At 34.9% G+C, this 57671-nt stretch carries 52 protein-coding genes and 1 tRNA gene; 42 read left to right on the top strand and 11 right to left on the bottom strand.

The window, feature by feature from the left end; all coding sequences use genetic code 11:
- Positions 1–13: 13 nt before the first annotated feature.
- The 5 genes from NK213_RS04445 (at position 14) to NK213_RS04425 (ending at position 5569) form a co-directional block, all read left to right on the top strand.
- Positions 14–1423, top strand: coding sequence for a glycoside hydrolase family 1 protein (locus tag NK213_RS04445; protein WP_253347128.1), 1410 nt, complete (start codon positions 14–16; stop codon positions 1421–1423).
- Positions 1424–1643: 220 nt separating this feature from the next.
- Positions 1644–1913: an HPr family phosphocarrier protein gene (locus tag NK213_RS04440; protein ID WP_253347126.1), complete on the top strand. Its 270-nt coding sequence runs from the start codon at positions 1644–1646 to the stop codon at positions 1911–1913.
- Complete coding sequence (gene ispH, locus NK213_RS04435) at positions 1903–2778, top strand: 4-hydroxy-3-methylbut-2-enyl diphosphate reductase (protein WP_253347124.1); 876 nt, start codon at positions 1903–1905, stop codon at positions 2776–2778. Before NK213_RS04440 ends, ispH begins: the two co-directional genes overlap by 11 nt.
- Before the next feature lie 375 nt (positions 2779–3153).
- Positions 3154–5202, top strand: a complete 2049-nt coding sequence (locus NK213_RS04430; RefSeq protein ID WP_253347122.1) for a S1 RNA-binding domain-containing protein — start codon at positions 3154–3156, stop codon at positions 5200–5202.
- 1 nt (position 5203) lies between these two features.
- Positions 5204–5569 (top strand): hypothetical protein, encoded by a 366-nt coding sequence (locus tag NK213_RS04425; RefSeq protein ID WP_253347120.1) that lies wholly within the window; start codon positions 5204–5206, stop codon positions 5567–5569.
- A 127-nt stretch (positions 5570–5696) separates the two neighbouring features.
- Here the strand turns inward: NK213_RS04425 and NK213_RS04420 are convergent, their stop codons facing one another.
- A complete protein-coding gene (locus NK213_RS04420; protein WP_253347118.1) occupies positions 5697–6323 on the bottom strand; it encodes a hypothetical protein in 627 nt (208 codons plus the stop codon).
- Positions 6324–6343: 20 nt separating this feature from the next.
- On the bottom strand, positions 6344–6919 hold the full coding sequence (locus tag NK213_RS04415; RefSeq protein ID WP_253347116.1) for a toxin-antitoxin system YwqK family antitoxin: 576 nt from the start codon (positions 6917–6919) through the stop codon (positions 6344–6346).
- A gap of 281 nt (positions 6920–7200) precedes the next feature.
- On the opposite strand from NK213_RS04415, the gene NK213_RS04410 reads away from it, so the two are divergent.
- The 32 genes from NK213_RS04410 (at position 7201) to NK213_RS04255 (ending at position 39363) form a co-directional block, all read left to right on the top strand.
- Positions 7201–7965, top strand: a complete 765-nt coding sequence (locus tag NK213_RS04410; RefSeq protein WP_253347114.1) for a DUF4240 domain-containing protein — start codon at positions 7201–7203, stop codon at positions 7963–7965.
- A gap of 172 nt (positions 7966–8137) precedes the next feature.
- Entirely contained in the window at positions 8138–9658 is a 1521-nt protein-coding gene (locus NK213_RS04405; RefSeq protein ID WP_253347112.1) for an ankyrin repeat domain-containing protein, read from the top strand.
- 188 nt (positions 9659–9846) lie between these two features.
- Positions 9847–10659, top strand: coding sequence for an undecaprenyl-diphosphate phosphatase (locus tag NK213_RS04400; RefSeq protein ID WP_253347110.1), 813 nt, complete (start codon positions 9847–9849; stop codon positions 10657–10659).
- A 38-nt stretch (positions 10660–10697) separates the two neighbouring features.
- On the top strand, positions 10698–11198 hold the full coding sequence (locus tag NK213_RS04395; RefSeq protein ID WP_253347108.1) for a hypothetical protein: 501 nt from the start codon (positions 10698–10700) through the stop codon (positions 11196–11198).
- A gap of 2 nt (positions 11199–11200) precedes the next feature.
- Entirely contained in the window at positions 11201–12607 is a 1407-nt protein-coding gene (locus NK213_RS04390) for a coproporphyrinogen III oxidase (RefSeq protein WP_253347106.1), read from the top strand.
- A complete protein-coding gene (locus NK213_RS04385; protein WP_253347104.1) occupies positions 12597–12848 on the top strand; it encodes a hypothetical protein in 252 nt (83 codons plus the stop codon). The genes NK213_RS04390 and NK213_RS04385 overlap by 11 nt, the downstream gene beginning before the upstream one ends.
- A gap of 27 nt (positions 12849–12875) precedes the next feature.
- Positions 12876–14072 (top strand): DUF819 domain-containing protein, encoded by a 1197-nt coding sequence (locus NK213_RS04380; protein ID WP_253347102.1) that lies wholly within the window; start codon positions 12876–12878, stop codon positions 14070–14072.
- Between the two features lie 41 nt (positions 14073–14113).
- On the top strand, positions 14114–14626 hold the full coding sequence (locus NK213_RS04375) for a DUF421 domain-containing protein (RefSeq protein WP_253347100.1): 513 nt from the start codon (positions 14114–14116) through the stop codon (positions 14624–14626).
- Between the two features lie 44 nt (positions 14627–14670).
- Complete coding sequence (locus NK213_RS04370) at positions 14671–15210, top strand: helix-hairpin-helix domain-containing protein (protein ID WP_253347098.1); 540 nt, start codon at positions 14671–14673, stop codon at positions 15208–15210.
- 245 nt (positions 15211–15455) lie between these two features.
- Positions 15456–15541 (top strand) — tRNA-Leu (locus NK213_RS04365).
- A gap of 174 nt (positions 15542–15715) precedes the next feature.
- On the top strand, positions 15716–16615 hold the full coding sequence (locus NK213_RS04360) for a PstS family phosphate ABC transporter substrate-binding protein (protein WP_253347096.1): 900 nt from the start codon (positions 15716–15718) through the stop codon (positions 16613–16615).
- A gap of 93 nt (positions 16616–16708) precedes the next feature.
- The gene (locus NK213_RS04355) at positions 16709–17782 is read left to right on the top strand and encodes a PstC family ABC transporter permease (protein ID WP_253347094.1); all 1074 of its coding nucleotides are present in this window, start codon (positions 16709–16711) and stop codon (positions 17780–17782) included.
- 1 nt (position 17783) lies between these two features.
- Positions 17784–18665 (top strand): phosphate ABC transporter permease PstA, encoded by an 882-nt coding sequence (gene pstA / locus NK213_RS04350; protein WP_253347093.1) that lies wholly within the window; start codon positions 17784–17786, stop codon positions 18663–18665.
- Between the two features lie 275 nt (positions 18666–18940).
- Positions 18941–19168 carry a serine kinase gene (locus NK213_RS04345; RefSeq protein ID WP_253347092.1) on the top strand — a complete coding sequence of 76 codons (228 nt, stop codon included), beginning with the start codon at positions 18941–18943 and terminating at the stop codon, positions 19166–19168.
- Positions 19169–19170: 2 nt separating this feature from the next.
- On the top strand, positions 19171–19392 hold the full coding sequence (locus tag NK213_RS04340) for a hypothetical protein (protein ID WP_253347091.1): 222 nt from the start codon (positions 19171–19173) through the stop codon (positions 19390–19392).
- Positions 19393–19461: 69 nt separating this feature from the next.
- Positions 19462–20007: a hypothetical protein gene (locus NK213_RS04335; protein WP_253347090.1), complete on the top strand. Its 546-nt coding sequence runs from the start codon at positions 19462–19464 to the stop codon at positions 20005–20007.
- A gap of 236 nt (positions 20008–20243) precedes the next feature.
- Positions 20244–21794 carry an ABC transporter permease/substrate-binding protein gene (locus NK213_RS04330; protein ID WP_253347089.1) on the top strand — a complete coding sequence of 517 codons (1551 nt, stop codon included), beginning with the start codon at positions 20244–20246 and terminating at the stop codon, positions 21792–21794.
- On the top strand, positions 21791–22525 hold the full coding sequence (locus NK213_RS04325) for an ABC transporter ATP-binding protein (RefSeq protein ID WP_253347088.1): 735 nt from the start codon (positions 21791–21793) through the stop codon (positions 22523–22525). Before NK213_RS04330 ends, NK213_RS04325 begins: the two co-directional genes overlap by 4 nt.
- A 36-nt stretch (positions 22526–22561) precedes the next feature.
- Entirely contained in the window at positions 22562–23125 is a 564-nt protein-coding gene (locus NK213_RS04320; RefSeq protein WP_253347086.1) for a glycerol-3-phosphate responsive antiterminator, read from the top strand.
- 297 nt (positions 23126–23422) lie between these two features.
- Positions 23423–24703: a nitrate/nitrite transporter gene (locus NK213_RS04315; RefSeq protein ID WP_253347084.1), complete on the top strand. Its 1281-nt coding sequence runs from the start codon at positions 23423–23425 to the stop codon at positions 24701–24703.
- A 75-nt stretch (positions 24704–24778) separates the two neighbouring features.
- Complete coding sequence (locus NK213_RS04310) at positions 24779–25555, top strand: SDR family oxidoreductase (RefSeq protein ID WP_253347082.1); 777 nt, start codon at positions 24779–24781, stop codon at positions 25553–25555.
- A gap of 61 nt (positions 25556–25616) precedes the next feature.
- Positions 25617–27050, top strand: coding sequence for an FGGY-family carbohydrate kinase (locus tag NK213_RS04305; protein WP_253347080.1), 1434 nt, complete (start codon positions 25617–25619; stop codon positions 27048–27050).
- A 47-nt stretch (positions 27051–27097) separates the two neighbouring features.
- Entirely contained in the window at positions 27098–28543 is a 1446-nt protein-coding gene (locus NK213_RS04300; protein ID WP_253347068.1) for an FAD-binding oxidoreductase, read from the top strand.
- Positions 28540–29361: an electron transfer flavoprotein subunit beta/FixA family protein gene (locus tag NK213_RS04295; RefSeq protein WP_253347067.1), complete on the top strand. Its 822-nt coding sequence runs from the start codon at positions 28540–28542 to the stop codon at positions 29359–29361. Before NK213_RS04300 ends, NK213_RS04295 begins: the two co-directional genes overlap by 4 nt.
- A complete protein-coding gene (locus tag NK213_RS04290; protein ID WP_253347066.1) occupies positions 29358–30311 on the top strand; it encodes an FAD-binding protein in 954 nt (317 codons plus the stop codon). The genes NK213_RS04295 and NK213_RS04290 overlap by 4 nt, the downstream gene beginning before the upstream one ends.
- A 46-nt stretch (positions 30312–30357) precedes the next feature.
- Positions 30358–31782, top strand: a complete 1425-nt coding sequence (locus NK213_RS04285) for an FAD-binding oxidoreductase (protein WP_253347065.1) — start codon at positions 30358–30360, stop codon at positions 31780–31782.
- Positions 31783–31798: 16 nt separating this feature from the next.
- Positions 31799–32587 (top strand): electron transfer flavoprotein subunit beta/FixA family protein, encoded by a 789-nt coding sequence (locus NK213_RS04280; RefSeq protein ID WP_253347064.1) that lies wholly within the window; start codon positions 31799–31801, stop codon positions 32585–32587.
- 13 nt (positions 32588–32600) lie between these two features.
- A complete protein-coding gene (locus tag NK213_RS04275) occupies positions 32601–33635 on the top strand; it encodes an electron transfer flavoprotein subunit alpha/FixB family protein (RefSeq protein WP_253347057.1) in 1035 nt (344 codons plus the stop codon).
- A gap of 17 nt (positions 33636–33652) precedes the next feature.
- Positions 33653–34438 carry a 5'/3'-nucleotidase SurE gene (gene surE, locus NK213_RS04270; protein ID WP_253347054.1) on the top strand — a complete coding sequence of 262 codons (786 nt, stop codon included), beginning with the start codon at positions 33653–33655 and terminating at the stop codon, positions 34436–34438.
- Positions 34439–34564: 126 nt separating this feature from the next.
- The gene (locus NK213_RS20615; protein ID WP_253347047.1) at positions 34565–36361 is read left to right on the top strand and encodes an HTH domain-containing protein; all 1797 of its coding nucleotides are present in this window, start codon (positions 34565–34567) and stop codon (positions 36359–36361) included.
- A 153-nt stretch (positions 36362–36514) separates the two neighbouring features.
- The gene (locus NK213_RS04260; protein ID WP_253347045.1) at positions 36515–37918 is read left to right on the top strand and encodes a glycoside hydrolase family 1 protein; all 1404 of its coding nucleotides are present in this window, start codon (positions 36515–36517) and stop codon (positions 37916–37918) included.
- A gap of 62 nt (positions 37919–37980) precedes the next feature.
- The gene (locus tag NK213_RS04255; RefSeq protein ID WP_253347043.1) at positions 37981–39363 is read left to right on the top strand and encodes a PTS transporter subunit EIIC; all 1383 of its coding nucleotides are present in this window, start codon (positions 37981–37983) and stop codon (positions 39361–39363) included.
- Between the two features lie 115 nt (positions 39364–39478).
- Here NK213_RS04255 and recJ read toward each other — a convergent pair whose 3' ends face one another.
- The gene (recJ, locus tag NK213_RS04250; protein WP_253347041.1) at positions 39479–42073 is read right to left on the bottom strand and encodes a single-stranded-DNA-specific exonuclease RecJ; all 2595 of its coding nucleotides are present in this window, start codon (positions 42071–42073) and stop codon (positions 39479–39481) included.
- A gap of 48 nt (positions 42074–42121) precedes the next feature.
- Entirely contained in the window at positions 42122–42760 is a 639-nt protein-coding gene (locus NK213_RS04245; protein ID WP_253347040.1) for a hypothetical protein, read from the bottom strand.
- Positions 42761–43242: 482 nt separating this feature from the next.
- Between NK213_RS04245 and NK213_RS04240 the strand changes: the two genes are divergently transcribed.
- The 5 genes from NK213_RS04240 (at position 43243) to eno (ending at position 47808) form a co-directional block, all read left to right on the top strand.
- Entirely contained in the window at positions 43243–43659 is a 417-nt protein-coding gene (locus NK213_RS04240; RefSeq protein ID WP_253347039.1) for a Fur family transcriptional regulator, read from the top strand.
- 12 nt (positions 43660–43671) lie between these two features.
- Positions 43672–44163 (top strand): ferritin, encoded by a 492-nt coding sequence (locus NK213_RS04235; protein ID WP_253347037.1) that lies wholly within the window; start codon positions 43672–43674, stop codon positions 44161–44163.
- Positions 44164–44208: 45 nt separating this feature from the next.
- On the top strand, positions 44209–44370 hold the full coding sequence (rd, locus tag NK213_RS04230; RefSeq protein ID WP_253347035.1) for a rubredoxin: 162 nt from the start codon (positions 44209–44211) through the stop codon (positions 44368–44370).
- A gap of 97 nt (positions 44371–44467) precedes the next feature.
- A complete protein-coding gene (locus NK213_RS04225; protein WP_253347033.1) occupies positions 44468–46270 on the top strand; it encodes a peptidylprolyl isomerase in 1803 nt (600 codons plus the stop codon).
- Between the two features lie 230 nt (positions 46271–46500).
- Positions 46501–47808, top strand: coding sequence for a phosphopyruvate hydratase (gene eno / locus NK213_RS04220; protein ID WP_253347031.1), 1308 nt, complete (start codon positions 46501–46503; stop codon positions 47806–47808).
- Positions 47809–47880: 72 nt separating this feature from the next.
- On the opposite strand, the gene NK213_RS04215 is transcribed toward eno, so the two are convergent.
- The 7 genes from NK213_RS04215 to NK213_RS04185 all read right to left on the bottom strand — a co-directional run bounded on the left by NK213_RS04215 (position 47881) and on the right by NK213_RS04185 (position 57106).
- Positions 47881–49653, bottom strand: a complete 1773-nt coding sequence (locus tag NK213_RS04215; protein ID WP_253347029.1) for a glycoside hydrolase family 2 protein — start codon at positions 49651–49653, stop codon at positions 47881–47883.
- A 191-nt stretch (positions 49654–49844) separates the two neighbouring features.
- On the bottom strand, positions 49845–50483 hold the full coding sequence (locus NK213_RS04210) for a TetR/AcrR family transcriptional regulator (RefSeq protein WP_253347026.1): 639 nt from the start codon (positions 50481–50483) through the stop codon (positions 49845–49847).
- Positions 50484–50502: 19 nt separating this feature from the next.
- Positions 50503–51618: an ABC transporter permease gene (locus tag NK213_RS04205; RefSeq protein WP_253347024.1), complete on the bottom strand. Its 1116-nt coding sequence runs from the start codon at positions 51616–51618 to the stop codon at positions 50503–50505.
- A gap of 13 nt (positions 51619–51631) precedes the next feature.
- On the bottom strand, positions 51632–52759 hold the full coding sequence (locus NK213_RS04200; protein ID WP_253347016.1) for an ABC transporter permease: 1128 nt from the start codon (positions 52757–52759) through the stop codon (positions 51632–51634).
- Between the two features lie 13 nt (positions 52760–52772).
- Positions 52773–54536, bottom strand: coding sequence for an ATP-binding cassette domain-containing protein (locus NK213_RS04195; protein WP_253347014.1), 1764 nt, complete (start codon positions 54534–54536; stop codon positions 52773–52775).
- Positions 54533–55597 (bottom strand): efflux RND transporter periplasmic adaptor subunit, encoded by a 1065-nt coding sequence (locus tag NK213_RS04190; protein WP_253347012.1) that lies wholly within the window; start codon positions 55595–55597, stop codon positions 54533–54535. Before NK213_RS04190 ends, NK213_RS04195 begins: the two co-directional genes overlap by 4 nt.
- 33 nt (positions 55598–55630) lie before the next feature.
- The gene (locus tag NK213_RS04185) at positions 55631–57106 is read right to left on the bottom strand and encodes an efflux transporter outer membrane subunit (RefSeq protein WP_253347010.1); all 1476 of its coding nucleotides are present in this window, start codon (positions 57104–57106) and stop codon (positions 55631–55633) included.
- Positions 57107–57671 lie beyond the last annotated feature (565 nt).

Here is a 57671-nt window from a genome sequence, read left to right as displayed (position 1 = left end):
GGAGGATATAGATATGAAAAAGCTTAAATTTCCGGAGAATTTTGATTGGGGAACAGCATCAAGCGGACCTCAGAGCGAGGGTTCAAAAGATAAGCCGCATGAATCTTTATGGGATTACTGGTATAAAAACGATAAAGAACGTTTTTTTCAAAAAGTAGGGCCGAAAGTAACATGTGACAGCTATAACAGATATAAAGAAGACATAAAAATAATGGCGGAATTAGGCTTAAAGTCATTCAGAACATCTATCCAGTGGACAAGGCTCATAAAGAATCTGGAAACTGGGGAACCTGATCCTAAAGCTGTGGAATTTTATAATGATTATATCAATGAGATGATAAAAAACGGGATAGAACCTGTAATGAACCTGTTTCATTTTGATACTCCCATTGAACTGGAGCAGAAATACGGCGGATTTAAGAGTAAAAAGGTTACAGAATTATATGTAAAGTTTGCTAAAACAGCTTTTGAGCTTTTTGGTGACAGGGTAAAGAGATGGATAACATTTAATGAACCTGTTGCACACACAAAAGGAGCATATTTATATGATTTTATATATCCCACAGAATTAAGTACAAAGTCTTTTGCACAGGCGAATTACAATATTCTTCTTGCACATGCAGGAGCCTGTGAAGTATACAGAAGTTTACAACTTGGCGGAGAAATAGGAATAGTGCTGGATTTGCTCCCGCCAATACCAAGAAGCACAAGAAGTGCTGATAAATATGCTGCAAAGGTGGCAGACCTGTTTTTCAATATGATATTTATGGATCCCTGTGTAAATGGACAATATGATGACGAATATCTGGAGATACTGGAAAAGCATGATTGTATGATTGATGTTCTGCCAGGAGAAAAGGAATTAATAAAAGACAACATAGTGGACTTTATAGGAATAAATTATTATCAGCCGCAGCGTGTAAGAGCACCGAAGTATACTCCTAATATGAATGCACCATTTACACCAAACTGGTATTTTGAAGACTATGAAATGCCTAACAGACGTATGAATGTGCATAGAGGATGGGAAATATATCCTAAATCAATTTATGATATAGCAATGCGTGTAAAAAATGAATTTGGTAATATAAAATGGTTTATTTCAGAAAACGGCATGGGTGTACAGAATGAAGAACGTTTTTTAAATAAAGACGGTATGATAGAAGATGATTACAGAATAGAATTCATAAAAGAACATCTGGAATGGCTCCATAAAGCTATGGAAGAAGGATCAAACTGCCAGGGATACCATTTATGGACATTTGTAGATAACTGGTCGTGGACAAATGCCTATAAAAACAGATATGGGTATGTATCTCTTGATTTGAAAACAAGAAACCGTACAATAAAGAAGTCGGGATACTGGATAAAAAAAGTAATAGAAGATAATGGTTTTGAACCGCTTGAAGATGAATTTGAATAAAAAGTGTAAAATAAAAAACTGATGTGGATTTATTTCGAGCCCGTCAGTTTTTTACAAAAAAAAACCATGGGAAACATGTTGTGTTCAGAGTGAAAATATCGGCTTTTGTCTGAAATATTTGCAAAATCTGTGCCAAAACCAAAAATAAGCACTTCAAAAATTTATGATAATACGATATAATTAAGTTATTTAAAGATAAAAATTTTAGGAGATTCAAAAAATGAGGGAAATAAATGTGGAGATAAAAAATGAAGCAGGTCTTCATGCGAGGCCGTCATCTAAATTTGTAGAACTGGTAAGTGAGTATGATTCGGAAATAGTAGTAAAAACTAACGGTGAGGAAGTTAATGGAAGAAGTATAATGGGACTTATGCTTCTGGCAGCTGAAAAAGGAAGAGTACTAACAATAACTGCAGACGGCGACGATGAGGAGGAAGTTTTGGAAGCTCTTAGAATTTTAATCGAAGAGGAGAAATTTAATGAAACTTAACATAGAGATTATCAGGGCAGAGCACATGGGATTCTGCTTTGGAGTGCGGGAAGCAGTGGATGAAGTACACAGATATGTGGACATGAACAAGGGACAGATATATGTTCTGGGCATGCTTGTGCATAATGAGTTTGTAATAGAGAAATTACTGAAAAAAGGTGTTATTTTTGTAGCTGAGGAAGATGTGCTTAATGATAATACTCCTTTGAAAAGCGGAGACATTGTAATAATCAGAGCTCACGGAACTACACAGAATGTACAGAAAAAGCTTTTGGAAATTGGTGTAAAGCTGATTGATATGGCATGTATTTATGTGAAAAGTGCAAGAGATCAGGTGGTAATATGGGAACAGAGAGGATACAAAAGTGTATTTATCGGAGATAAGGATCATCCTGAAGTAAAAGGAATAACCAGTTACGGTATAGAACCTCTGATTTTTGGAAGTTTGGATGAACTGAAAAATGCAGAGCTGGATATAAATGAAAAATGGGTGTTTTTATTTCAGACTACTTATAACAGGTTCATATTTCAGGAGATAAATGAATATATAGTAAACAGATTTATTAATTATAAAGTGGTAAAGACTATCTGCGGAGCGACTCATCAGAGACAGTCGGCAATAGAGAAACTGGCACAAGAAGTGGATGCGGTTTTCATTATAGGCAGCGAGCAGAGTTCAAACACAAAGAAACTTTATCAGATATCGAAGAAACTTAATGAGAGAAGTTATCTTATTGAGAACGGGGAAGATATTAAAGAACATATGCTGGACGGGGTAAGTAGAATAGGAGTGTCGGCGGGAGCCTCGACTCCGGAGGAATTGATTGCTATAATAGAAGCGAAGGTCAGGGATATCGGGGGATAGGGCTTATTCCGGGGTATGAAATGAGGATAGAGATGCATCTTATGGAGGTTTCATATCTAAAATAAAGTTCGTACAGGAACGGAGACAGGAATTTTAGCATTGTGAGTATTACATTTAATAAAAGGTATCAAAATATTAGTGCTTTATGTTTGTTCTGGTTCTGAAATATGGTTCGCGCAGGAACGGAGACAGGGATTTTAGCATTGTAAGATATCATATTTAGCAAAAAGGTATCAAAACACTAGCACCTTATGGTTGTTACGGTTCTGAAATATAGTACACGCAGGAACAGGTACAAGTGTTTTGACATTGTTAGTATAATTTTAATTGAAATATAGTTAGACAAAACACTAGTTTTTAAAAGGAGTAAATAATATGAATGAATTCGAGACACTGTTAAACGAGTATTTACCAGAAGAAAAAAAGAAAGGTGAACTCATAGAAGGAATAATCCTTAGAAAAGAAAAAGATTATTCTTACCTTGACGTTAACGACAAACTTGAAGGGAAAATCTATTCCAACGAAATCGAAAACCTCAATATTGGTGATGTCGTAGAAGTGAAAATTATCAGAAATGACGGCGAAAATATCATCGTTTCTAAATTTTTGCTCGATAAAGAAAAAGAATTTGCTTCATATGAAACAGGGGATATCGTTCAAGGTGAAATTATTGAGAAAATAAAAGGCGGCTATAAAGTAAAATTAGGAAAAAATACCGGGTTCCTCCCATTCTCAATCTCTAATTTAAGACGTGATGATGAATATAAAAATAAAAAGTTTAAGTTTCTTATAATAGATAAAGATGCTAAAAATCTCACACTGTCAAGAAGTGACCTAGTGAAAAAAGAAGAGGAAGATTTTTATTCAACTGTTCAAAAAGGTGACGTTTTGGAAGGTAAAATAAAGGAAATTCTGGATTTCGGACTAATAGTCGATTTAGGGAAAACTACTGGATTTATACATATTTCAGAAGTAGACTGGTCATCAGTAAAAGATCTGAAACATATATTTAAAGCAGATGATAAAGTAAAAGCAAAAATAATAGAACTTGATAAAGAAAATAAAAAAATAAAAATGAGTATAAAGCAGATGAAAGAAGATCCGTGGAATATATTCATCGAAAAGTATAAGACCGGTGACGTTCTCGAAGCTGAAATAAGTGAAGTTATGCCTTTCGGAATTGTAGTAGAACATGAACATAACAGAGGGTTTATACATATTTCCGAAATAAGCTGGCATCCTATAGAAGAGCTGTCAAAGTGTTATTCAGAAGGACAGAAGATAACAGCAAGAATAATAGAAATAGATGAAAAAGGAAGAAATTATAAATTAAGCGTAAAACAGCTTGATGAAAATCCTTGGGACAAACTTGCCGAAAAGTATAAGGTAGGAGATGTAGTAGAAGGCGTAATAGAAAAAATACTTGATTTCGCAGTGCTTCCAAGTGTGGATGATGTACTTGGTTTCATACATATTTCAGAAATATCATGGGGAACGCATACAGGTGTCATAGAACAATTCAGACTGGGTGATACTGTAAAGGCTAAAATTATAGAACTGGATAAAGATGCCAAGATATTTAAGCTGAGTATAAAGCGTTTAAGCAGTGACCCATGGGAAACAGTGAAAGAAAATTATCAAAAAGGACAAATTCTTGAAAGAAAAATAAAAGAAATTTTGGATTTTGCTCTTTTAGTTGAAATAGAAGAAAATGTAGAAGGAATGGTTCATATTTCTGAGATTTCATACAGAAGGGTAAATAACCTGAAAGATAAATTCGCAGTAGGGGAAGAAATAAAGTTCAAAATCCTTGAGTTTAATGAAGAGAAAAGAAGAGTATCATTAAGTATGAAAGCTATTTTAGACGATGTATGGGCAAATATAAATGAAAAATATTCTTTGAATCAGGAAGTAAGCGGAAAAGTAATAAATATTCAGGAATATGGAATATTTGCAGAGCTGGAAGACGGTTTGGAAGTATTTATACACCGTAATGATTTTTCATGGGAAAGAGAAGAACATAAAGATTATAAACTTGGAGATATAATTAACTTTAAAATTCTGAAAATTGATGAAAAAGAAAAGAAAATCAGCGGCGGAATAAAGCAGCTTACATTATCGCCATGGAAAGAAATGGAAAATACATATAAAGTAGGGAATAAAGTAAAAGTTTCGGTGGAAAGTGAGATAGAAAACGGATATATAGTGAAACTTACAGACAGATTCAGCGCTTTGATTCCTAAAAAGGAACTTCCTGAAAACACAACGCTTGCAGTAGGAGATACAGTAGAGGCAATTATTATTGAAATGCATGAAAAAAGAAAATCTGTTATCCTTTCTGTAAAGAAAGTTTCTGAAATGGAAGAAGAAAAAGAATTAAAAGAACTTCTTGAAATTTACGGAGTGAAAAAAGAGGAAGAATAAAATGTCAGCATTATTTAGAATTTTTGAAAAGAAAAATGAAAAAATAAGAGAAATATATGATGAAGTTTATATTTCCGGGAATGTATATATGGCTGTTCTGGATTATGTGGATGAATGTGATATTATTTTTGATTTTTTACAGAATTTTCAGGGAAATACCGGTTCTTATGCTTTGGAAATTTTACCGGAACAGGCACAGCAGGCTTTGGAGGTATTAAATGATGAGAAGTTCGCGGCAGATGAATTATCTGATGAATGGGAATATGACCTTGAAGACATTCTATATGCAGTAAAAGTGATAAAAGGATATTTTGAAAAATTAATATCGCAGTCTGATATATCAACCTTGATATTCGAGATTTATTAGCAGGAAATAAAATAATAATTTTTGTTCTTTATGGGAGAAAAATATAAGGGAGCTGTATCTAATCCAATACAGCTCTCTGTGTGTTAATCTATTTGGAGTTTGTTATATATAATTTTAAAAAATTATTTTACTTAGTTACACCAAAGAAATCATTTACATCTGAAAAATCCCATTCATTCCATTTTTCATTATTATAGAAAAGAAAATGATCATAATTTGCATAACCCACAGATCCTGTAACTTTTTCTTTATCTGTGAAATCAAACAGATCTTCGTTGAAATATAATTTATGTTCTACATCATCATAGAATATAGCATTTTTTCTGGTTTTGCTATTAAATTGTTTTTTATTTGTAGAATTACTGACAATGATCTTTACCCCATTGTCGCTCCATTTTGAAGTAAAACTTTTGCTCAGGGAATTTAGTATATTTTCTTTTTCATTTGTGGGTAATTCTGATAATTTATTCAGTTCTTCTTCAAAAGTCTCATCTTTTGTAATCTTTTCCAGAAAATAGCTGTATAGTTTTTCTGCAGCATATACTTTTCCTGATACTTTATAACCAGTTAATTTATACATTCTTGCTTCAGTATCTCTTCCCTTTTTGGTAAACATATGCAGCGGGATTCCGTTTAAATTAAACCCCTGATCTGAGTTCACCGTAAGATATTTAGGTCCTGCAATATCAATGTAGATAGTAGAACTGTACGTTAACCCTCCTAATAATACCAATAATACCAAAATTTTCTTCATGGTTCTTTTCACCCTTTCATTTAATATTTTACAATATTTATTATTCTGTCTTTTTTAAACTCTGTTACACTTTTTAGCTTGCCGTCTTTATAATATTCTTTCCATGTTCCCTCTTTTTTATGATTTTTGAAATTACCTTCTTTTAATATCTGTCCGTTATCATAATATGAAGTAAATTCAATAATATTCTCATTGTACAGCTTTTTTTGATCCAAAATTCCGTTTATATCATATTTTGATGCTTTAAGTGAGTTATCCTCTAATATTTCACTTTCATAAAACAAAAGATTCTTTCTGTTATAACATTTTACATTTTGTGTGGAAATACCATCTTTGAACTCCACATCGATTTTTGATATTTTGGTCATGTTTATATTTTCTGTGTCGCATAAGCTGGAAAGATTATATCCCTCTTTTGAAGCTACACTTAATTCTTCGGGAAAATTTACTATGCTGATTTCTTTATCCAGCATTTTTCCATCTGACATGTAGATTCTCTGTCTGTTACTGCCCTTTTCAATCTTAATACTGAAAAAATCTATTTCTGTTGAAGCTGCCAAAGAAATAGAAATAATAAAATATACCAATAATTTCATCATTTACCGCCCTTTACTATTCTTAGATATTATTAATTATACATATATTTATATATGGTTGTCAATGACAATTATTGTTTTTGGTCAGTATTTTTGAATATTTCAGAAGTTCAATTACTGGGGCGCCAAGAGTTTCGGTGTGTTAAAGGTTGTTGATGCCTTCAACATAAAATTTTTATTAGTCTGTCTGATAGTCTTTACTAAATTGAAAATCACGTTATAATTAATTAAGAACAAAGAAACAGTTAGCAAAATAATTTTAAAGAAAAAGGAGGACAGTGATGACAAAAGAAACATACTGGAAATTAATGGATCTTTTCAGGGAAAAAAGTGAAAATGACTTAAATTTCTTTCATGTACTGGGGCATGAGACTGTATCAAAACTAAATCAAAAAGAAAGAATAGAATTTTATCTTTATACCGGAAAATATCTGGAAAGTATCAATGAATGCGTGTGGCTGGATATGGCCTGCAAAGCAATAAACGGATACGTCAGTGATGACACTTCTCTTTATTTTAATTTATGGTTGATAGCTCAGGGAAAAGAGGTGCTGCTTTCTGCTCTGAAAGACCCTGATTCGCTGTCGGAACTCGAGCATATACCTTTTATGGGACTGCCCGATCTGGATAAATATATTAATATGGAACTTTTTGACGGGGAAGATGAAGAATCTTTTTTTGATTCCGAAATGCTGGGAGAATTGTCAGCAGATATTCTTGAAGAACTGAGCAGAGAGACTTACGGCGAAGGTGCCCAGTTTGAAAGTCTTGCATCTATGGGGCTGCTTGAAGAAGATTATGATTTTATTTCATACAGCGGGGAATACTTTGACTCCGATATTCCTTCGCCAGATGAAGATGATGATGAAAAGGTAAAGCTATCAAAGGATCAGATAAAAGAGATAGAGAAAGATATTATATTTATGGATGACTCTAAATATGGTGATTATGATACTTTTGAGGATGCAATGGATGATCTCGAAAATATAATTCCAAAGCTCCTGAAAAGAAGAAAAGATCTGGGGTTGGAACTGGATTTATTTTGAAAATGGAAAAACTCAGGAAACACAATGAAAATATGGAAACATCATGAATAAAGAGATTGTAAAAACAGAGACGAAAATTTGTAAGATAAATTTCAGACTCTGTTTTTTTTATTTCTTTATATCTGATATAATAATGAGTAATAAAGAAAATATGAATAGGCGGGATTTATTGATGGATACTGAACAAATTTTTAAGATGATTATTGAATATGATAATGAACAGTTAGCTGAGGTACTGGACGATACTTTGGATTATACAGCACGTGACAGTAAAGGAGATACTTTTTTACACTGTGCAGCACGGGAAGAAAATCCTGAAGCATTTGAGCTGCTGCTTTCAAAGGGAAAATCGAAGATTGATGAAACGGACAGCAGCGGCAGTTCAGTTTTGAGTACAGCTTGTGCATGGGGTTCGCTGAGGATAGTAGAGCTGATTTTAGCTGATTATGCTTTTGCCTTTGATATAAATGAAGGAATGAAACAGGGGAAGAGGACTCCCTTTACTTTATTAGCCTATTCACGGAATAACGGAGCTGCACAGCAGATGGAAGAAAAGGAACATCTGCTGATGTTAATGACAGCACTTAATGCAAAAACTGATTCTGGAATGCTGAACGGAAGAATTGAAAAATGGCAGGAAGAACGTAAAAATGATATTCTTGAGATCAAAGCAGCGTATTATAATGCCGCTTTGGAATTTGTCGAAAGGATTCAGCCGCTTAACGCTGTAAACCGCTATGCTCTGCGTAAAGCATATTATCAGCTGGCAGAAACTGAATATTATCGCGGTGATCTGGAATCAGCAATGGATCATCTGAATTTTCTTTTCAGCATTGCTGATATGGAAGATGAAAAAGAATTATTTGCAGTGGAATATGAGGAATTACGTGTGCATGTGTATAAGGTTTACGCAGAACGTCATGAAGGCTGGATTCCTTATTATAAAGAAGTTTTACAGACTATAGTTGATAATAATATCCCTTTACAGGATCAGAGTATTTATGAGGATATTATTAATTATAATGTGAATGTAAGCGGTAAATATACTTTACCGCAGAATGAAGCAGCAGTACGGCAGGAAGATGAGAGTTTTCTTGATGCTTTTAACCGTTATAGAAAGATTATCGGTACAGATAAAGGATATGAACTGAAGGAGCCGGCAACAGGCGAAGAAATAACTGCGGCTGAAGCCAAATTAGGAATGAAATTGCCGGAGGCATTGAAGATGTTTTATATGAATACTGCCAACGGGCTTTTCGATGAGCTTTTGATATGGTGCAGCGGACTGAAGTTTTCTAATACTGATGAAATTACCGGTTTTTTTGAAAGTATCCAGGGGTGGTTTGGAGATGATGATTTTGATTTTGTGGAAGAGTCAGAAATAAGTCCGGAAACAGAAGAATTTGTAAATAATAATTATAAAGTATTTGCGACTTTTTATGAAAATGAAGACTCCCATTACAAATTTTTCTTCGGCAAGAATGGAAAGTATGGTATAAGCCCTTTTCAGCAGGATGGTTTATATTTTGATTCTGAAATATTAGAATCTGAGATGTCACTGCTCCGGTACGATGACTTTGATGAATTAATGTCGAAATTCTTTCAGCGTTTAATAAATATAGAATTGTGCAGGCAGAATCTGCTGGAGGATACTTACTGGAGATCGCTGGAATCAATGGAAAAAATACGTTGAAACAGCTTTGGAATATCAGAGAATAACAGTGTATAAGGCACTGTTTTTTTCTTATCCGCTAAAAAATTAAATAGAAATCATCTGTTTATTTTGTATTCAACACAAGGATACAAAATTAAATTAAAATTCTGTTTTTATAGTATAAAACATGGTATAATCATAAAATAAAAAAAGAAAGAGGAAATACAATGATTTTAGACATAATAAAAGTGTTCATTCTGAGTCTTGTGGAAGGTCTTACTGAGTTTATTCCTGTAAGCAGTACGGGACATATGATACTGGTAGACCATTTTATAAAATTATCTTCAAATAAGGAGTTTACTGACTCGTTTCTGATAATAATACAGCTTGGAGCGATATTATCAGTGCTTGTGTATTATTTTCCGAAGCTTTGGCCGTTTTCAAAGGATAAGGAAAAAAATAAAAATATATGGAATATGTGGATGAAAATTATAGTAGCGGTATTACCTGCTGTCGTTTTGGGACAATTATTCGACGATATTCTTGAGGAGAAATTTTTTAATCCTTTTACAGTATCTTTGGTGCTTATTATCTACGGGGTTATTCTTATAATTATAGAGAGCAGCAAGAAAGTAAAGGTAAAAACAAGAACTATCCAGGAGCTTAGCTTTAAAACAGCAATAGGAATCGGATTTTTTCAGTGTCTTGCCATGGTGCCGGGAACTTCGAGATCAGCAGCTACAATAATAGGAGGAGTTTTACTGGGGCTTGAGAGAGTGCTGGCAACAGAATTTTCATTTTTTCTTGCTATTCCTACTATGTTTGGAGCAAGTGCGTATAAGATCATGAAATCAGGGTTTAATCTTTCAGGATATGAAGTGTTCCTTATAGCTATTGGATTTGTTATGTCATTTATTATATCTTATATAGTAATAAAGGTTTTCCTTGATTATATAAAAAAGCATGATTTTAAGGTTTTTGGATATTATAGAATAATATTAGGGATAGTAATGCTTATCTTTATGTTTGTAACTAAGTAAGCTGGAAAATCAAACGATAGCAGAATGAGGGCGGGTAAATGTTTAAAATGCTGAAAAAATTTTGGAATTATTTATTTTCCAAAAGAAAAGAAGTAAAAGAACTGGATAAAAAAGATATTTTTCTTGCGAAATTTATGATAGATGCAGGGAGAAACAAAAGAGGTTCCGAGTTTTTTCTGATACCTCTGAATGATATAGATAAAATACATATAATAGACAGGGAAAATGCTGTATCTAAGCTTAATGAGAGAATTACAGTAATTGAGGAAAATAAAACCGAAATAAGGGAGAAGAAGAATATTGACAGGGAATTTCTCGGAAAGTATCTTCCGTCTATTTCGTGGATAAAAGTAATAAAGAGAAAAGATAACACATATATAGCCTTTGAGGGAAACGGAAGGCTGGAAGCTTTTAAAAAAGTTTTTGATAAAAATGATAATCTTAATATAGAAGTAGAAGTATACACATTCCGATCATATAAAAAAATGCTGAGAAGAGCTGAAAGGGTCAGAAAATATAACGGAATAACAGGTGAATAATAATGGTAAAGTCAAATATAAAAATGAATCCGGGAAAACTTACGGAATTCATAAGGATACTGGTGCCTGAAGCCGAAGAGGAAACAGTAAAGATAGAGGGTCTGGAAGATGAGGGGAAATGTACGGTAATTACTTCAAATAATAAAAAAACAGTAGAATTTTCATATGATAAAATCAGTGATGACTTTCATGACCAGCTGGATGTCATGGCTAGGATATCATTATTGAAGCTGTATGATAAAGATTATAAATGGGGGTCTCTCATAGGAGTGCGTCCTACTAAAATAGTACATAAATTCTTTGATTCAGGATTTAATCTTCATTATATAGAAAGCATACTGACGGACTTTTATCAGGTGAGCAGGGAAAAAGCGGAACTTCTTATAGAAATAGCCAAACGTGAGATAAAATACATGGAAAAGACAACAATAGGCATTTATATAGGAATAGCTTATTGCCCCAGCAGATGTTCATACTGCTCGTTTCCTTCATATTTGAAAGAGGGGAAGTATCTGGAAAGATTTGACGAGTACTATAACATGCTGTTACACGAGATCAGAGAGATAGGAAAACTGGTGAAAGAACTGAATCTTGAAGTAAATACCATATATATAGGCGGCGGTACGCCGTCAATACTCTCGAAAGAAGAAATGGAAAAAATGTTGAGAGTAATAAATCAAAATTATGATATAGACAGTTTAAAGGAATTTTCTTATGAACTAGGGAGAATAGACACTATAGATGAAGAAAAACTCGAAGTGCTGAAAAACTGGAATGTAAACAGAATAAGCATAAATCCTCAGACCTTTAATATGAAAACGCTGAAAGAGGTAAACAGATATCATGATCAGGAAAAATTTGATCTCATATTTGACAAAGCAAAAGAAATGGGCTTTACAGTAAATATGGATTTGATACTGGGGCTTCCCGGAGAAACTACAGATGATGTACTTTACACTTTACAAAAAGCGGAAACATATGATATGGATAATCTCACAATACATAATCTCGCAATTAAGAAAACAAGTGAGCTTAATAAGGGAAATTACTCACTTGTAAAGAATCTGAATTATAAAAAGATTTACAGTGATATATATAAAATAACCAGAAAAAAAGGGCTCTATCCTTACTATATGTATAGACAGAAAAACAGTTTCGAATGGGGTGAAAACATAGGTTATTCATTGCAGGATAAAGAGTCTGTGTATAATATAGAAACTATAGAAGAGAATAAGACAATTATCGGGATAGGTGCAGGAGCCATAACAAAGCTGATAACAGGTGATATAAAAAACAGAATGATAGAAAGGCTCGTAAATCCAAAAGATCCTTTAATGTGGATTGATGAACTGGGAGAAAGACTGGAAAAGAAAAAAGAAAGAATAAGGGAGGCAATTAATGGCAGATAATTGGTACCCCATAATAAAGGGAAATTGTACAAGATGTGAACACTGTATAGAAAAATGTCCTATACATAACATAGCATTGGTAAATAACCAAATTATTATAAATGATGGATTTGAATGTCCTGACGGGTGTGAAGAATGTAAAGAGGCCTGCACATATAATGCAGTCTCATATTATGACGGAACCGAAGAAAGTATAATGAATGCTTTTGGCGGAGAATGTCACTGTCATAATCATAAATAATAAAAACATAATAAAAGGAGAAGAAAAATGAATTCTTTAATTGGAGAGGGTAACTATTGGGTTTTGTGGACTATAATAATTGGATGGGCAGCAGTAAGTATTGTACTTGAACAAAAGTATAAGTGGGCTGCAAGAATAACAGGGGCGATTATAGCATTGCTGGGAGCTATGTTTCTGGCAAATTTTAAGATAATACCCACATCAAGTCCTGTGTATGATACGGTATGGGACTATGTGATTCCTGTGGCTATACCGCTTCTGCTGTTTAAGGCAGATATAAGAAAGATTTATAAAGAAAGCGGAAGAATGTTTGGTATGTTTAATATATCAGCAGTAGGAACAGTATTGGGTGCCTTTATAGCAACATTCGTATTCGGGGCATCTGTACCTCATCTTTATAAAATAGCAGGAATGATAACGGGAAGCTATATCGGGGGCGGAGTAAATTTCGTAGCAATGACAGCTGCTTTTAATGCACCTGAAAATATTACAAATGCCACAATTGTAGCAGATAATATGGTAATGGCGCTGTATTTCTTCATGGTAATGAATCTGGCATCATCAAAGTTTCTTATAAAGAAATTCGGGCTGGAAAGCGGAGAAAACAGCAGTGAAAATACAGGAGCGGCAGATTACTGGAAAGGGAAGGAAATTTCACTGAAAGATATAGCTGTATCCCTTGCGGTTGCCTTTTTTATAGCCTGTATCTCTAATATGGCAGCAGGATATTTTAAGACAATCATACCAAAAGACAATACAATTTTAGAAATAATAAACACTATTTTTGGAAATATGTATCTGATAATGACTACAATAACACTAATTCTTGCTACGGTATTTTCAAAATTTTTCAATAAAATAAACGGTTCAGACGAAATAGGAACTTTTTTGATTTATCTGTTTTTTGTGGTTTTGGGGATTCCAGCCTCAATAATGGAGATATTAAAACACGGAGCAATATTATTTCCGTTTTGTCTGCTTATAGTGATAGTGAATTTGCTGTTTTCGCTGTCTGTGGGGAAATTATTTAAGTTCAAGCTGGATGAAATACTTCTTTCCACTAATGCTGCAATCGGCGGACCGACTACAGCAGCAGCCATGGCAATAGCCAAGGGATGGAATACACTTATTATACCAGTTATGCTTTCCGGTATATGGGGATATATTCTTGGAAACTATATGGGAGTGATTGTAGGTAATATACTAAAATTTATAACAGGATAAGAATTCTTATCTGAAAAAATATACATAAAGGAGTGAAAAAAATGGCTTATGAGTATTTGAAAATAGCATTTAGCACAACTGTAGTATATTTTTTTATTATTCTCGCTTTGAGGCTTTTCGGGAAAAAGGAGCTGGCACAGCTGACAACAGTGGATTTAGTTTTTATCCTTCTGATCAGTAATGCCGTTCAAAATGCAATGGTGGGGCCGAATAGCACTTTAAGCGGAGGAATAGTAGCTGCAGGAACACTTTTTATATGGAATTATTTTCTGAAAATGCTTTTATATAAATCTCCGAAGCTGGATGATGCGATACAGGGGAAGCCTGTCCTCCTTATATACAAAGGCTATGTAAATGAGGAAAATTTGAGAAAAACAAGAATAACATTTGAGGAATTATATGAAGCAGTAAGAGAACACGGTGTAGAGGAAATAAAGGAAGTAGATCTGGCTATGCTTGAAAGAGACGGGAATATCAGCGTATTATCTGATTCATTTAGTAAAAAAACCGTAAAAAAGAGAAAGAGCCAGAGAGCAGTAAAACAAAACACATAATAAAAACTAATCAGTGATATTTTGAGGTTTATCAGGGGGTGGGTATGAAATTGAAAATAACAGTTTTTTTGATTGTCCTTGTTTTAGCAGGGAATATTCTGAAAATATTCGTAAGTGATAACATAAAAGCAAAAGTAGAGATAGATGAATCGGGATTATCTCTGAAACAAAAGGATGACAGTCAGGATTACAATAAAATAGACATAAATAAATCTGAGTACGAAGACTTTATCAGTGCAGGTTTCAGTAAGTCGCAGGCTGAAAAGATATCGGCTTATAAGGATTTTGCAGGAGATATTTTTTCAATTAATGAACTGTCGGGAGTAAAAGGTTTTGGTAAAGCAAGTATGGAAAAAGCAGAAAAAATATTATATGTTTCCTCCGAAGAAAAAGTGAGAAACAGGCATAATATTAATAAATTAAATGAGGAAAGCCTTAAGCTCACAGGTTTTACAAATAAGGAAATAAAGCAGATATTGTCTGTGATAAAAAACAAAAAAATCAGATCAAACATAGAATTGCTGGAATTAATAGGCTCGGAGAGATATAATGTACTTGAAGGACGAATAAAGTATTATGATTAACGCTTTTATAATAATTGAACATTATAGGTATTGATTCCGGATCAAAATTTTTATACTGTGACAATAAAGGAAAACATATATTTTTTATATGACAAAACACATAATACAGGGAAAACAACTTATATAACAGTAAAATAAGGTAATTGTAAAAGTTTTTACAATCCACAGATAAAATAAAAACATGAAAGATATTGTAAATACTGAATTGACAAATTTAAAATTATTTTATATACTATATAGGTATTGCCGAAGTGGTGAAATGGTAGACACATCAGACTCAAAATCTGACGAGCTTAGGCTCTTGCGGGTTCAAGTCCCGCCTTCGGTACCATTTGAAAATAAAATAATTACATAGAGAAAGCAGCTCTTAGTCTTAATGACAGGGCTGCTTTTTGGTATTAAGCAAATATAAAATTTTTTACATTTTTTTTACATTAGATTTATACTCTGTTTACATAAATAATGTAAAATTACCATAGAAAAAAAGTTGTCAGGAGGATATATAATGAAAAAAATGTTTGCTTTAATGTTAATTTCGCTGGGTCTTTTGGTTTCCTGCGGAGGAGGAAAAGACGGAGGAAGCTCATCAGGGTTGAGCGGTGAAGTAATAATAGATGGATCTTCTACAGTAGCGCCTATTACAGAGGCTGTAGCTGAGGAGTTCAGAGAAGTAGAACCTGATGTAAATGTTTCTGTAGGAATATCAGGAACTGGAGGCGGATTTAAGAAATTTACAGTAGGAGAACTGGATATCAGTAATGCATCAAGAGAGATGAAACCTGAAGAAAAAGCTCTGGCAGAAAAAAATAAAATCGAATTTACAGAGATTCAGGTAGGAAAAGACGGAATAACAATGGTTGTAAATAAAGAAAACACTTGGGCTCAGGATATAACAACAGATGAATTAAAAAAGATCTGGTCTGACGGAAGTACAGTAAAAACATGGAAAGACATAAGACCTGAATGGCCTGATACACCGATAAAATTATATGCTCCTGATGAAGATTCGGGAACTTATGACTACTTTATAGAAGCAATACTTGGAAACGGAAAAATAAGAAAAGACTACACACCAAGTTCTGACGATAATGTATTGGTACAAGGCGTGGAAGGTGACAAAGGATCGTTAGGGTTTTTCGGATTTGCATACTATGAGGAAAACGCAGATAAATTAACAGCTCTAAAAGTAAACGGTGTGGAACCTACTCCTGAAACAGTACAGAATGGTACATATAAACCATTATCAAGACCAATATTTATATTTATAAATAATAAGTCTTATGCAGAAAAACCACAGGTAAAAACTTTTGTGGAGTTTTATCTGGATAAAGTAGCAGATCTGGCAAGAGAAGTGGGATATATTCCATTAGATGATTACTCGGCAGAAAAAGCCAAATTAAAATAAAAAAGAAATAACAGCAGGAAGATCGCTGAAAAGCGGTTTTCCTTGTTTAGCTGTTAGGGGTAATTTTATATTTATTATAATGAAGGAGCCGGAATGAAAAATAAATACATAAAAGAAAATATAGTAAAAATAATCTTATTTATTTTTGCTTTTATATCTGTAATAACAACAGCTGCCATTGTTGTCAGTTTATTCACCGAGTCAATTCCGTTTTTTAGCGGTGAGCGTCTGAAGCAGCTTTTCTCCTATGGTGAATTATGGGATCCGAGAGGAGGAAAATACTATGTACTGCCGCTTGTAGTGGGAACAATGATGATAGTGGTATTTTCCTGCTTGTTTGCTATTCCTCTGGGCTTGGGAAGCGCGATATATCTAAGTGAATATGCCAGCCCGAAAACAAGAAATATATTAAAACCGGTACTGGAAATACTGGCGGGAATACCATCAGTAGTGTATGGTTTTTTTGCTTTATTCTATATAACGCCTTTTTTGAAAAATAATATATCATGGCTGGCAAAGGTGGCACTTATCTTTCTCGTGCTTTTTTCATTGTACATGATGATAAAGTGTGTAAAAGGATTTATTGATAAGGACTTAATCAGCACTAAAATAATTTTGGGAATATTATTTTTGATTTTTTTGACTCTGTTTCTGTATCTTGTAGTTAATTTTGTGGGATTCTTTAAAGAAACATCAAATCTGAGAGTAGATACATTTAATGTTTTAAGCTCAAGTTTCGCTGTGGGAATTATGATTACACCGCTGGTAGCTTCAATAAGTGAAGATGCACTAAAGGCTGTCCCGAAAACAATGAGAGAAGGATCACTGGGATTAGGGGCTACTAAATTTGAAACAGTGTGGAATGTAACAATACCTGCTGCAATTTCCGGAATAGTTTCTTCTTTTATCCTTGCGATTTCAAGAGCAGTAGGCGAGACAATGGTAGTGGCAATGGCTGCCGGAGCAAAGCCGGTTCTGAATTTTAATCCTCTTGGTCAGGTTCAGACAATGACAGGATATATGGTAAATAAAAGCTTTGGTGAAGTAATGGTAGGCAGTCTGGAATTTCAGACAATATTCGTAGTAGGATTAATTCTGTTTTTCATGACATTTCTGCTTAATGTTATAGCTAAAACTGTAGTTCTGAAATTTAGGGAGGAATATTAATATGATGGAAAAAATGGCTATAGACAATTTGAAAATCAGAAAACTAAAAGATAAGATTTTTAGATATTTATTTTTCAGCTGTATTGTATTTTGTATAATTTTCCTTGTATTACTGCTGGCCGGAATAATAAAACAGGGTATAAGATGGATGAGCTTTGATTTTTTGAGAAACTTTCCTTCAAAAATCAGACCTCAGCGTGCAGGTGTTTATCCCGCACTCCTTGGAAGCTTATGGCTCGTAGGGCTTGTTGGTCTTATAACAATACCTGTGGGAGTGGGAGCAGCAATCTATCTTGAGGAATATTCAAATAAAAAAAGTAAACTTTATAATTTTCTTGAAGTAAATATATCGAATCTGGCAGGGGTTCCTGCGATCGTTTACGGTCTTTTGGGGCTTGCACTTTTTTCGAGACTGAAAGGTTTTCGCGGAAGTATACTTGCCGGAGCAGTAACGCTGTCTTTGATGGTCCTTCCGGTTGTTATAGTTTCTTCAAGGGAAGCTATAAAAGCAGTACCGAATATATTAAGAGAAGCGGCATATGGTCTGGGATTCACAAGATGGCAGATGATAAAGGCAGTGGTTCTTCCTTATGCTTCACCGGGGATTTTTACCGGAATTATACTTTCCCTTTCAAGAGCATTGGGAGAAGCGGCACCTTTATTAGTGGTAGGAGCAGCATCATATGTAACCAGAATACCTAACGGAATAATGTCCAGGTATACAGCACTTCCAATACAGATATATCAATGGTCGGGAATGCCGAAAAAAGATTTTCAGGAACTGGCAGCTACAGGAATAATAGTACTTCTGGTAATTCTTCTTTCTGCCAATACAGTGGCAATTGTTTTGAGAAATAAGTATCAGAAGGAAAGAGGAGAATAGTTAGTAAAGATAACAGGTTTGTGTGAGGGCAGGCCTGTTTTTTGCATATAGGATATAATTGGTGATTTTAAAGGAACACTTGTTATTTTATGTATTAAATAGGAGTATATTCAATATTATGGATTTTTGCTTAATTAACTAAAAAATGAGTAAAACATGGACTTTGGTTAAAAAGTAAATTGATGTTTAAATTAGTTGATGGTATAATTTTTAGAATAAATTTGAAATGTATATTTTCAATAGTAAGTGTTTAGAATAATATAGGAGGAAAGTGGATGAAATTATATCTGGTAGAACATACTATAAAAATCAACGGATTTTCCGAAGGGAAAATAATGGGAGTAGTTTCAGATAAAGAAAAAGCAGAAGAATTGATAAAAGATTACCAAAAAAAGAAGGGGTTTAAGAAGTATAAAGAAGGATTTAGAATAAAAAAAATGGAGATAGATAAGAGTTATCATAAAAAAGGTTTTAAATCCTGGTATAAGAAAGGAGTGGAATAAAAATGGTAGTATATCGATTAACTCATACGTATAACGTTGGAAAAGATAAAGACTATGAAGAAGTTAGGACAATCGGACTTTATTCCACAAAAAAGAAAGCCAGAGAAGCCATGAAAGATTATATGAAAATAAAGGGATTTAAATCACATATTGATGGTTTTTGGATAGATAAATGGGAAGTGGATAAAGATTTTGAATGGGGAGACGGATTTATTACAGTTTAAATCAAAGAAAGAAAAATTCTGGATTAGTAAGCAAAGATGGAAAAGATATCATGATTGGAGAAATTTACAATGGATTATGAAGATGAGGTTGGATTAATAAATGGTTTTAAAGAGCCACTGGGATTAGAAGAATATAGCGAACTATTTGATAAATCTTTTGGAAATATTTCAGATAAAAATGAAAGGGAAAAACATTTAGAATATCAGAGAAATATCATAAAAATGTTTAAAGAATTTTATTTCCAAAATGATTCCAGTGTTATAGTACGATTATGGTATTTTGATAAAATGGACGATCTTGGTTTATATGAAGAAGAAAATCTATTCTTATATGATGAATTGGAAAAGAAACAATTAAAGGATGTGTTGAGTTCTTTGAGCGGCAAGGAACTTTTATATGGAAAAAAATTCAAGATAGAAAAATTAGAAGACTTGGAAATTATTTTAAAATTTCAGCTAAGAACTTATAGAACAGCTGATTTTTATTTTGATAAATTAAAATTTATGCTTAAAGGCAGCTATGAATATAATATTCTGGTTTTTGGTGATTTTGCAGAAAATGAATATAATAAGATTTTAAAAGAAAATAATCTTTATTATAAATGCTTAGATTAATATCAAAACACGGTTTATTCCGTTCAAAATACCGGAACATATTGACTTATTCCGATAAATGAGGTATACCTTATTATTAAGATTGCTAGAGAGCAGAGAAAAGTGATCTTTATATATTTATATATATAAAGGTTATTTTTTTTTGTTTTTATTTAATTTAAATATAAATAAAAAATAATTTTTTTCAAATTATTTTTGTTTAATACAACTAAAAATAAGGACAAAAAGGGAGCTTTATGAATTATATAAGTATTCTGCTTAAAGATTTTATGGACAAAAAACAATATTATATGGAACTAATAGTCCAGCATATTCAAATATCAGTAACAGCGATTGTTCTATCCACTGTTTTCGGTATTATGCTGGGGATTTTGATTTATTACAATAAAAAATTAAGGCTGGTAATACTGCCTGTTGTTAATTCTATTTACACCATTCCGTCAATAGCCACATTTGGACTGCTTATATCTTTTGTAGGCATAGGCTTTTTTAATGCAGTGACCACTCTGGTGATTTACGGTCTTCTGCCTATTGTAACGGCAACATACACAGGACTTGAAAATGTAAATAAAAAGACACTGGAAGTATCAAAAGCAATGGGAGCCACAGAAAGACAGACTTTTCTAAAAGTACAGATCCCGCTGGCAATGCCGGTGCTTGTATCAGGGTTTAAGACTATGGTGACAATGACAATCTCACTTGCAGGTATAGCTTCTTTTATAGGGGCAGGCGGTCTGGGGGAAAGCATTTACAGGGGAATAAATACAAATAATTCTAATTTGATTGTAATAGGGAGCATACTTATTATTATGCTGAATATTACGTTTGATTTTCTTATTTCAAGATGGGAAAGCTATACGATAAAAAAGATAAATGGTAAAGCCGGAAAGAAGAAAAAGCAGTTTTATTTTACATGGCTAATATTTATATTTATTTTTGCAGCGGCTTTTTCGGGAAGTATAAAAAAACATGAGAAAATAGTGGTAGCCTCGAAACCTTGGACAGAACAGATAATACTCGGCGAGATGGCGGGGATTCTTATAGAGGAAAATACTGATATAAAAGTAGAAAGAAAGTTCAATATAGCGGGAGGAACAAGAAATATACATCTGGCAATGCTGAATAAAGAAGTAGACCTTTATCCCGAATATACAGGAACAGCGTGGCTTACTGTTTTGAAGAGGAAAATGATAAAAAACCAGGATGAGTTATACAAGATACTAAATGAAGAATATCAAAAAAACTATAATTTCAAGTGGTTGGGACTTTTAGGATTTAATAACTCTTTTGAACTTACTTTGAAAAGAGAGCTTGCAGAAAAAGAGAATATAAAGACATATTCAGATTTAGCGAAAAAAAGCGGGAATTACAAGTTTGCGGCAGAATTTGAATTTTTTGAGAGAGAAGACGGATTTGATGCTATGTCTGATCTGTACGGGATGAATTTTAGGAAAACAGTGGGAATGGATGTAAATCTGAAATATAAAGCTGTGTCAAACGGTAATGTGGATGTGATAAATTCATTTACTACCGACAGCCTTATAAAAAAACACGATTTAGTGATATTGAAAGATGACAGAAATTATTTTCCGCAGTATAATGCAGGATTTATTATCAGGGAAGATACTGTACGGAAATATCCAAAAGCAGCAGAGCTTTTGGAAAAGCTTAATAACAGCATAAGTGACGAACAGATGAGGGATTTGAATTATGAGGTGGATGTAAATAAAAAATCCCCTTATGAAGTGGCAAAGACATTTTTAAAGGAAAGGAACTTAATAAAATGAGTATAATTAAATTTGAAGGTGTATATAAATCATATGACAGCAATGAAGTGCTGCGGAATATAAATCTTACTGTCAGTAAAGGGGAATTTATAACTATTCTTGGGAAAAGCGGAGGAGGAAAATCAACATTGCTGAGGCTTGTAAATTTTCTTGAGAAGAAAAATTCAGGGAATCTTGAGGTGTTTAATAAAGAGATAGAAACATGGAATGAGATAGAACTGAGAAGAAAAATAGGTTATGTAATACAGAATACGGAACTTTTTCCGCATATGACCATTGAAAAAAATGTGGGTTACACAATGGAACTAAAAAATAAAAGCAAAATTGAGATAAAAAAGAGAACGGAAAAACTGCTTAGGATGATGAAACTTCCTGAGGATTATCTGGGGAAGTATCCCGGCGAGCTGAGCGGAGGAGAGCAGCAAAGAGTGGGTGTAGCAAGGGCATTGGCAGATTCTCCTGAGATTATACTTATGGATGAACCATTCGGGGCGTTAGACGAGGTCACAAGAAGAAATCTTCAGGATGAGATAAAAAAAATACAAAGAGAACTTGGTGTTACGATAATATTGGTGACGCATGATATAGACGAGGCATTTAAGCTCGGGGACAGGATAGTGCTGATGAATAACGGGGAAATTGATCAGCTGGGTACAAAAGAGGATTTTTTCAGCGGGATAAATTCAGATTTTGGGAAAGATTTCTTTGGAAATAAACTGAAAGTAATGTAAAATAATTTTGGGATAAAAAATTTAACGGAGGTTTTTATGAAAAATGACTTACATGAATTGCTGGGTGATAATCCGGTAATAGCAGGGGTAAAAGATGACAAAAGTCTGGAGGTAACGTTATTATCTGATTGTGAAATAATATTTATATTATATGGAAATATCGTAAATATAAGAGAAATAGTGGAAAAGGTAAAAGATTCAGGGAAAATGGCTTTTATAAATGTCGATCTTATTGAAGGATTTTCAAATAAAGAGATTGTAATTCAGTTTCTGAAGAAAAACACAAAAGTAGACGGCATATTAAGCTCAAAGGCTCCAATGGTAAGAGCAGCAAGGCTAAACGGTCTTTACAGCATACACAGATTATTTCTGATAGATTCTTTTTCTTTTAATAACGTGGAAAAACAGATAGAGATGTCACAGCCTGACTGTATAGAGGTATTGCCGGGATGGCCTAAGGTAATTTCATGGATGGTGGAAAAAGTAAATATCCCTATAATAGCAGCAGGTCTGGTGTGTGAAAAAGAAGATGTGCTGGCAGCACTGGATGCAGGAGCAGTTGCAATTTCCACAACAAATCAGGAAATATGGTCAATGTAAAAAAATTATTTATTTTGTCTGTTGACAAAATGAAAAATGAGGGTATAATGTTAATGATAAAATTACTAGAGGAGAGAGAAAAGTAGTTTTTTAAACAAAAAATGACTTTTCTCTCTTTTTTTGTACCAAATTTTTATATTAAAAAATGTTTAAATAATAAATAATGCATTAGTTAACTAAAAAGTAAGGAGGTGAACAGAAAATTTCAGGGACAAAAAGTAAAACATTAGCCGGCAACTAATAAGCAGAGAGTGGAGTTATAAAAAATAAGATATAAATAAAAGGAGTGAAAAGGTCATGGGTGAAAAAGCTCAGAAAAAATGGATAAGTCTGGCAGTATTAGCAGCCGGCGGAGGAATTATATTTCAGCTTCCATATTTAAGATATGCATTTTATACACAGCTTCAGGAAGCATTGGGATTTAGTCACGAACAATATGGGAATCTGATGACAGTATATGCAGTAGTGGCAATGCTTTCGTATTTTCCCGGAGGATGGCTTGCGGATCGTATTTCTGCGAGAAAGATGCTGACATTTTCGTTTATATCAACAGGGATTACAGGATTTTACTTTGCGACTTTTCCGTCATACGGGATGAACATGCTGCTTCATGCGTTTTGGGGAGTATCAACAATACTTACATACTGGGCAGCTTTGCTGAAAGTCACAAGAACTCTGGGGAATCATGATGAACAGGGGAGAATGTACGGGATGCTTGAAGGCGGTCGAGGACTAGCGTCAGCAATAGCAGCATATGCACTGCTTGCAGTTTATACCAAAATAGGTGAAGGAACGTATGGAATGGGATGGGTAATAAATGTCTATTCGATTCTTCATATAGTATTAGGTATATTAACATGGCTGGTAATAAGAGACCCTAAAGAGTCAGAAAAAACAACGCCTGTACTTGACGATATTGTGACAGTAATAAAAATGCCGCGTGTATGGCTTCTTTGCGGAGTAGTGTTTACGACATATTCTATATTTGCAGGAATGACTTATACACCGCCGTATCTCCAGAATGTATTCGGTGCTTCTGTGGGAGTGGCAGCAGCAATAGGAATATTTCAGAGATATATTATGCAGTTTCTCGGCGGAGCCGGCGGGGGAATAATTGCAGATAAAATAGGGTCAAGAACAAAGGTGCTTTTCACAGGATATATAATTATTCTTATTTCACTGGTGATATTTCTGGTGACGCCGGGATCGCACAATATGATGATGTTGATAGTGGCGAATATAATCCTGATGGGCGTAACCGTGTATGTAATGAGAGGACTTTATTTTGCAATAGTGGACGAGCTTGAGGTTCCTTTGAGAATAACGGGAGCTGCTGTGGGATTCGCGTCACTGATAGGTTACATTCCGGATATATACATTTATAAGCTCATAGGAAGATGGCTTGACCAGTATCCGGGAATACAGGGATACAAATATATGTTTATGTTTATGCTGGCAACAACAATAATAGGAACTGTAATAATGTATTTTGTAAAAAGAATAATCTACAATCTGGAAAATAAACGGGAAGTGCAGAAGGAAAAAGTTCAGGAAGGTGTACAGGTACTGAATGATTAAGCTTGAATTTACATTTCGGATATTTGATAAAACTGAAAATAGCTATTAAATAAAACAAAAACAGGAGGAAACAGGATGAATATAACAGATTTTTCAATGAATTATTTTTCTTTAAAAGGTAAGAATGCAATAGTTACAGGAGGAAATACCGGCCTTGGACAGGCTTTTTCGCTGGCACTGGCAAAGGCAGGGGCAAATATATTTATTCCCAGCATAATGGAAGATGACGGAACTACGAAGAAGCTTATAGAAGCTGAAGGCGGGAAAATGGTATTTATGAAAGCAGATATTACAGAAGAGGGAGCAGCAAAAAAAATAATAGATGCCTGTGTGGAAAGTCTGGGTTCTGTGGATATTCTTGTAAACAGTGCGGGAATTTGCAAAATTGCGGAAGTTCTTGAGTTCGGCAGAAAAGAATGGGATGCAATGATAGATATTAACCTTACAGCAGCATTCGAACTAAGCTATGAAGCCGCTAAAAGAATGATACCGCAAAGAAGCGGAAAAATAATAAATATTTGTTCTCTTTTCTCATATCTCGGAGGACAATGGTCTCCGGCTTATTCAGCAACGAAGCACGGGCTTGCCGGATTTACAAAAGCATATTGCGACGAACTGGCACAGTATAATATTCAGGTAAACGGAATAGCACCGGGATACTATGCAACAGAAATAACAACAAAAACAAGAAGCAATCCTGAAACAAACCAGAGAGTGTTGGATCATATACCGGCAAATCGTTGGGGAGAGACATTAGACTTAATGGGAGCAACAGTATTTTTAGCAAGTAAGGCATCTGACTATGTAAACGGTCACTTACTGGTAGTAGACGGAGGATATCTCGTAAGATAAGCGGCAGTATCCTGTCTTATTCATAACAAGAGTTTTATTATAGAAGGGATGAAATTATTTTATGGCTAAAAAATATATAATTGGTGTAGACGGCGGATCACAAAGTTCGAAGGTTGTTATATTTGATCTGGAGGGAAATATTATCTGTGAGGGAAGCCAGAAACTAAAACCAATGCACTTGGCAGAACCGGGAATAGTGGAGCATCCGGAAGATGATTTATGGGATTCTATTGTCATTGCCTGCAGAAGAGCACTGGATAATTTTCCGGGAGATGTCAGCGATATTATAGGATTGGGATTATGTACAATAAGATTTTGCAGGGTTTTGCTGAAAGAAGACGGGACATTGGCTTCACCTGCAATGAGCTGGATGGACGCAAGAGTATCAAGACCTCATGAACACGTTAATCCGGAAGTCAGATATGTTACTACATCATCTGGATATATAACACACAGATTTACAGGGGAATTTAATGATACTGCGGCAAACTATCAGGGACAGTGGCCTGTAAATACTGACACATGGGAATGGAGTACTGATGAAGAGGTAATGAAGTATAACAATATACCGAGAGAGATGTTGTTTAATCTGAAAATGCCGGGAGATATACTGGGATATGTAACTGAAAAAGCGGCAAAGCTGACAGGCATACCACAGGGAATTCCTGTAGTGGCAACAGCTAATGATAAAGCGGTGGAAGCGCTCGGAGCAGGGCTTTTATCAGAAAAAACAGCACTAATATCATTAGGGACATATATTGCTTCCATGGTGCCGGGACATGAGAATTTGAAAAATACAAGTAATTTTTGGGTTAATTTTGCATCAACACCAAGAAATTACCTGTATGAAAGCAATGGTATACGTCGTGGAATGTGGACAGTAAGCTGGTTTAAAGATCTGCTTGGTGACGATGTGGTAAAAAAAGCAGAAGTATTAGGCGTTTCACCTGAAGAATATCTGAATAACGAAGCAGAAAAAGTTCCTGCGGGAAGCAACGGACTAATGACAGTTCTTGACTGGCTTGCACCTTCGGATAAAGTATACAGAAAAGGTCTCATGGTAGGTTTTGACGGGAGACATACAAGAGCGCATATGTACAGATCAATACTGGAAGCTATTGCTATGACAATGAAAAACCGTGTGGATGAAATGTGTGACGAGTTAAATGTAAAAATGGACAGCATAATTATTTCCGGCGGAGGTTCTAACAGTGAGCTGTTTATGCAGATTTTCTCCGATGTATTCGGTCTTCCTGCATCAAGAAATGTAGTAAACGGATCTGCAAGTGTGGGGTCAGCAATATGTGTGGCAGTAGGACTGGGAATATACGATTCTTATGATGAAGCAATTAAGAAAATGGTAAAGGTAAAAGACGTATTCCATCCAAATGGAGAGAATACAGATTTATATGATAAAGCAAATAATGAAGTATATAAACATATAACAAGTTATTCAGATAAAATTCTGGAAAAATCATATCCGATTTTTAAATAATAATCGAACATATAAAATTACATAAATAGATTTGAGAGGAGACAAATATGTCATTATCAAGGGAAAAAATAGTAGAGGGACTCATTGGGATATTGGGGGCAGAAAAAGTAGTTACTGATGAACAGGTTTTGAAAGAAAGCAGTATAGACCGTTTCAGAAAATATGAGGATGTAAGCGGAGTGTACACACAGCCGCTGCCCGCAGCAGTGGTTTATGCCGAAAGCAGTCAGGAAACAGCAGATATTCTGAAATTTGCCAATGAAAACAAAATAAATGTGGTACCCAGAACAGGACGTTCTTCTATAGAAGGAGGGCTGGAAACGGTAGTTCCGGACTCGATAGTCCTTGACGGCTCAAGAATGGACAAAATACTTAACATAGACACCTATAATATGCAGGTAACGTGTGAATGCGGTGTTCCCCTTGAAGTAGTGGAAAATATACTGAGAGAACAGGGATATACAACAGGACATTCACCTCAGTCAAAACCTTTGGCACAAATGGGCGGAATAGTCGCTGTAAGAAGCACGGGGCAGTTTTCGACATTATACGGCGGTATAGAAGATATGATAGTGGGCCTTGAGGCAGTTTTCCCAAATGGTCTTATTACAAGAATAAAAAATGTACCGAGAAGAGCTGCAGGGCCTGATATAAGACATATAGTAGTGGGTAATGAAGGAGCTTTATGTTTTATAACAGAAGTAACAGTAAAAATATATAAGTACAGACCGGAAAATAATATATTTATGGGGTATGTACTGGATGACATGAAAACAGGATTTGAAATTCTGCGTGAAGTAATGGTAGAAGGATATAAACCTTCTGTAGCACGTTTATATGACGAAGAAGACGGGGATTATTATTTTTCGCATTTTGCAAATAATAAATGTGTTCTTATATTCATGGCAGAAGGAACAAAAGCTATTGCTGATGCCACAGCGGCAGGAATAGAAGAGATAGTAGGAAAACATCCCGAATGTAAAAAAGTAGACAGCCAGCTGATAAAAACATGGTTTGATAACTTGAACTGGGATCCGAAAAAGGTAGCTGAGGAAAGAGAAGAAATAAAGGAGACTCAAAATATAGGATTTACCACAGAAGTGTCAGGAAGCTGGGATGTTATTTATAATATCTATGAAGCATGCTGCAGAAGAATAAAAGAAGAAATACCGGATATTACAATGATGGGCGGACATTCGTCGCACAGCTATATGAACGGGACAAATATGTATTTTATGTATTATTATAACCTTGTGGATATAAAACCAGAGGAAGAAATTACAAAATATCATAATCCGATAAATACAATAATAGTAGAAGAAACTATAAAAGCCGGAGGTTCAATGGTTCACCACCATGGAATCGGAAAACACAGGGCACCTTGGGTAAAAGAAGAATTCGGTTCTTCATACTATCTGCTTGAAACACTGAAAAAATCATTTGATCCTAATGGAATTATGAATATGGGAACATTGATACCAATAGAAAAATGAATATATTAGTATGTTTTAAAGCAGTTCCTGATTTTGAGATGATGTCTGAAGATGCATGGAATATAGATTCAAAGCTGAATGTAGATATGACTTATGTAAGAAGTATATTAAACTGCTTTGATGAGAGTGCACTGGAAATGACACTGAGGCTTTCTGATTTATCAGAGAGTCTCGATATTCCGGTGAAGCTTTCTGCATTGACAATAGCAGGAGAAAAGTCAGATGTTTATTTGAAAAATTTATATGCTTTAAAATTTCAGGAAGGTATCAGAATTGAAAATAACGAGGATATAAGATTTTTTCCCGAGGTAACTGCATCGGTAATAAGCAGATATGCAAAAGAATATGGAGATCAGGATGTTCTTATACTGGGAAGACAGAGCAGTGAAGGCGATAATGCAAAAACTCCGCTTTTAGTATCGGAAATGCTGGGATGGCCTTGTATTACACAGGTAACAGACATAAAACCGGACACTGAAAAAACTCTCCGGATAGCAAGTATGACAGATGAGGGAATACTTACGCAGACAGTAGAGACACCTGTGGTAATATCAGTAGGAAATGCACCTGTTTCTCATTTAAGGGTACCGACATTAAAAGATAAAATGAAGTACGGAAAAACTCCTGTGAAGGTTTTTAATGGTGAAGAGTTTGGAATAAGGGAACTCATGAGGGAATATAGCGTGGATTATGAATTTGTAAATATGGAAAAAACAGATACAAAAAGAGAGGGGATAATCATAAAAGGAGATACTCCCGGGGAAAAAACCCGGATTTTGTATGAGAAGTATCTGAAAGAAAGGCTGGAAAAACTATGAAATATACAGTTGTATTAAACGGATGTTCTGACAGCTTTGTTTCTCAGGCACAAGAGATTAATAACTTTCTGTATAACAATAACAAAGACTTTACAGAAGGAAGAACAGTGATATTTTATTCTGCGGAAGAAAAAAGAGAGGAGTTAATTTCAGGTTCTCCGCTTGAAAATATATTAATGATAAAAGTAAAGGGATATCAGCCTGAGAATATATTGAAAATACTGGAGAAAACTGAAAGTGGGGATAAATCTGATTTATATTTGTTTCCCGGTGACTTTTCAGGAAGTGAATTATCTGTGAGATTTTCTGTAAGAATGAAGGGAAGTTCTCTCGCTGGAACAAATAATGTAAAAATGCTGCAGAATGGTATATTATGCAGTAAATTTGTTTATCTGGGAAATATGAAAGGGGATTTTATACTATATAAAAAGCCGTGGTGTCTGTCTCTTGCCAAAGGTACAGGATACAGAGAGGTTCCGGATACTGGTAATAAAATAGTTCATGATATTGATATGACAGAAATTACAGAAGACAGTTTTATTAAGGAATATAAATTTGAAAAAGAGGAAAAAGAGAGCGGACTTGAACATGCTAAATTTATCCTTGCAGCGGGAAAAGGAGTAAAAAGCAGGGAAAAAATGAAAGCAGTGGAGGAAATCGCAAGAAGGCTGGGAGCAGAAGTGGGAGTGAGCAGACCTGTAGCAACAAGTGCTTTTGCACCTATGAATCAGCTTATCGGTGTGTCAGGTGCTATGACAAGCCCTGAATTATGCATAATAGCAGGAGCATCGGGAGCATCAGCTTTTTTTTCCGGAGTGGAGAAAAGTGAATTTATAATATCTGTAAATACAGATGAGAGAGCCTTTGTGGTGAAATCTTCAGATGTGGCAATAATAGACGACTATGAAAAAATACTGGAAGAACTGGTGAAGCTGATAGCTGATCAGTGAATATATCCAAAATAATTTTTACAAATTTTTTTGAAAGGAGAGGATTATGAAAAAGCAGCTGATTTTTCCCATGGAGGAAAAGTATGCGGAATATTTACGGGATGAGTCCAGAATGGCAGGTGTTGCAGAAAGTATATCCTTTCCGGAAAATGAGGAAGAGATACTGGAAGTCATGTCAGTGATGAAAGAAAATAACACTGCAATAACTATTCAGGGCGGGAAAACAGGAATTACAGGCTGTGCAGTTCCTGCAGGCGGGCATATTATGAATCTTTCCAGACTGAATAATATAAAAGAATATACAGAGACAGAAGACGGGGCGTTACTACGGGTAGAAGCAGGAGTGACCCTGATGGAATTGAAAAAATCAGTAAGAAAACTAAGTAACGGCAGAAAGCTTTTCTGGGCTCCCGACCCCACGGAAGTAACAGCAACTGTAGGAGGAATCGCAGGGTGCAATGCAAAGGGAATCAGTGCTTATTTATACGGGGGAGCAAGAGAGCATATCAGTGCAATAAGAGTAATACATTCGGATCAGACAATCAGGGAAATAAAAAGAGGCAGTGAAACGGTCATCTTTTTGGGAGAACAGACAGATTTAATAGATGTATATCTGGGCGGCGAAGGAATGTACGGTGTTATTACAGAACTGACTCTTGAATTACTGCCGCAGGCAAAGGAAATCTGGGGGATAGGATTCTTTTTTTATGATAAAAAAGATGCTTTTTTATTTATCGGAAAATTTTTTGAGAAAGACTTGGACATAGATGGAAGCAATATCGCAGTAATGGAGTATCTTGATAAAAATACAATTGATATAATACAGAAAAGAAAGGAAACTGTAACAAAACTAAAGGAAATACCCGATATAGATAATAATGTGGAAGCAATGATATATATAGAAATTCATGGAAACAGCGAGGATTCTGTGGAACAGACAGCGGAAATTCTAATGGAAACAGCAATGGAAGCAAATAGTGATCCGGATAACAGCTGGGCTGTGTCAGGTGAGGCTGAAATAGAAAAAATGCGGGACTTCCGCCATGCTGCCCCTGAATCGGCGAATTTGTTTATTGAGGAAATAAGACAAAAAGAACCGAGGATAACAAAACTTGGGACTGACATGAGTTTAAGCAGCGGGCATTTTGGGAGTATAGTGGAAAACTATGAGGAAGATCTGAAAAAATCTGGGCTGAAAGGGTGTGTTTTTGGTCATATAGGCGGTAATCATCTTCATATAAATATACTTCCCGAGAATTACGAGGAGTATATCAAAGGAAGAAACCTGCTTAGAAAATGGTCAGAAGATATAATTGAAAAAAATGGGGAAATAGCAGCGGAACACGGCATTGGAAAGCTGAAAAGAGATTTTTTTCTGGAAATAATGCCTAAAACTATTATTGATAAAATAAGAAAAGAAAAGGATATCTATGACCCCGAAGGATTATGGAATCCTGATAATATGATATAAAATACAGGAGATTTATATGTTGAAAATAGCAGTTTGTATAAAACAGGTTCCGGCATTTTCCGAAGGGAAGACTGATCCTGAAACAGGGGTCATTCTAAGAGACAGAATAGAGCCTGTTTTAAATGTTTATGATCTTCCTGCATTGGAGACTGCCTTGCAGATAAAAGAAGCAACAGAGGCAAATATTGATGTATTTACTATGGGGCCTGAAAAAGCAGCAGATGTAATGAGGGAAGCATACGGAATGGGTGCAGACAGAGGGTATCTTCTCAGCGATAAGCGTTTTTCAGGGGCAGATGTACTGGCTACATCATATACACTAATGCAGGGAATGAAATTAACCGATAATTATGATCTGATAATCTGCGGAAAACAGACAACAGACGGAGATACTGCACAGGTAAGCGGTGCCTTGGCGAAATGGTTCGGGATTCCCGGAATTAACTGGGTGTCAAAGATAAACTCCGCGGAAACAGACGGAATAACTGTTGAACAAACCATGGAAAAGGAAACGGCTGTTATCAGAGTACCATATCCTTGCCTTTTATCAGTGGAGCGTAATATTTATATTCCAAGGCTTCCGTCACTTAAACTGAAAATGGCAGCCAGAAAAAAAGAGATAAAAATTATTACATTGGACGAACTTGAAGATAAAAACAGAGAAAACTACGGATTATCAGGATCACCTACTAAAGTACGAAAGATATATCCCGCAGTAAAAACAAAAAAGCAGGATATAATGATAAAAAGTGCTTTGGAGTCTGCGGACAGGATATTTGAAATAATAAACAGCATAAAAAACTGAAAAGGAAAAAAATATGACTGTAATTAAAAACAGGGAAATAAAAAAAATAAATAAGGAAGACTGGAAAGATATACTGGTGTATATAGAGACTTTTCACGGAGAAGTTCATCCTGTGAGTTACCAGATGATAGGAAAAGCCGGAGAACTGGCAAAGCAGACCGGATATAATATACACGGCGTTGCCGTCGGGAAAAACACAGACCGGATAAAAGATGAACTGAAAAATTATCCTTTGAAAAAGGTCTTTTTATATGAAACAGACGGAAATTTTCTGGCAGATTCATATGAAAAAATGGTGTCGGACTGTATTCTGGAATTAAAGCCGTCTATAGTATTAATCGGAGGAACACCGGAAGGAAGAGCCCTTGCACCTCTGGCAGCAGTTAATTTTAATACGGGACTTACAGCAGACTGTACAGAGCTAAAACTCCTTGAAAATACAGATTTGGTGCAGATAAGACCGGCTTTCGGCGGAAATATAATGGCAGAAATACTAACAGAGAATTCCAGACCGCAGTTCGCAACAGTAAGGTATAATATAGTCCCCCCGGCAGACCCGGTTTATAATAATGATATTGAATTTATACATAAGAATGCCGGTGAATTCACGCAAAGCAGGATGACAGTGATAGAGAATATACCAATTGAAAAAAAGGAAGGGATTCAGGAAAAGGAAATACTTATAGTGGCAGGAAAAGGAATAAAGAAAAAAGAAGACCTCCATTTACTTGAAGGACTGGCAGAGGTATTAAACGGCGGAATTGCCGCAACAAGGGGAATTGTGGAAAAAGGATGGCTTGCGCATGACAGACAGATAGGACTTTCAGGTCAGGCTGTGAGGTCAAAACTTATTATTACATGCGGAGTTTCCGGATCAGTGCAGTTTATGGCGGGGATTTCAGGTGTAGAAAATATAATTGCGATAAATACAGACCCTGATGCAGGAATTTTTGATATGGCTCATTATCCTGTATGCGGCGATCTTTACGAAATTATTCCGGAATTAATAAAGAAAATTAAGCAGTCCGGCGGAAATATAAATATATAATATTTAAGGAGTCAGATATGAGACCTTTGATTTTGATTACTAATGATGATGGTGTGAATTCGCCGGGATTAATGGCAGCTGCAGAAGCGGCGGCAAAGTTAGGGGATGTTTTGATAGCGGCACCGAGATTTCAGCAGTCCAGTATGGGACGTTCACTTCCAAAAAATGAAAATGCAGGGAAAATAGAAAAATTGAAGCTGAAAATAAACGGAGAAGAAAAGGAAGCATATGGGGTGCATGGTTCACCTGCTCTTGCAGTATCCCACGGAATCCTTGAGCTGGCAGACAGAAAGCCGTCCTTATGTATAAGCGGTATAAATTACGGGGAAAATCTGGGGTTATCTATAAGCTGCAGCGGGACAGTGGGGGCGGCTTATGAAGCTGACAGTCATAATATACCTTCTATTGCGGTATCGGTAGGCGTACCTCTGAATAAACAACATTCCTCAGATTACAGTAAAATAGACTGGAAAGCTGCAAAAGCCGCCATAACAAAACTAGCAGACTTAATTTTGAATAAGGGACTAAATGATGATATAAGAATATTAAATGTAAATGTTCCCCGTGAAGCAAATGAAAAAACAGAATATAGAGTAACAAAACAAAGCAGGCATAATTACTCTGTATTTTTAAAGCCCGAAGAGAGAAATCTAAATGAGAGTTATATATTAAAGTCAAAATTAGATGTAGATATTAAAAATATTGAGAAGAACAGTGATATTTATGCACTTTATTTTGATAAAGTTATTTCTGTTACACCATTAACTTGGGATCTTACTGCAAAGGGGGAATTAGAACTTTAGAAGTTTCTGCCGGAATGCCGTAAATTAACTTATATCTTTAAAATTAATGTGATAATTTGAATAAACAAAAAAATTATGATAAATTATAAAAAAGGGGAGACTGGGCGGTTTGATGGAGTGATTTGAGTGTTTACGGACAGACAGCGTTTATTATTGTCTTATGTTATAAGAAAGCACGGGGAAACTACAAGTGTATTCCTGTCAGAGATATTAAATGTATCCACGAGGACAATAAAGACGGAAATAAAAAATATTAATGAGATATTACCAGACGGTGAAAAGATTGAATATGTTTCCAAAAAAGGATATATTATTAAAAACCTCACTGAAAAAACAAGAAATAAAATTAGTTTAATAATAGAAGAAGAAAGAATGAAATCTGATGAATTCAGACGTATTAATGAGATTCTGACTATTTTATTATTTGAGAAAAATTATATAAGTATGGGTAAAATAGCTGATAAGCTTTATCTCTCAAAATCTTCGGTGAGAAAAGTTCTGGAAGACTCATGGAGAGTTGGAAAAAATATAGAGGTGTCACAGTCAAAGGGTCTGAGAATAAAAGCTTCCGAATCAAGGAAACGCTATTTGCTGTCTAAGACAATGGAAACAGACAGCTCGATTCTTGAGATTTTATCACTTAAAGAAGGTTATGTGTATCTCAGCAATAGCCTATTCCCAATACTGGAAGAAGCGTTTATAAATCATCAGTACATAATTTCCGGCGATTCAATGAAAGTATTTCAAAATTACATATTGATCACTATTGCCAGAAGTTATTATAATTTTGTCATAGAAGAAGATCAGGAACCTGTTCAGATTTCATCATTAATGCAGGAAATTAAGCAGAAGATTTTTGAAAAAATAGGATTCGAACTTAGCGACAGAGAAATAATATACTGTCAGAAAAAACTAAATGAATGTAATGTAATCAGTGCTGTACCAAAAAAGTGCAATTTGGAGGAAGCGTACGCAGATATTAACGGCAGACTGGATACTTTTATAAAAAAAGTCAGAGAGGATTTATCTTTAAAGCTGGAAGTCAATGAAAAATTCAGAGAGGTATTTTTCATTCATATGTATAAATTAAAGCTGCGTACTAATTATGGTCATGATAATATGAATTATTTCAGAAAAGAAATAGCCAGAAAATACCCAATGACAATGCATATAATTTATGAATATTTTATACCTTTATTTGATTATGTAATTCCAGATTCGGAAATAGCTTATATAGTCTTATATTTTACAGATTTTGAAAGCAGAATCAGTTCCGTGAAAGCAGCATTAGTCAGTAATCTGCCGATGAGCATGCTCCACAAAACAGTTCACAGTATCAATAAATATTTTCAGAATGAAATTTGTTCTCTCAAAGTAATTCCGCGGTATTTATATAAAGCAGAAGATAAGGATGATGACTATTCTTTGATTATCACCACAGAAAAAGAGATGCTGCTGCAGAATAAGGAATTGGTATTGATCGGAACTGTAATAGAAAACGAGGATATTTATAAAATGAAAGAGCAGATTGGAGAAGCTGTCAGAAATATAGAGGAAAAAAGATGTAAGAAACTTTACTCTTTATATATCAATGAAAAAATGTTTGTAAAAATTAATAGAAAAATGGAATCTACAGATGAATTTTTAGAATTTTCCGGTTTGAAACGTAATAAAAAAAACTATGATTTTGTTCTGGATTCAGGAGTTTTATTGTTTTCGGAGTTTTTATATAATAATGAAGAGAGCTGTATAAAAGCTTATATTTTTAAATATCCGCTCAGATATAAGGGAAGAGATATAAAAACGATAGTTGTCTCAGGTTATAATATAAAAAATAATGATATAAAAGATTTTTACCTGATTATAAAAAAACTGCTCAATCCTGAAGAATTAAAAGAAATATTAAAGAAAATATCTATGTAATATCTGAAAAAATTATAAAACAGCTGTTCATTCTTTTTCACGTTCAGGCGGGAAAAAAAGTGAATGGCTTTTTTGTTATGTTTTTCATATAATTCTATATATAAAATTATGAAAATAATTAATAGAAATATATGAATTGGGGGAACTTTTAATATGTATCATAAAAGAATAAAAAAATTTCCTGATAATTTTCTTTTTGGAGCAGGAACTTCGTCTTTTCAGGTGGAAGGCGGAATTAAAGAGGGCGGACGCGGTACAGCGGTACATGACCTGAAAAAACCCAAGAAAGGGATAACAGATTTTTCGGTTGCAAGTGACCACTATCATAGATTTGAAGAAGATATAGATTTAATGAAAGAGTTGGGGTTAGACTCTTATAGATTTTCAATATCATGGACGAGAATTCTTCCTGATGGAAAGAATATAAATGAAGAGGGTGTGGAATTTTATAACAGACTGATTCAAAAATTAACAGACTCGGGAATAAAACCCATTGTTACAATTTATCATTTTGAATATCCAAAAGCACTTGTAGATAATTATAAAGGCTGGCTGTCCAGAGAAAGTATTGATGATTATGTTAATTTTGCCGGGATATTATTTGAAAATTACGGTGACAGGGTTAAGCACTGGCTGACAATTAACGAGCAGGATCATCTGTTGAAAATACCTGAACGTATTGGATTTCCCGAAGAAATGACAGGACTTGAATATGAGCGGAATGCCCAGATTGCTAACTACAATATGTGTGTGGCAGGTGCCAGAGTAACAAAGCTGTGTCATGAAATGATTCCTGATGCCAAAATTGCACCTGTTGTTAATCCGATGCCGGCAATTCCTGCCAGCAATCTTCCTGCTGATCTTATTGCTTCGATGGAGTTTAATGAACTGGCGACTTACTATATACTTGATTTGAACTGCAGAGGTGAATATTCCCCTGTTTATCGTAAATACCTTGAGGACAGAGACATTTTTCCGCAGATAAATGATGAGGATATGAAATTAATGAGAGACAATCCTCCTGATTTTATTGCTGTTAATTATTATATGAACCAGACAGCAGCAGACAGCGATAAAGAAGAAATTAATCTCAGGGGGCGGGAAGTATTCGTTTCAGAAGAAGAAGGAATATATAAGATCGTTAAAAACGAACATATTCCTCAGACAGACTGGGGCTGGAATATATGTCCCGAAGGATTGAAGATAGCAGTAATGGACATATATAACCGTTATCAGCTTCCAATGCTTATTACCGAAAACGGACTCGGAGCATACGACAGGCTGGAAGACGGGAAGATACACGATGATTACAGAATAGACTATATAAGCAGACATCTGAGTCAGATCAAAGACTGTATTGGTATGGGTTATCCTGTTTTCGGATACTCGGCATGGTCATTTATCGACCTTGTAAGCGGCAGGGAAGGAATGGATAAACGCTATGGTTTTGTCTATGTAAACAGGGATAACAATGATTTGAAAGACATGTCCCGTATAAAAAAAGACAGTTATTACTGGTATAAAAAAACAATTGCAGAAAGAGGAGAAAATTTATAACAGACTTTTCGGGGAAAACTCATAAAACTGTTTTATTAAAGGTGATGAGAGGAGAAATAGGTATGACAAATAAAGAAATAGCAAAAGAAATTTTGAAAAATGTCGGGGGAAACGGAAACATCTCAAATGCAACACATTGTGCCACAAGATTAAGGCTGAATTTAACTGATGAAAAAAAGATGTCAATAGACGGACTTGAGAAAATAGATGGTGTTATAAAAGCACAGATGAGTAACGGACAGCTGCAGGTTGTCCTTGGGGGGAAAGTAACGGGAGTATATGCCGAATTTTCAGAAATGCTGGAAACAGGTAAGCAGGGAAAAACAGATTCTGCTCAGGAAAAAAAGAAATTTGGACTAAACAGGCTGATAGAAACAATTTCGGGTATTTTCAGCCCTGTACTTCCAATATTGGTAGGCTGCGGGATGGTTCAGTCTCTTACAGCGATAATATCTACTTTCGGGCTGGTACAGCCTGATTCAGGTTTTTTTCTTGTGCTGAAAATGACAGGAGACCTTATCTTTTACTTTATGCCTTTTTTTCTGGCTGTTAGTGCCGCTCAGAAATTCAAGACCAGTATTTACCTTTCTGTAGCATTAGCCGGTGCTTATATGTACCCTACGATTATGAACGGAGCAGCAGAAGCAGCGTCAACAGGAGTAAGGTTTCTCGATTTTCTAGGCTTGCCTATACTATATGTTAATTATAAATCTACAGTAATACCTATTATAATATCTGTATGGATTTTAAGTTATGTTCACAGGTTTATAGACAGGCATGTTCCCGAAATGTTTAAAATTATTTTGACGTCCATGCTTACTCTTCTTATAATGGTGCCTTTCGAATTAATTCTCATCGGGCCTGTCGGCTCTTATCTCGGAATGTATATAGCCCAGGGGGTAAAAATATTATACACCTCGTTTGGTTTCATCGGTGCATTTCTTTTGGGCGCATTCCGACCTGTTCTGGTTATGTTTGGCATGCATTATGCCATTACCCCTATCATGGTTCAGGAATTATCTGAAACAGGGAAAACAATTATTATTCCGGCTCTGCTTGCAGGAAATCTGGCACAGTCCGGTGCAGCATTTGCGACATTTATACTTATTAAAGATAAAAAAGAGAAATCAGGAGCATTTTCTGCGGCTCTTTCAGCCCTTTTCGGGATTACTGAACCGGCAATGTACGGGTATAATCTAAAATATAAAAAACCGTTTTATGCTGCACTGTTTGCAGCAGGAACAGCAGCGGCGTATATGAGTGTTTTTCACGCATATAGTATAGCTGCGGCACTTCCGGGAATTTTATCGCTTCCTACTTACAATGCAGACAGTTTTATCTATATTATAACAGGAGTTCTTATTGCAGTCATAGGTGCTTTTGTTTTAACGCTGATTCTGGGGATTGATAACAATTCTAAACTGAATCTATTCAAAAGAAAATAGAATTTTCTAAATAAAATTGAATAGAATAAACTATTTTTCCAACAAAACAAATATAAAAGAAAAAACCTGCCTGAATACCTTAGTATTTGGACAGGTTTTTTCATATTCACAGTATTTACAGAATTTCGTAAATACTTTTATCAGAATATATTTTCTCGCCGTTTTCAAGTAATTTTTTTATTTTTAGTTTTTCTTTCAGCGGAATAAATTCGAAAAATATATTTTTTTCATTTTCCAGTTTCATTATTTCTTTCGGTGTTTTTATAATTACATTTTCCGGTATAATAAATTCAAAATCTATTTTTTCATAATTTTCATTTTCGTAGTTATCAGAAATAACAATATTTCTCTCATTGATTTCTGTTTCCGGTACAGTATTAAAAAATACCGTAAAAGGATAACCTTCCTGATAATCCTTATTCACATCATAGTAATTCCGGAGAAAAGTATCAGAAAACTGAAGACTTTTACTCGAAGTAACAATCTGTGATTTCAGATTGTTTTTTTTCATAAAATATATACCGAAAGTCAAAAAAGCATTTTTGAAATTGTATGTTTTATCATTTGGGATAATAAGATTTTTCTCGCTTTTGAAAAAAGCTGCAAGGACTGTTTTAGTGAAGCTGTCATATTCCATATTACCCAGAATAAAATTTTTGATGTCTATAAAAAGCCTTTTTTCATTATAGGCATATGATAAAAAGTCATAATTCCTTTTGATTAAAATATCAACTGTATAATGAATATCTGTTTTTTGAATTCCTTCTATCTGTATCTTAAAAGTATAATTATAAAATTTTATAAGCTGAGTCAGCATGTTTGAGATATTATAGTCAAGTCTCCCCACGAATTTACTGCCCTGAAAAAGAGAAATCTGTTCAAAGTCCATTTTTGGAGTAAGGGGAATATCCGGATTGAGTTCAATATTTGTATAAAATATCGACTTTAGAGGGAAAACAGTATTATACAAAGAATAAAAATAAGAATAACGGTCATTATTTAATTCGGAATTTTTTATATCGTCAACATAAACTTTGGTATAAGATTTTCCCATATAATCTTCCACTTTCAGCTTAAAGGCAAGATCATAGAAAATATTCTGGTTCAGATCCTTAAAATTATCCCCTGCACCGAACCATACAGCATTTCTTGAAGTAAATCCGTTCTTTTTTATGTCAAACATAAGGTGGTTTTTATTCTGGCCGATATGCTTGATATTTTCGAGTATAATATTTTTTACTGCAAAGGTAGGATTAGGATTCCCGAAGCCGAAAGGTTTCAGCAGGTCTATAATCTGGTAAAATTCATAGGAAACTTTCTGTATAGGGATCTCTTTATCAATATTTATTAATTTAACAAAGTCATTTTCATCAAGTTTTTTCTTTGCATAATCATTTATTTTCTTTACAAAGGACTTGATATTTTTCACAGGGATTGTAAATCCTGCGGCACCGGCATGTCCTCCGAACTTCAAAAAGAGTTCAGGCATAGTCTGGAGAGCTTCTATAAGGTTAAAGCCTTCTATGCTTCTTGCAGAAGCCACGGCAATCTCTTCATCTTCTTTTACTTCCATAATAACAGTAGGTTTATAGTATGTATCAATAATTTTCGAAGCTACAATACCAATTACCCCATGATGATATTCGGGGGAATAATCAACAATTACATAATTTTCATTAAGCGAATTTTTTTGTATATTTTCTTCTACATCTGCAATGATTTTTTCCTGTAAGACTTTTCTTTCATTATTTTTGGAGATAAGTTCCTTTGATATAATCTCGATTTCCCTTTTGTTTTCAGTGGTAAGAAGTTTTACCACCATTTTTGCATCTTTTAGTCTTCCTGCGGCATTAAAAACAGGGGCAAGAATAAAGCCTATATCATAAGTGGTAAATTCTTTTTTTTCGGGATCAAAAATAAGGGAACACAGATATTTTAAGCCGGTGATTTCTGTATGAAGAAGCTGCTCAAGACCAAATTTCACAAAAATACGATTTTCCTGAACCAGCGGAACAATGTCGGCTACAGTTCCTACAGCAACAAGATCAAGAAAACCGTAGACTTCGTCTTTACGCCCTGCTTCTTCAAATAATCCTGCGGCAAGAAGAAATGCAGTTCCCACACCGGCAAGAAATTTGAAAGAAAATTCATTGTCTTCTCTCTTTGGATTAACTATGGCGCTGGCTTTCGGGAGTTTCTTATTTATCTCATGGTGATCTGTAATAATAACAGGAAGCTTAAGAGAATTGGCAAAATCTATTTCTTCAAATGAAGTAATCCCGCAATCCACTGTGATAATAAGATCTCCGCCGGAATTCTTTATCTGTTCAATGGCGTTTTTATTCAGACCGTAGCCTTCATCACGTATGGGAATATAGTAATTAATGCTGTCATATCCCAGTTTCTTGAAAGTAAGATAAAGTAAAGAAGTGGATGTGATTCCGTCTACATCGTAATCTCCGTAAATCCAGATGTTTTTATTGTTTTTCATTGCATTAGAAATAATATCAACGGCTTTTTTCAGATCTTTCAGCAGATAATGATCCTGAATGTTAGAAAGACTGGGATTCAAAAATTCGATGATATCTTTTTTATTTGAGATATTTCTGGAATAGAGGATACTTAAAATATCCTTATCCAAAGGCAGCTCGTTATTTTTAGCAATTTCAGCATTGTTTATTTTTTTAAAATTCCATTTAGTATTTTTCATGAATTCCCCCTATAAAAAAAGGAGCTAAGAAGCCCCTGAATATATAATTTATCTTAAAAGTCCTCTTAAATCAGCTAATTCAAAAGGTAAAAAAACCTGACCATCTGCGAAATCAGTGTATTTGTATGGTTCAAAGAAAAACACGATTCCTGTATTCTGTACATAGAATTCCTGTTTTTTAGCAGGACCATCAAAAGATGCGTTCACAGGAACACTTAATTGAACTACTTTATCACCGAAAACCGTACCAAGAGATTTTTCATATCCGCTTACAAGAAGGTCTCCAAGTTTTAATTCTTTACCTGTTACAGGATCAAAAGTAAGTGCGCTGTAATAAGTCTCAGTTGTTTTATCCTTAAGATCTGTTCTGTCTACTGTAAAAAGAACGCTTACAAGTTTGCTGTTATTAGTAGTGATGTCATATGTAACGTAATATTTTCCGTTTTTATCACCAGTCATTTTCTTTACGAATTTATCCATTGATTTTTGGATAGACTTTGTTGCTTTAGGATTTTTTGCACTTATTCTGGGAAAATCAATACTGTTTCCATTTAGTTTACTGATAGAATCTCTTACTTTGATAACAGACGGAGATTTAGGATCATAATCCTTAAATGAAAATTTTTCTGCACCTACAGTAAGCATGAAAACTGAAAGCATCATACCCAAAATCAAAAGTTTCTTCATATATTTATCACCTCATAAATTTTTAAAACACAATATTTTTAAGTAACTAACGTACTAGAGATATTTTACAATATTTACAGAAAATAATCAATAAAAAATCTACAATCAAACGTTATAAAGTATAAATAAGTGTATTTTTATGTCTACATAATGCCGTGAAAATTAAGGATTTATATATCTGCCGCCTGAAAATTAAAAATAGAAAAGATATTTTTATGTTATGAAAATAAATTTGAAAAGCCAAAATCTGGAAAAATATGCAGTTTGATCAGAAAAAACGCATTACTTTGATAACAAAAGTATTTATAATAGTTGACATTCTCAATTTTCTATTATAAAATTGTAATGAATTCAAAAGTATTGCTATGAATACTAAATCCAGTCTATAAATTAGATCAGTCGGTCAAGAAATGGATTATTGCAGGTTTTGCAGATACAGATACTTTTAGAAGTCAGCAAAAAAAACAAGGAGGTGAAGACGAATGCATGTAGAAAATATTGCAGAGCATTTAAAAGCACACGGAATAAAGCCTTCATTACAAAGAATCAAAATATATGAATATCTGTTAAACAACTACGAACATCCAACAGTGGATATAATTTATAAAGATCTGATGAGTCAGATCCCGACACTATCGAAAACAACAGTATACAATACATTAAATTTATTTGTAGACAATGAAGTCGCCAATGTTATAATAATAGAAGACCATGAAGCCAGGTATGATGCCGAGGTGGAACCGCATGGTCACTTTAAGTGTAAAGTATGCGGAAAAATAGAAGATTTTGATATAGATTTATCAAAGTTAGAATTAAGAAATCTTGGAAATATAGAAATAACCGAGACACATTTTTATTTACGTGGAATCTGTGAAGAATGTAATAAAAAAATGAAATAGAGGGTGATCAAAATGTTAAATAAAAAATTAGAGAAAGCTCTGAATGAACAGCTAAATATGGAGTTACAGTCAGCTTATATATATCAGTCAATGGCGGCTTATTTTGAAGGCACGAACTTTAAGGGCTTTGCAAAATGGATGGATCTTCAGACACAGGAAGAGCAGGAACATGCCAGAAAAATATATGACTATATATTTTCAAAAGGCGGAACTGTTACACTGGCAGCTATTGAGGCTCCTAAGTCTTCTTGGAAAAATGCAGAGGAAGTATTCAAGGATTCTCTTGCTCATGAGCAGGCAGTAACAAAATCTATAGATAAAATTTATGCACTGGCAAGAAAAGAAAATGACTATGCTACGGAAATATTTCTTCAATGGTTCGTAACAGAACAGATAGAAGAAGAAGAAAACGTAACTGAAATAATTGATAAAATAAAATTATTAGGTGTTACAAACAGTGCGTCAATGTATCTGCTTGACAAAGAATTAGGTGCAAGAAGCTAAAATCAATAAATAAAATACTTAAAAAATACAGGAGGAAAAGAAAATATGAAAAAATGGGTTTGTTTAGTATGTGGATATGTTTACGATCCTGAAATAGGAGATCCTGACAGCGGTATAGCTCCAGGGACAGCATTTGAAGATTTACCGGAAGACTGGGTATGTCCTTTATGTGCTGTAGGAAAAGATCAATTTGAAGCTTTAGACTAAATAAAATAAAGGCCACGAGAAATCGTGGCTTTTTTTCTTGAAAGAAATGCAATAAATTGGTATAATTGTAAGAAGTTAATCAAAAATAGGAGGAAAAATGGCACTTAGAAAATTTAAAAAGCTGATGGTACCACTGTCTGTTTTATTCATTGCAGCGATGCTTGTACCGATTTTCTTGAAAATCGGCGAGAGTATCAGAGCAGGCAAAAATATTCAGAAGAATAATGAAGTCATTGCAGAAGTGAACGGCCATAAGATATATAGACTGGATCTGGAACGTGGCGTACTCGGGGTAAAGAATAAAGTAATGCAGATAAAATCAATGAAAGCACAGCAAGGTATAGAAGATAAGAGTGAAGTACCTGATGATATAGTCAAAAAAGTAATATTAGGAGAATTAGTGTCAAATGCCCTGTTGGCGAGCAGCGCTGAAGATTTAAAAATAAAAGCAAGCGATAAAGAAATTAATGATAAAGTAAATGAGATAAAAGCAGGAATGCCTAATGGGGAAAGTTTCCTTAACTACCTGCAGTCAATGGGAATTGCCAATGAAAAAGAGCTGAAAAGAATGATCAAGGAAAGTATAGAAGTGACTAGAGTTCTTGAATCACAGCAAAAAGCACACAAGCTTTCTGACGAAGATCTGAAAAAATATTATGAAATGTACAGATATACAGATTTTCAGGATCAGACTTTTGAACAGGTAAAACCAACATTAGAGGATTATGTGGCAAAAGAATATTCTGATCTGATAAGAAATTCATTAATAGAAAAACAGAGAGAAAAAGCAAAAATAGTATTTAAAGATGATGAAATAAAGAAACTATATGAAGAAACGGTAAAACCCGTAGCGGAAAAAGACGGGTATTCATTCAAAGAAGGTCTGATGTACACAAGAATCCTGATGATGGTAGTTTCAGCGGGAACAGAGTACAATGAAGAGCTTGTTGCCAAAGTGCGTGAAAGTATACAAAAAGACCTTGATAATCTTGTAGCTGTAGGTAAAGCAGCTAAGGAAAAAGGGCTTAAGGCATCACCTGACTTTGTAGGTGTAGACGAGCTTAGAGATTTAGGGAAAAGATATTTTGTATATCTGGTAAGTTCATATAATCCGTCTGATGCAGACTTAAAGAAAATATATGATACAGATCCGGGGAAATATGATATAAGACACAGTGTAGGCGGATATGTGGTAGGAAGTTTCTTTGATCCTACAGAAGCAGATAAGGAAGCTACAAAGAAAAAAGCTGAGGACTTAAAGAAAACCCTTACACCTGAGAATTTTGCAGAAACAGCAAAAAAAGTAAGTGAAGATCCGGGAAGTAAAGATCAGGGCGGAGAACTCGGATGGGTTGATTCTAGCACTAACTTTGTTCCGGAATTTCTGGAAGCAATAAAAACAGCACAAAAAGGGCAAATTATAGGACCGGTTCAGACAGAATTCGGATCGCACCTTATCTATGTGGAAGATGTAGACCCGGCTAATGCTGATAAAAAGAAAGTAAGTCACATCCTGTTACTTCCAAAACCGTCGGAAGCTTCAAGAACAGACCTTATAGGCAGACTTCAGGGTCTGAAAAAAGAACTTGACGAGAAGAAAGTAACTTGGACAGATGTTATAGATCAGGATAAATACAAGTATGAAGTAAAAGAAGTGTTTAAGAAAATATACGAAAATTCTGCAGTGCCGGGAATCGGATTCGTAGAAGAAGCTAATAGAAAATTATTTGCTTCAAAAGTAAACGAAATTCTGGAATATGAATTTAACGGCGGATACTTCCTAATGGTAAAAACAAATGAAGTTCCATATAAAAAGCGTACTTTTGAAGAAGTAAAGAGTCAGATAAGAAATGAAGAGGCATTAAAATACGCAACAGAAGAACTTGATAAATTATTATAAAACAAGCCTGCTTTTCCATTAACGGGAAAGCAGGTATTTTAAAAAACAAAATTATTTTGTGACATCATTCGGTCACTGCAGCATAAAATTAAAAACAGAATTATTCTTATATTTGTTTTTGATTAGGAATAACGTCATATTAAATAAGTTTTTTGTACAAAAAAGTCTTTGAAAAATGAAGTATAATATGGTAATATTATTATGTAAATAAAATTTATGGAGGTAGTATAATGACTATTATTGAAGATATCCACGCTAGGGAGATATTGGATTCAAGAGGGAACCCTACTGTAGAAGTGGAAGTTTACCTATCAGGAGGTGCGATGGGAAGAGCTTCTGTACCATCTGGAGCATCTACAGGTGAGCATGAGGCTGTGGAATTAAGAGATAAGGATACAAGCAGATACCTTGGACAAGGAGTTCTAAAAGCTGTAGAAAATGTTAATACAGTAATAGCTGACCATTTAATGGGAATGGACGCTTTAGATCAGGTAGCTGTGGATAAAGCTATGATAGAATTAGACGGAACACCAAATAAAGGGAAATTAGGGGCAAATGCTATTCTGGGTGTGTCGCTTGCAGTAGCAAAAGCAGCTGCTAACCAGCTTGGTTTACCTTTATACAGATATTTAGGAGGAGTTAATTCTAAAGAATTACCAGTTCCTATGATGAATATCCTTAATGGAGGATCGCATGCTGATTCGGCTGTAGACGTACAAGAATTTATGGTTCAGCCGGTAGGAGCAAAAACATATAAAGAAGGATTAAGAATGGGTGCTGAAATATTCCATCACTTAGGAAAAATCCTTAAAGAAAACGGAGATTCTACAAATGTTGGTAACGAAGGTGGATATGCACCGGCTAAGATCAACGGAACAGAAGGAGCTCTTGATATAATTTCTCAGGCAGTAGAAAGAGCAGGATATAAATTAGGTGAAGAAATTACATTTGCATTAGATGCAGCTTCAAGTGAATTCGCTAAAAAAGACGGAGATACATATACTTACCACTTCAAAAGAGAAGGCGGAGTAGTAAGAACATCTGAAGAAATGGTAGACTGGTATGCAGGTCTTGTTGCTAAATACCCTATTATTTCAATAGAAGACGGTTTAGCAGAAGATGACTGGGCAGGTTTCAAGAAACTTACTGAGAAATTAGGAAAAACTGTACAATTAGTAGGAGACGATTTATTCGTAACTAATACTGAAAGATTATCAAGAGGAATCAGAGAAGGAATAGCTAACTCTATCCTAATCAAAGTTAACCAAATCGGTACATTAACAGAAACTCTTGATGCTATAGAAATGGCTAAAAAAGCAGGATACACAGCAGTTATATCTCACAGATCAGGAGAAACTGAAGATGATACTATAGCTGATATAGCAGTAGCTACAAATGCAGGTCAGATCAAAACTGGTTCTGCTTCAAGAACAGACAGAATGGCTAAATACAACCAGTTATTAAGAATCGAAGATGACTTGGCTGAAGAAGCAATTTACGAAGGAATTAACACTTTCTATAACATAAGAAAAAAATAGTTAATAAATAAAGTACAGGATTACATATAATGTAATCCTGTTTTTTTGTTTAAAAAGATTTATTTAGGGATATTATTTTTCTATAATATTTTTTATAATTTCCAGATCACATTTTGGTTCACGGGAATAAGTAAGAAGTCCGTTTATTTCCTGTTCTACATCTGTAAACTGCGTATAGCAGAATCCTGTAAGAACTTTTGATTTTCTGACTGCATCAAAAACACGTTCCAGATCCTGAATGAATTCGGTTTCATTGGAAGCAACAGTATAGCCCCATCCGTCCGGACGTGTCTTATCATATCCTATCCCTCCGAATTCAGTAAGCATAACAGGTTCGCCCATATGCTCAAAGCCATCTGCATAAATATTACGGCCAGCCGGTTTTGATTCCAGAATTTCTTCTTTTGTACTTAAATCTTTGATAAAAGTCTCATATTTTTCTTTTTCGTCTTTTGTGCCGTGGTGATAATTATGTACAGCACAGATATCGGTTTTTGTAGTTTCCCATCCGTCATTTGTAATAACCAGTCTGGTATTATCAAGTGAATGAAGCATATGATATAAAGAAAGCGAATGATTCTGCTGTATTTTATCATAATTAATTTCTGAGACACCCCAGCTTTCATTTAATGCGACCCATGTGACAATACAGGGATGATTATAATCTCTGTTTACAGACTCTATTAATTCATTTGTAGTTCTGGCAACAGAGTTTGAATCATAGGAAATGGTACTTGGCATTTCGCTCCACACAATATAGCCGAGTTTGTCAGCCCAGTAAAGAAAACGGCAGTCCTCTATCTTCTGGTGTTTTCTGCATCCGTTAAATCCCATTTCTTTTGCCAGTATGATGTCTTTTTTGAAATCTTCATCAGAAGGAGCTGTCATCAGACTGTCAGGCCAGTATCCCTGATCCAGAACCAGTCTTTGGTAATAAGGTCTGTTATTCAGATATACTTTTCCATTTTCAGTATGTATTTTTCTCATACCAAAATAACTGTCTACTTCATCTATAATCTCATCGTTATTTACAAGTGTAAGTGTAACATCAAATAAATTAGGATTTTCAGGAGTCCATGTCCAGCCCGGACCATGTGTGCATCCTCTGAAAATTTTCTTTTGAAAAATATCAAAAACACGTGTGATTTCTGTGCCGCTGATATTTATTACATCCTGTACAATCAAAGTATCTTTGAATGAAATTTTTACCATAATCTTGGTATTTTCTTCGGGAAGTCTTGTTTTTATGTGAAATTTTACAGAACCCTGATCAAATAAAGGGGTACACTTAAAATCCGTAATGTGGTTTTTATTAACAGGTTCAAGCCAGACAGACTGCCAGATACCGCTCGAACGCTTGTACCAGATACTCTCAGGGTTTTTAATCCAGTGCTGTTTTCCTCTCGGTATAGTTTCATCTTCTGAAGGATCTTCCACAAATACTGTAATTTCCTCTTCATCCCATGTAAGATAATTTGTTATATTGAAAGAAAAGGAAGTATGCCCGCCTTCATGGCTTCCAGCCAGTTCTCCGTTAATAAAAACAAGACATCTGTAATCCACAGCTCCGAAATGCAGTAAAATATCTTTATTTTTCCACGAACCTTCAATTTTGAAATTTCTTTTATACCAGATAAAATCATGAAAATCATTTGTATCAATATCACTCAGCTTTGATTGAAAAACAAAAGGAACATTGATTTTTTTCGTAAGTTTATGATCTTTTTTATACCATTTTGATGCCATACCGATATTATTATCGTCAAATTCAAAATCCCATGTGCCGTTTAGACAAGTCCAGTCTTTTCTCACAAAGTCCGGTCTTGGATATTCATTTCTATACATATTTCTGCTCCTTTAAATAGTTTTTTTACAGATTATGGTATCAGAATAATTTATGCTTAGTATGAATTATAATACAAAAGTTTAGAAAATCTATCAAAATAGATAAATTTATGATTTCCTTATTACACTTTCAGGATCTGCTGTTTTTCTCCGACGTTCACTTTATCAACATTCATGGATTATGAACTTATTTAACTGTGTTCATTTTTAAATTCGTCTAACCCGGCAAATATTGATCTTTTCAAATGAGTTATTAAATCTTTATCGGAATATGTCACTGGTAAAAGTTCAAATGTATTATGTGCTAAAAATATAACAATAAATGATGATGTAGCATTAAGGATACAGCTGTATAATTTGAGGTCTGTAACAGGCAGTTTTGTGTATTCACTGAATATTTTTGAGATAATATCTAATTTTAAAAGAGTTTCTTGTGATAATATCTGATTTATAAACGGTGAAGGATCAACGATTTCTCTTGCCAGTATTTTTATATACCAGTTTTTATCATTAGACAGACTTTTTACAAAAAGATCAATAAATATTTCCACCTTTTCTTTTGGGGATAAATCACTTAAATACAGTTTATTCAGTTCGTCGACATTGATTAAAAAGTCGTGGATCTCTTTCAGGACAGCTACATATAATCCTGCACGGCTGCCAAAATGGTAATTTATAGCTGCCATATTTACTTTTGCTTTTTCGCAGATACTTTTGCTCGTTACTTTTGCATAACCGTATTTTGCTATTAAGCTGCCTGCACAATCAATGATCAAAGCCTTTGTTTCCTTTATATTTTCATGATCAGGAATAATTTTTTCTTTTTTCATAAACTACCTACTTTACAAATTAAGTTAATTTATTCCGAAATAACCAGACAGCCAACGGAAGAGTGACGGCTGCGACAGCTGCCATAGGGATAAAGTTATGGGCAACCTGAGCCAGACTGCTGCCTTCGAGATAAACCCTTCTTATAGCTTCCACTCCAAAACGGAGAGGATTAGCGTAAGTAGCTATCTGAAGAATTTCGGGCATATTACGCACAGGTGTTGCCAGACCTGATAATAAAACCATCGGCATCATAAGAACAAAAGTATACACCATTACCTGCTGCATACTTGTGGAAATTGCCGATATGGACAATCCTATTCCGGTACAGCTGACCATAAATATAAAAACAGTAAGGTATAATGTAATTAATGAACCGCTCAGCGGTATTTTAAACCAAAATATACATGAAAGCAGTATAAACGTTACCTGCAGCATGCCTATGAGTATAGGAGGCACAGCTTTCCCCATTAAAATTTCAGTAGAAGAAAGAGGAGTAACAAGCAGCTGGTCAAAAGTCCCCTGCTCTCTTTCTCTGGCAACAGATAATCCTGCAAGCATCAAAATCTGTATCAGACTGAAGACTGCTATCATTCCCGGAAGAAAAGTCCATCTGGTAATAAGGTTAGGATTATACCATGCCCGTGTTTCAATGTTTATAAGCTGTTTTCCCCCGTCTCTTTCGGCATTATATTCCCCGACAATATCACTGATATACCCTAAAGCCACTGCTGCAGTCATAGTATTACGCCCGTCTGTAATTACCTGAATCGAAGCGGGATTCCCCTCAGCAAGATTTCTTTCAAAATCTGAATCTATATTTATTACCATCATTACTTTGTTGGAATCTATACTTTTAGCGATCTCGCCGGCATTCATCAGAGTTTGTATACGTTGGAAAACACCTGTTCCGTCAAGTTTGGAAAGAAACTCGGCGGAAGTTTTGCTTCTGCTGTTATCAATAATGGCATATGGTACATTATCAAGATTATAAGTAGCTGCATATCCAAATAAAATAGTCTGCAAAACAACCGGAAGGAAAAGCACTATTCTTGTGGCGGGATCCTTCAAAGTGCTTAAAAGTTCTTTTTTACACATATTTCTAAATTTTGATAAAAATGTCATAATAGTATCCATCTATATCACTCTCTTATTCTAAGGTTTTTTTAGTTACTTTCAAAGCTGCGGAAACGAAAAACACAGCGTAAGCAGCTAGTATCAAGCAGTTTTTGATAATCAAATCCCAGTTGTTTCCTGCGAGAAACAGAGATTTTAGTAATTGTAAGTAATATGTTGCCGGTAATATCTGCCCCACACTTCGAATAAAAACGGGAACACTCCGTAGATCAAAGAGAAACCCTGTCAGCATCATTGCCGGCAGAAAACTTACGACTAATGCTATCTGACTGGCCAAAAACTGATTTTTGGTAATGGAAGATATAATTAGTCCCATTCCGAGAGTAGTAAACAGATAAAGCATAGAGCACAGAATGATAATAGTCAGAGAACCGTGTATAGGCACTTTGAATAAATATCTGGCTGCAACAAGACAAAGGTCAAGTCCGATTATTCCTATACAAAAATACGGAATCATCTTTGATAATAATATTTCCAAAGGTTTTACAGGGGAAATAAACAGTGACTCCAATGTTCCCCGTTCCCATTCACGCGCCATAACCAGAGCAGTAAGAAATACTCCCACGATAGTTATTATAAGCACTATTAGTCCGGGAATAAAATACCAGATACTTGAATTGGCATCATTAAACCATATTCTGTTTTCCACGGTTATATTGCTCATATCCGGACTGTCTGTAAATTTATATCCGTTTAGTGCTTCCCACTGTTTTACGGCACTTTCTACATATCCTTTTACAATTGTAGCTGTACTGGAATCCACACCATATAAAATCAGCTGTATTTTAGTTTCCTGTTTATATAAATTTTCTGAAAAATCAGGAGGAATTCTGATAATAGCATCAGCCTCCCTTTTATCCATTAGTTTTTTTGCATCATGCATTGATGTTACATAAAGGGGTGAAAAATACTCTGATCCGTTAAGAAAGCTGAAAACGTCATAAACTGTGGGAGAGGTATCTTCAAGCACCACTGCCACAGGGACTTTCTTCACATCCAGAGAAACACCGTAACCTATAATAAATATAAGAATAATAGGTAAAAATATTCCGATTAGAATACTGCTGTTATCACGGATCAGCTGACGAAATTCTTTATTTACCATTGCAGTAAGACGTATTAAAAAATTATTTCTGATCATAATCTTCTCCTTATTAGACTACCTGCTTTTGCGAACGGCTCTGTCCTATTATTTCAATAAATGCCTGATTCATTGTTATTACATTTTTTCCAGCCTTTTCCCTTACCTCCTGAGGAGTACCCAGAACCAGCATTTTTCCCTGATCCTGTATCATAATACGGTCGCAGTATTCTGCTTCCTCCATAAAGTGTGTAGTAATTATTATTGTAGTTCCTTCAGCAGCAAGGGCTGTTATCTGACGCCAGAAAGTACGTCTTGCAAGAGGATCAATACCGCTTGTAGGCTCATCAAGGAAAAGTATCTTGGGTTCATGCAGAAGAGCTACAGCCATTGATAAACGCTGTTTAAATCCTCCGGGCAGTTCGCCGCTCGGCTTTGTATCCAGTCCTGTAAGATCAAACTGTTCTTTTACATCATCCATTCTCTTTCTTAATTTTTCTCTTTTCAAACCATAGACTCCGCCGAAGAATTTCAGATTTTCATCTACAGTTAAAGTCGAATACAAAGAGAATTTCTGTGCAACATATCCGACATTAGCTCTCGCCTGTGTTCTTGCTTTTCTGAGATTAACGCCTGCCACAGAGAGAAAGCCGCTTGTTGCAGGAAGCAGTCCGCATAGCATTCTGAAAGTAGTAGTTTTTCCTGCTCCGTTTGGACCCAGCAGCCCGAATATTTCTCCTCTGTGTACCTGAAAGGAAGTATTGCCCACAGCTGTAAAATCACCGAATTTTCGTACAAGATTTTTGACTTCTATATCAATCTGATCTGATATTTTGAAGTTTTCAGGAAATTCCAGAGGAATCATTTCTTCTGTTTTTTCTTTATGACTGCTTTCATAGTCATGAAGCAAAACCATAAATCCGTCTTCAAGCCGTGAATCAACCTTTTCAATTTGTAAATTATCTTTTATCTGTTTAACGCTGTTAGAAACCTCCTTTGTACGGCTTATAAACCGTACTTCTCCTCCTTCAGGAACAGCATCAACAATATTTTCTTTTTGGTCAAGCAGTTTTGACTGCAAAATTCGCGAGGGCATTCCCGCGGGAGGCATAATTTTGAAACATCTGTCCTCGGCTTTTAAGGCTAAATCTTTCGAAGTCCCCTCAGCGAGAACTTTACTTTTATGCATTACTATTATTTTCTGGCAGAGTTCTGCTTCATCCATATAAGCTGTACTTACGAGAATTGTTATTTTTTCATCTCCAACAAGTTTTTGCAGAATTTCCCATAACTCTCTTCTTGAAAGAGGGTCTACCCCGACTGTCGGCTCATCTAATAACAGAAGTTCGGGTGTCCGGATAAGTGTACAGGCTAAACCCAGTTTCTGCTTCATACCTCCTGATAATTTTCCGGCAAGCCTTTTGGTAAAGGGTTCTAACCCTGTCATTTTCAAAAGCTCGCTAAAACGTTCTATACGTTTCTCCTGAGAAATCCCATGCAGATCAGCATAAAGATTAAGATTTTCCTGAACGCTCAAATCTTCATAAAGGCCGAAACGCTGCGGCATATAACTTATTTTATTCTGGATTTCCTGAGGATTATCCTTTGTGTTTATTCCAAGTACAGTGAGATTTCCTTCACTTGGAAGCATAAGACCGCATACCAGACGCATAAAAGTAGTTTTTCCTGCACCGTCAGGGCCGATTAATGCAGTAAGTTTTCCAGCGGGAACTTTTATATTAATATTATTAAGAGCTTCTGTTACTTCTTTTTTTGATGATTTAGAAATAAATTGTTTATATAAATTTTCCGCAATAATTACATTTTCTTCGTTCATAAGAATTGCTCCCTGTTTTTCATACTGTTAGCTGATTTGTCAGTGGGTTTGATAATTTTTATTGTAGCAGGCATGCCCATACGCAGTATATCTTTGGTGTCATCGACATAAACTCTGATTTCATACAGCAAAGATGTTCTCAGTTCCTCTGTCTGTACAGTTTTCGGTGTGAACTCAGCCACTGAAGATATATAACCAATCTGCCCTTTCATAGGACTGTTGGGAAAACTGTCAATATAGACATCGACTTCCATTCCGGGTTTTATAGTATCCAGCTGTATTTCCTGAATATAAGCGCGTATCCATTTTTTCTCGTTTACTGCAAGAAGAAAAGTAGCACGCTGAGGAGAAGCCATATCACCCGGTTCCTGCAGACGGGAACGCACAACTGCATTAATCGGTGATTTTAACTGGGTCTGGCTTAGTAAATACTCCTGTAATGCTAATTCAGCTGTTGCAGCTTTTAATTCTGCCTCTGCTTCTGCGATATCTTCTCTACGCGGGCCGGTTACAGCCAGCTGGTAAGCATCATTAGCCTCTTTTACCTGAGCAGAAGTCACTTTGACCTTTGATCTTGCATCATCTATTTCCTGCTTGCTTACTGAACGCCCTTCAGAATCTGAATAAGTATTTTGAACTCTTCGTAACAGTATACCGGCATTTTCGGCTTCTGCTTTGGCAGCATTTAATTGTGCCAGCTTTTGAGATATTTCTTTGGGTCTTGTTCCGTTTTTCAGACGTAAAACTACATATCTCTGTGCTTCTATTTTAGCTTTACTTTTTTCTATCTGAAGAGACAGACTTTCTGTATCCAGAGTAGCCAGCAGCTGTCCTTCTTTTACTTCATCTCCTTCTTCCACGAAGATTTTATCTATTCTGTCATTAGCGTTAAAAGACAGTGATACCTGTCTGATATCTACGTTTCCATATAGTATAATGTCTTTACTTTCCTTCTTTTTGCTGTATACAGACCATATCACAATACCAATAATTATAATAATTACCGGAATAATTATTTTTTTCTTATTTTTTATTTTCGAAAATACCTCTTGTTTATCCATTTTTCCCTCCTAAAAAGCTATAAAATGTAAAAGTTATTTTTCACCTGTTGTTGTTATATCATCCTGAGTCAGAGGTTTCCAGCCGCCCCCTAACGCTTTAAATAAACCTACTAAATTTGTGATTTTCTGACCGTTGCTTATTGCATACTGATCCTGCATGGATAACAGCGAACGCTGTGCATCAAGAACACCCTGGTAATCCTGTAAACCGTTATTGTATTTCTTCTGTGCTATTTTTAAAGCAGCAGCAGCACTGTCTACCCCCTCTTTTAAAGCAGTATTTTTTTCTGTTTCCTGACTTATAGCTACCAGTGAATTTCTTACTTCGGCAGCAGCATTCAGGACAGTATTTTCATAAACAGCAAGATACTGTTCTTCTCTGGCAGACTGTACATTTATATTTTTTCTTATGGCTCCCGCGTGAAAAATAGGAAAAGTAATCTGGGGAAGAAGCGAAAATCCCTGACTTGCTCCTGATAATAATGATCCGCTGCTAATACTTTCCAGCCCTATTGAGCCGAATAATTTTAACTTAGGCAGCAGGTCGGTACGTGCAGATTTAGTACGGGCAATCTGTGATTCCAGCTGGTGTTCAGCCGCCTGTATATCAGGTCTTTGCCTTAAAGCTTCTGCGGGAATTCCCACATATATCATTTCATTTATATCAGGAAGTTCTTTTTTCTCTAACAGCTTTTTTTCAAGACTTCCGGGTATTTGTCCTGTTAGCAGGGACAAATTATTCATTATTTCTTCAATATTTATTTTAATAGAGGGAATAATCGCTTTAGTCTGACTAGCTGTATATTTTGCCTGATTCAGATTCATTTCATCAATCAGTCCGTTCTTATATTTTGACTGTAATAACTTAACTGTACTCTCCTGTAAAGCCAGATTGTTTTCAGCTATTGTCAGGCGTTCCTGTAATGTTCTCAGAGAGACATAATTAACAGCTATTTCTGAAGTAAGGGAAACCCACGTAGAGTGAAGCTGTGCATTCTGTGCAAGTAAATCTGATTTTGCCGCATCTGTTTTATAACGGTTTCCGCCAAAAATATCAATCTCCCATGATGCATCTATTCCCAGCCTGTAAACTTCATATATTCCGCTTTGTCCGGGAAAACTTTCGGGTATTTTTGCTCTTCCCCAGGCATTGTTGCTGTCAAGCCACGGAAGAAGCTCTGCCTGACTTATTCCCAGTGCTGCTCTTGCTTCATTGACTTTTGCCCTTGCTTCCTGTAAGTTTCTGTTGTTTTTCAGGGATAATGTTATAAGCTCTGTAAGAGTGTCATCCTCTAATACTGTCCACCAGTCAGCTAATACTTCAGGGGAAAGATTTTCCTGTTCTTTTCCGTCAAAATAAGGACTGTCGTATTTTGTAGATAATTCTGTCCACTTCTGTTGTTTTGATTCCATAAATTGTTTCTCTGTAGGTCCCTGAGTGCTGCTGCAGGAAATAATAATTAAAACCATAAACGTAGAACACAGAATCTGTTTACATAATTTTTTCATAAGTTCACCTTCCTGATTTTTCAAATTCAAATTTAAATTTTACTATTAAAATAAGAAATTTTACTTTTTTCTTATCTCTTCTGCGAATCTTTTTATTTTTACACTAAACTCAAATAGAAAATGAGTGAATAACCAAGGATAAGATTAAGAAACAAAATGAAACAGCAACTAAAAAAGAGGATAATGATTTTTTAAACATTAAACAGTTTCTGGAAATATTAATAAGAGATTTTTAAATATATAGGAATGTAAATGTGATAACGGATGTATTGTTGATGTATTCAGCCGGCGTTGGATGTGAAACAGGATAAAAACAATTTATAAAATCCTGCCGGTATAAAAGGTAAACCTGAAAAAAGAAAAATACTTCATTCAGGTGAAGAAAGTGAATTCAACATCATATTGCTCCTGATGTTCCAAAAAGAGCGGTCAGAGACTAAAGAAACCTCTATGATAGTGAATTTACTTTTATAATATTCAAAATAAAAGAGCCTGTGATAAAAAGTCTGTAAATAAAAAAATCTTTTTATGATAAACTAAAAACAGGAGGACTTTATTATGAAAA

This window comes from Sebaldella sp. S0638, from assembly GCF_024158605.1.
In the GTDB taxonomy this organism is placed as follows: domain Bacteria; phylum Fusobacteriota; class Fusobacteriia; order Fusobacteriales; family Leptotrichiaceae; genus Sebaldella.
This window is presented reverse-complemented; position numbering and strand designations above follow the sequence as displayed.

Excerpts from the sequence above, each read along its gene's own strand:
- NK213_RS04445 (WP_253347128.1), top strand. The coding sequence starts at position 14 with ATGAAAAAGCTTAAATTTCCGGAGAATTTTGATTGGGGAACAGCATCA.
- NK213_RS04440 (WP_253347126.1), top strand. The coding sequence starts at position 1,644 with ATGAGGGAAATAAATGTGGAGATAAAAAATGAAGCAGGTCTTCATGCG.
- ispH (WP_253347124.1), top strand. The coding sequence starts at position 1,903 with ATGAAACTTAACATAGAGATTATCAGGGCAGAGCACATGGGATTCTGC.
- NK213_RS04430 (WP_253347122.1), top strand. The coding sequence starts at position 3,154 with ATGAATGAATTCGAGACACTGTTAAACGAGTATTTACCAGAAGAAAAA.
- NK213_RS04425 (WP_253347120.1), top strand. The coding sequence starts at position 5,204 with ATGTCAGCATTATTTAGAATTTTTGAAAAGAAAAATGAAAAAATAAGA.
- NK213_RS04420 (WP_253347118.1), bottom strand. The coding sequence starts at position 6,323 with ATGAAGAAAATTTTGGTATTATTGGTATTATTAGGAGGGTTAACGTAC.
- NK213_RS04415 (WP_253347116.1), bottom strand. The coding sequence starts at position 6,919 with ATGAAATTATTGGTATATTTTATTATTTCTATTTCTTTGGCAGCTTCA.
- NK213_RS04410 (WP_253347114.1), top strand. The coding sequence starts at position 7,201 with ATGACAAAAGAAACATACTGGAAATTAATGGATCTTTTCAGGGAAAAA.
- NK213_RS04405 (WP_253347112.1), top strand. The coding sequence starts at position 8,138 with ATGGATACTGAACAAATTTTTAAGATGATTATTGAATATGATAATGAA.
- NK213_RS04400 (WP_253347110.1), top strand. The coding sequence starts at position 9,847 with ATGATTTTAGACATAATAAAAGTGTTCATTCTGAGTCTTGTGGAAGGT.
- NK213_RS04395 (WP_253347108.1), top strand. The coding sequence starts at position 10,698 with ATGTTTAAAATGCTGAAAAAATTTTGGAATTATTTATTTTCCAAAAGA.
- NK213_RS04390 (WP_253347106.1), top strand. The coding sequence starts at position 11,201 with ATGGTAAAGTCAAATATAAAAATGAATCCGGGAAAACTTACGGAATTC.
- NK213_RS04385 (WP_253347104.1), top strand. The coding sequence starts at position 12,597 with ATGGCAGATAATTGGTACCCCATAATAAAGGGAAATTGTACAAGATGT.
- NK213_RS04380 (WP_253347102.1), top strand. The coding sequence starts at position 12,876 with ATGAATTCTTTAATTGGAGAGGGTAACTATTGGGTTTTGTGGACTATA.
- NK213_RS04375 (WP_253347100.1), top strand. The coding sequence starts at position 14,114 with ATGGCTTATGAGTATTTGAAAATAGCATTTAGCACAACTGTAGTATAT.
- NK213_RS04370 (WP_253347098.1), top strand. The coding sequence starts at position 14,671 with ATGAAATTGAAAATAACAGTTTTTTTGATTGTCCTTGTTTTAGCAGGG.
- NK213_RS04360 (WP_253347096.1), top strand. The coding sequence starts at position 15,716 with ATGAAAAAAATGTTTGCTTTAATGTTAATTTCGCTGGGTCTTTTGGTT.
- NK213_RS04355 (WP_253347094.1), top strand. The coding sequence starts at position 16,709 with ATGAAAAATAAATACATAAAAGAAAATATAGTAAAAATAATCTTATTT.
- pstA (WP_253347093.1), top strand. The coding sequence starts at position 17,784 with ATGATGGAAAAAATGGCTATAGACAATTTGAAAATCAGAAAACTAAAA.
- NK213_RS04345 (WP_253347092.1), top strand. The coding sequence starts at position 18,941 with ATGAAATTATATCTGGTAGAACATACTATAAAAATCAACGGATTTTCC.
- NK213_RS04340 (WP_253347091.1), top strand. The coding sequence starts at position 19,171 with ATGGTAGTATATCGATTAACTCATACGTATAACGTTGGAAAAGATAAA.
- NK213_RS04335 (WP_253347090.1), top strand. The coding sequence starts at position 19,462 with ATGGATTATGAAGATGAGGTTGGATTAATAAATGGTTTTAAAGAGCCA.
- NK213_RS04330 (WP_253347089.1), top strand. The coding sequence starts at position 20,244 with ATGAATTATATAAGTATTCTGCTTAAAGATTTTATGGACAAAAAACAA.
- NK213_RS04325 (WP_253347088.1), top strand. The coding sequence starts at position 21,791 with ATGAGTATAATTAAATTTGAAGGTGTATATAAATCATATGACAGCAAT.
- NK213_RS04320 (WP_253347086.1), top strand. The coding sequence starts at position 22,562 with ATGAAAAATGACTTACATGAATTGCTGGGTGATAATCCGGTAATAGCA.
- NK213_RS04315 (WP_253347084.1), top strand. The coding sequence starts at position 23,423 with ATGGGTGAAAAAGCTCAGAAAAAATGGATAAGTCTGGCAGTATTAGCA.
- NK213_RS04310 (WP_253347082.1), top strand. The coding sequence starts at position 24,779 with ATGAATATAACAGATTTTTCAATGAATTATTTTTCTTTAAAAGGTAAG.
- NK213_RS04305 (WP_253347080.1), top strand. The coding sequence starts at position 25,617 with ATGGCTAAAAAATATATAATTGGTGTAGACGGCGGATCACAAAGTTCG.
- NK213_RS04300 (WP_253347068.1), top strand. The coding sequence starts at position 27,098 with ATGTCATTATCAAGGGAAAAAATAGTAGAGGGACTCATTGGGATATTG.
- NK213_RS04295 (WP_253347067.1), top strand. The coding sequence starts at position 28,540 with ATGAATATATTAGTATGTTTTAAAGCAGTTCCTGATTTTGAGATGATG.
- NK213_RS04290 (WP_253347066.1), top strand. The coding sequence starts at position 29,358 with ATGAAATATACAGTTGTATTAAACGGATGTTCTGACAGCTTTGTTTCT.
- NK213_RS04285 (WP_253347065.1), top strand. The coding sequence starts at position 30,358 with ATGAAAAAGCAGCTGATTTTTCCCATGGAGGAAAAGTATGCGGAATAT.
- NK213_RS04280 (WP_253347064.1), top strand. The coding sequence starts at position 31,799 with ATGTTGAAAATAGCAGTTTGTATAAAACAGGTTCCGGCATTTTCCGAA.
- NK213_RS04275 (WP_253347057.1), top strand. The coding sequence starts at position 32,601 with ATGACTGTAATTAAAAACAGGGAAATAAAAAAAATAAATAAGGAAGAC.
- surE (WP_253347054.1), top strand. The coding sequence starts at position 33,653 with ATGAGACCTTTGATTTTGATTACTAATGATGATGGTGTGAATTCGCCG.
- NK213_RS04260 (WP_253347045.1), top strand. The coding sequence starts at position 36,515 with ATGTATCATAAAAGAATAAAAAAATTTCCTGATAATTTTCTTTTTGGA.
- NK213_RS04255 (WP_253347043.1), top strand. The coding sequence starts at position 37,981 with ATGACAAATAAAGAAATAGCAAAAGAAATTTTGAAAAATGTCGGGGGA.
- recJ (WP_253347041.1), bottom strand. The coding sequence starts at position 42,073 with ATGAAAAATACTAAATGGAATTTTAAAAAAATAAACAATGCTGAAATT.
- NK213_RS04245 (WP_253347040.1), bottom strand. The coding sequence starts at position 42,760 with ATGAAGAAACTTTTGATTTTGGGTATGATGCTTTCAGTTTTCATGCTT.
- NK213_RS04240 (WP_253347039.1), top strand. The coding sequence starts at position 43,243 with ATGCATGTAGAAAATATTGCAGAGCATTTAAAAGCACACGGAATAAAG.
- NK213_RS04235 (WP_253347037.1), top strand. The coding sequence starts at position 43,672 with ATGTTAAATAAAAAATTAGAGAAAGCTCTGAATGAACAGCTAAATATG.
- rd (WP_253347035.1), top strand. The coding sequence starts at position 44,209 with ATGAAAAAATGGGTTTGTTTAGTATGTGGATATGTTTACGATCCTGAA.
- NK213_RS04225 (WP_253347033.1), top strand. The coding sequence starts at position 44,468 with ATGGCACTTAGAAAATTTAAAAAGCTGATGGTACCACTGTCTGTTTTA.
- eno (WP_253347031.1), top strand. The coding sequence starts at position 46,501 with ATGACTATTATTGAAGATATCCACGCTAGGGAGATATTGGATTCAAGA.
- NK213_RS04215 (WP_253347029.1), bottom strand. The coding sequence starts at position 49,653 with ATGTATAGAAATGAATATCCAAGACCGGACTTTGTGAGAAAAGACTGG.
- NK213_RS04210 (WP_253347026.1), bottom strand. The coding sequence starts at position 50,483 with ATGAAAAAAGAAAAAATTATTCCTGATCATGAAAATATAAAGGAAACA.
- NK213_RS04205 (WP_253347024.1), bottom strand. The coding sequence starts at position 51,618 with ATGGATACTATTATGACATTTTTATCAAAATTTAGAAATATGTGTAAA.
- NK213_RS04200 (WP_253347016.1), bottom strand. The coding sequence starts at position 52,759 with ATGATCAGAAATAATTTTTTAATACGTCTTACTGCAATGGTAAATAAA.
- NK213_RS04195 (WP_253347014.1), bottom strand. The coding sequence starts at position 54,536 with ATGAACGAAGAAAATGTAATTATTGCGGAAAATTTATATAAACAATTT.
- NK213_RS04190 (WP_253347012.1), bottom strand. The coding sequence starts at position 55,597 with ATGGATAAACAAGAGGTATTTTCGAAAATAAAAAATAAGAAAAAAATA.
- NK213_RS04185 (WP_253347010.1), bottom strand. The coding sequence starts at position 57,106 with ATGAAAAAATTATGTAAACAGATTCTGTGTTCTACGTTTATGGTTTTA.